We start from the raw sequence: 56,566 nt of genomic DNA, 5'->3' as shown, positions 1-56,566 counted from the left end.
AGGCGCGGTGGATGTAGCCGATGGTGGGCACGCCGGAGATAATCCGCTCGCCGTCCATCTGCAGGATGTTCTGGAAGATGCCGTGCGTGGCCGGGTGCGTGGGGCCCAGGTTCAGCGTCGTCAGCTCCTGGCTGAAGTCGTTGAGGGTGGGCACCAGCTGGTTGTGCTGCTGGGCGGCGGCCTCCTCGTGTATTTTGTGGGTGCCTGCCAGCGTGTCGTTTACTGCCATATTCAGGATAGAGCTTAGATATTAGAACTTAGAGCTTAGAAAAGCATAAGAAAGAGCTTCGCAATCATGCAGGGTCTCAGTTCTAAGCTCTACCATCTAAGTTCTAAAAAGAGGTTATCGGCCGAAAAACAGGTCGGTTTTGTCTTCGCGGGTACCGTCCTCGAGCGGGTATTGGCGCCGCATGGGGAAGTAGTCCATATCCTCGACGTTGAGGATGCGAATCAGATTGGGGTGGCCGGTGAAGACGATGCCGAAGAAGTCGTAGGCCTCGCGCTCCATCCAGTTGGCGGTGGAGTAGAGGTCGGTCAGGGTCGGCACCACCGGGTCGGCGATGGGGAAGAAAATCTTGATGCGCAGCCGGATGTTGTGCACCAGGCTGTGCAGATGGTAAATCATGCCCAGCTCCTGGCCCTCATTCTCGGGGTAGTGAATCCCGCACATGGTGGTCAGGAAGTGAAACTTCAGCTCCTGGTCCTGCTGCAGGCCGGCAATGATGTCGTGAATGCGCTCCCGCGTGGCAGTCACCGTGAGCAGACCGTAAGGCTCGTGCACGTCGGTAAAAGTGGTTTCACCAAACAGGCGGTGCAGCAAGCTCAGCACCTGCGCGTTCTGCGCTTTAATCGGGTCTTCGGCAGCAGCCGCTTCGGGCGCGGCACCAGTTTCCTGAGGGTTCATTCGGAGTTGTTGTTAGTTGTCAGTTGTTAGTTGTCAGTTGTCAGTCGAACGAAAAAGCTCATCTTACTAACAACTGACAACTGACAACTAACAACCAATTTACTTAATGTTGTAAGACGCCAGCAGGGCCTGGTACTCGGGCGAGTTGCGGCGGCGGAAGGATTCATTTTTGGCCAGGTCCTGAATGCGCATCAGGCCGTCGAGCACCTGCTCGGGGCGGGGCGGGCAGCCGGGCACGTACACGTCGACCGGGATGATGCGGTCGATGCCCTGCAGCACGGAGTAGGAGTCGAAGATGCCGCCCGAGCAGGCGCAGGCGCCCATGGCCAGCACCCAGCGGGGCTCGGCCATCTGCTCGTACACCTGCTTCACGATGGGCGCCATCTTCTTAGCGATGGTGCCCATCACCATCAGCAGGTCGGCCTGCCGGGGCGAGAAGGAGGGGCGCTCCGAGCCGAAGCGGGAGATGTCGTAGTGCGAGCCCATGGTGGCCATAAACTCGATGCCGCAGCAGGAGGTGGCGAAGGGCAGAGGCCAGAGCGAGTTGGCGCGGGCAATGCCCACGACTTTTTCGAGCGAGGTGGCAAAGAAGCCAGCGCCTTCAATCCCCTCGGGGGCCTCTACGGTTTTGATTTCCGGAACACGGTCCATAAGTCGAAAAGTCAGAAGTGAAGGGGAAAATCCCGTTTTCCCAACACCTGCTTGGAGCGGAAAGTTTGTTTATAACTACGCTTCGTTCCAGCGCAGAATGCCTTTTTTGATGACGTAGACGAAGCCGGCCATCAGCAGGCCCATGAAGATGAACATGGCGATGAAGCCTTCGTTGCCCAGGGCGCGGAAGTTCACCGCCCAGGGGTACATGAAGATAACCTCGACGTCGAACAGCACGAACAGAATGGCCGTGAGGAAGTACTTCACCGAAATCGGGGTGCGGGCGTTGCCGATGGACTCGATGCCGCACTCAAAGGACGAGTCCTTCACGGTGGAGTGACGCTTGGGGCCCACGAGGTGGGACACAATCATGGCGAAAGCCACAAAAGCCAGGGCGAGGCCGAACTGAATAACAATTGGCAGGTAATCGACGGGCTGGTAATTAACGGCAGGAAGGGCTAGTAGCATAGGAGTCAGAATGTAATAAAACCCAGCGCACGGGCGCTAAAGGGCAAAGGTAGGGCTTGCGGGTTTGGGGTGCAACGTATACCGGTTTGCGGGCCGGAGCGCCTTATCTTTGAACACAAAGGAACAAGCCATGGGAGAAGCAGAACCGACGCGCCGCCGCTACACGGTGGAAGAGTATTTCGCACTTGAAGAACAGAGTGAGGTGAGGCACGAGTTTTTTGACGGCGAGGTGTTTGCCATGGCCGGAGCGAGCGTGCCGCACAATTTGCTGGCAGTAAATTTTGTAAGCTCGTTTAAGCAAGCTCTGCGGGGCCGGCCCTGCAAAGCCGTGATGGAGGGCGTGCAGCTGGCCGTGCAGCAAGGCCGCCACTATGTGTACCCGGACGTGATGATAAGCTGTGACCCGGCCGACCAGCTGGCGCAGCTCACTTTTCAGGCTCCGGTGCTCATCGTGGAAGTATTGTCGCCCTCCACGGAGGATTATGACCGGGGACAGAAGTTCAACCAGTACAAGAAGCTGCCTTCGCTGCAGCATTACCTGCTGGTGTCTCAGAATTCCTGGCTGGTGGAATGGCGTCGTCGGGAGGCCAACAATGGGTGGAGCTTCATGCCTTTGGTGGAAGAAACCGATGCCTTGGTAATTCCCGAGCTGAACATCAGCCTGACAGTGGCCGAGATTTATGAAGGCACCGGGGTTGCTCCCTTGCGAATCGTTGAGGAGCCAGTAGTGCAGTATGCAGGGCAGCGGCCTTAAGAGCATAAGGTTGATAACTAAAAAGGCCGCCCCAGCAACTGGAGCGGCCTTCTTATTTGTCAGCAGCCGGGCTTAAAAGCCGCCGGCGGCCACGTCCAGCTTCTCGCCGGTGTCGGTGCCCAGGAAGGGGTAGCGGTAGTCCACGGGTGGCACGAAGGTTTCCTTGATGGCGCGGGGCGACACCCAGCGCAGCAGGTTGAGCATAGAGCCGGCCTTGTCGTTGGTGCCGGAGGCGCGGGCCCCGCCGAAGGGCTGCTGGCCCACCACGGCGCCAGTGGGCTTGTCGTTGATGTAGAAGTTGCCGGCCGCGTTCTGCAGGCGCTTGCTGGCCAGGTCGATGGCGTACCGGTCTTGCGAGAACACGGCGCCGGTGAGGGCGTAGGGCGAGGTGCTGTCCACCAGGTCCAGGGTTTCCTCGAACTTGTCGGCGTCGTACACGTGCACGGTCAGCACGGGGCCGAACAGCTCCTCGCACATGGTCACGTACTTGGGGTCTTTGGCTACAATAACCGTGGGCTCCACGAAGTAGCCTTTGGACTTGTCGTAGTTGCCACCGGCGATGATTTCAGCGTCCGGGTCGTTCTTGGCGCCGTCGATGTACTTAGCCAGCTTGTCGAACGAGGCTTCGGTAATCACGGCGTTGATGAAGTTGGAGAAGTCTTCCACGTCGCCCATCTTCATCGACTTGAGGTCTTCGACCAGATAGCCTTTGATTTCCTCGTAGAGGTTGCTGGGCAGGTACACCCGCGAGGCCGCCGAGCATTTCTGGCCCTGGTACTCGAAAGCGCCGCGGCTGATGGCCGTGGCCACGGCCTTGGCGTGGGCCGAGGGGTGGGCCAGGATGAAGTCCTTGCCGCCGGTCTCGCCCACGATGCGCGGGTAAGACTTGTACTTGTGAATGTTCTGGCCGATGGTCTTCCAGATGTTCTGGAACACGCCGGTGGAGCCGGTGAAGTGGATGCCGGCAAAGTCGCGGTGGTTGAACAGCACCTCCCCAGCGGTGGGGCCGTCCACATACACCAGGTTGATGACGCCATCGGGCACGCCGGCTTCCTTGAATAGCTCCATCAGCACCTGGGCCGAGTAAATCTGGGTGTTGGCGGGCTTCCACACCACCACGTTGCCCATCATTGCCACGCAGGAGGGCAGGTTGCCGGCGATGGAGGTGAAGTTGAACGGCGTGAGGGCAAACACGAAGCCTTCGAGCGGGCGGTGCTCGAGGCGGTTCCACATGCCGGCCGAGGACTGGGGCTGCTGCTCGTACAGCTCGCGCATGAAGTGCACGTTGTAGCGGAAGAAGTCAATCAGCTCGCAGGCCGCGTCGATTTCGGCCTGGAAGGCGTTTTTGCTCTGGCCCAGCATGGTGGCCGCGTTGATGCGGGCGCGGAAGGGGCCGGCCAGCAGCTCGGCGGCCTTCAGGAAGATGGCGGCGCGGTGCTCCCAGGGCATCTCGGCCCACATAGGACGGGCAGCCAGGGCGGCGTCGACGGCCTGCTGCACGTGGCTGGCGTCACCGGCGTGGAAGTGGCCCAGGGTATGCTGGTGGTCGTGGGGCGGGCTGATGCGCTCCAGCTTGCCGGTGCGCACTTCCTGGCCGCCGATGTGCATGGGAATATCCAGCTCCAGCTGCTTGAGGCGCTTGAGCTCGCGGTGCAGCTCGGCGCGCTCGGGCGAGCCGGGGGCGTAGCCTTTTACTGGTTCGTTAACCGGGGTGGGGACGTTGAAAAAGCCGTTGGCCATAGTAGTTACTGGTTTTTGGTTGCTGGTTTCTTGTTAAACAAACCTTAGGTGGGAGAGGAGCAAAGGTAGCTGGGGTAGCTTTCCCGCTGGGCACGCCTTAAGCACTGCGAACCCTACGGGAAATAAACATGCTCAGTAAAGCCGGCTCAGCAACTCCCGCACCTGCCGCTCCAAATCTTCCATGGAGCCGGCGTTATGAATCACCGCATCAAAGCGCGGGTATGTATCCATCACCGTCTCACTCGGGTGGTTGTCGTCGCGGGTTCCGTCGCCGCGCTGCCGGAGCGGGTCGCCTTCCACGCGCAGCATGAGGCCGCCGCGGGCCAGGATGGGGTCGGCTTCGCTGGGGTAGCGCACGTCGGGCACTATCACGAAGGCCTGCTCGGGCAGGCGGGAGAAAAAGGAGTTAACCCAGATGTTGGGCTCCCACACGCGCAGCGCCTGGCCTACCTGCTGCAGCATCTCGCCGCGGGTGCGGCTGAACACGGCTAACAGCTCGGCCTTGCCTTCCTGGGTGTAATAGGGGGCCACGTCTTCGCCAGCCAGGGCGGCGCACACGGTTTTGATGGCGTCGCCGAAGGAGCGAATCTGCCAGCTGCGCTCGGGCTGCAGCTGTTGCAGCAGGTGGGCTACGGTGTCTTTGCCGCTGCCCCGCTTACCCGAAAGACCAATCAGTTGTATCATATGGCCGGCAAAAGTAAGGCTATGGCTCCTGCCGGGCTTCGCTTGAGGCTGCCGCTGCGCCAGGGCCACGCACCAGAATAAGGGTGAGGTGAACCGCATAGCCGAGCACGAAAAGCCCGACCAGCACCCACCAAACGTGCGACCACGACCACCAGCGCGACGAGGACAGCAGCACCTGCCGCGTGGCCGGGTTGGTGCTGACGCTGACGCGCTGCCCCGGCTGCAGCGCCGCATACTCGTCTTCGGTAACCGCCACCTCGACCGGCGCCGCGGCCGAGTCGATGGCTACAAGTTGTATGGTGGCGTAGTAGAGCTGGCCGTAAGCGCGGCCGCCCCAATTTTCGTGCCTGGCTGTTACTTCAGCTGGGCGCGGTGGGTTTGCCAGGGTGGCACGTCGCTCCAATGCGCTGCTGCCCCACCACCACAGCAGGAATATTGGAAAGCCGTAGGCGACGGCTGCGCAGGCAGCCGCAACCAGAATGCGGGAGAAGCTTTTCATTGGCACCGGTTAGCCGCCGGAATAGGTGGCTGGCCCAGCGCAAATTACAGAATCCGCTTCAACTCGCTCAAACAGCTAATTTCGTGGGTTACCTGGTTGAAGTGCCGCCGCTTTTCGGGGTTGAAGTATACCTGGTCGATGCCGGCGTTGCAGGCGCCCAGCACGTCGCATTCCAGGTTGTCGCCTATCATCAGGCTTTCGGCGGCCGTAGCGCCGGCGCGTTCCAGGGCATGGGCGAAGATGCGCGGGTCGGGCTTAAGGCAGCCGCTGCATTCGGAGGTCACCACTTCCTCGAAATAGGGCGTCAGGTTAGACGAGGCCAGCTTGATGTGCTGAATGTCTTTGAACCCGTTGGTGATGAGGTGCAGGCGGTAGCGGGGCTTGAGGTAGGCCAGCACCTCGTGGGTGAAGGGAAACACGGCTGACTTGTGCGGCAGAAGGTCGGTAAACTGCCGGGAGATATCGGCTGGCACGTCTTCCTCGGCTACGCCCAGCTTGGTGAGGGTACGCACGAAGCGCGCGCTGCGCAGCTGCTCCTGACTGATTTTGTTGCCTTGGTAGAGCCGCCACAGCGCGTGGTTGATGTCGCTGTATACCTTAATAAACTCGTCGACTGTGAAGCTGCCGTGCCGGGCCAGGCTGTGCTGGTCATACAGCGTGCGCAGGGTTTCGTCGGCGTTTTTTTCAAAGTCCCACAGGGTATGGTCGAGGTCGAAGAATAAGTGACGGTAGGCTTTCAAAGGAATTATAAATTAAAAATTATGAGTTAAAAATTGCTTCTTGTCGCCACGGGGGAGGCGACGGGCTGGCAACTTAGTAGCTGCTGTAACGCGGCGGCTGGCGAAGCAACGGGTTTTGCTTCTGGTTGCTGGCTTCTGGTTGTCGTTCTAACCAGAAACCAGCAACTAGAAACCTGAGACATCCGGCTACAGCGCGCATCGCACCAGTTCGGGCGTAACTGCAGCTAGTAGTTGGCCAGCAGCATGCTGAGCACGCCGGCCAGCATAATGCCCTTGCACCAGGCGCTGAGGTGGCGAAAGTGCTTGCGGCGGTCGGCCCGGATGAGCAGGCGCGAAAGCTGGGCAATAGGCAGCAATACGAAAAGCAGCAGCCAAAGGCCGAGGGCCCAGCGCTGCCCGGCCAGCTGCTGGGCGGTAGCCGCTGCCGCAAGCAGGGCCAGGCTGGCCAGGAACAAGCCGGCCACCCACTTGCTGCGGGCCACGCCCCACACCAGGGGCAGGGTGCGGCAGCCGTGCTGGGCGTCGCCGTGCATGTCTTCCACATCCTTTACAATTTCGCGCACCACCGTGAGCAGGAAAGCGGCCAGGGCGTAGGGCCACACCGCGGCATGGCCGGTGTTGAGCTGCAGCTCGGGCAGCAGCACCAGGGCCGCCGTGAGGGCCGCGATGCTCAGGTTGCCTACCAGGGCCAGGCGCTTGAAGCGGGCCGAGTAGCCCCAGAGCAGCAGGGCGGCGCCCAGCGTTACCAACCCCAGCAGCGGGCTCAGCCAGGCGGCCAGCAGCACGCCCAGGCCGCTGAGCAGCAGGTGGGCCAGCATGGCCACGCGGCGGCGCACCACGGGGCCCACCACCAGGCGGTCGGGCCGGTTGATGGCGTCAATCTTGACGTCGTAGTAGTCGTTGATGATGTAGCCGGCCGCTGCTACCAGCAGGGACGACAGCACCAGCAGGGCAAACCCCGGAGCCAGCAGGGCTACCCGCAGCGGCTGCCCAGGCAATAGCAGGCAGCTACGCACCAGGGCCAGGCAGAGCAGCATTATCAGCAGGTTGGGCCAGCGCACCAGCGTGGGCAGGGCACCGGCCAGGCCCCCGGGCTTCGCAGCAGGCGAGTCGGCGGGCAGCTGAGGCGATGGGGGAGAAGGCATGGGAGCAAAGCGGCTGGCCCGCAAAGGTCGGATAAAGAGTCGGCCCGGCTGCCGGGCCACAAAAAAGCCTCCCGAAGGAGGCTTGCTTTGCTGGGGGTGTTAACCGTGGGAAAGCTTAAATCTTACGCACGTTTACCGCATTGATGCCCTTACGACCTTCCTGCGTGTCGAACTCCACCCGGTCGTTTTGTTGAATTTGAAGGCCGTTGAGACCGGTTACGTGGACGAAGAAGTCCTCCTTGGTGGTGTCGTCGGTAATGAAGCCATAGCCCTTGGCTTCATTGTAGAATTTTACGATTCCCGTTTTCATGGAAAAGAAGAAAAATGTATTATCGGCCGGGTGTAGGTAGCCAAAATGCCTGCGATGACAGCCGTTGCCACCGTGGGCTGCTTACGCGGCTTAGCCGGCCGGGGTTGGCAAAAAGTGCCAAATAGGGCTATTGGTTATCGCGCCATTCGTATACCCACTTGGCCTGGATTTGCTCCAGGTGCCCTTCCGTGGCCTGTTCGCGGGTGCCTTCGAAGTTGGGCAGGCTCAGCACCCACTCCAGCAGGTCGGTAAAGCGGATGCGGTAGATTTTGGCTTCGGTGAAGTCCTTGCCAAACTTCTCGTAGAGGGCCATGGCAATGTCCTCGTGGTCGGCCCACTTTATGGGCGGCTCAAAGTGGTTCATGTGCTTTAGTTGTCAGTTGCTAGTTGTCAGTTGTCAGGCCGTTCTGATGGTAGCCCGGTAAAAAACGAGCTGACAACTGACAACGGATAACTGACAACTACAAGAATTAATGTCCCAGAAAGTCCTGCTTGGGAATGGTGACGGTGAGCTGCATGTCGCGCTGTACCACGCACTGGCAGGCCAGGCGGGAGTTGAGGCGCGGGTCCACAGCGCGGTCAATAAAGTCTTCTTCCTTGTCGCTGATTTCGGGCAGTTCGTCACCGCCTTTGTCGACGTAGATGTGGCAGGTGCTGCAGCCGCACACGCCGCCGCAGTTGTGCTGCAGCTGAATGCCGTTGTTGAGCGCCACATCGAGCACCGATTCGCCTGGAGCCGCCACGTGGGTCTGGGCCGGCTGGCCGTCGTGAAACTGAAAGGTGATGGTAGTGACTGCCAAGATAATATGCTGAGAATTTGCTGAAATGAGGGTGCAAAGGTAACCTTTTCGGCCCCCACATCAAAGCTGGGCCTGAATACTGGCCGTGAGCTGGGCGTAGAGCGCCTGCCAGGCGGGGTGGCCCGCCAGCACGCTTTCGTGGGCTTGCAGCGTGGGCGCGTCGCGGCGCACTGCCGGCCCGGTTTGAACCGCAAAGGGCGGGTTGGCCAGGGCTTTATCCACGGTTTCGCGCACCAGCGGCGCCAGCAGGGCGGGGGGCAGCCCGGCTTCGTGCAGCAGGGCATCGGCTATGCCCAACAGGTGGTTGGTGAAATTGTTGGCAAACACGGCGGCCACGTGCAGGCGCAGGCGCTGCTCCGAGCTTAGAAAGTACAGGTGCTCGCTGAGGCTCCCTGCCAGGGCCTGCAGAGTTGCCAGGCCTGCCTCGTCGGCTGCTTCCAGGCACAGCGGAACCGAGGGCCAGTGGATGGCCCGGCCGGGGCTAAACGTTTGCAGCGGATAAAATACGCCGCCCCGCACCAGGGGCTGCTGCGCAAATACAGCCAGGGGCAAGGCGCCGGCCATGTGGGCAACCAATGCACCTGCAGGCCAGGGAAAGGTGCCGAGCAAAGTCGCTACGGCCGCATCGGGCACGGCCAGCAGGTACACATCGGCGGCCGGCATGCCGGTAACCGGGCCAGACAGGGGCAGGGCGCCGGGAGTGGCCGCGGCGGCCGCTTTGGCGCTGGCCTCACTACGGCTCCAGACAAATGGCACGCAGTGGCCGGCAGCTACCAGAGCCGGCCCCAGCTGGGAGGCTACGCGGCCGCTGCCCAGCAGGGCCACGCGCAGCGGCAGGAAAGCTTTAACGGTCATGCTTGGCGTGAGCAGATAGTGAGAGGGCCGACGACAATTTGAGGACGTTTGCCGACAATCTCTGCTCAAATGGTCGATTTAGAGCGTATTCATGGGCATTTAGCCGCGAGTCTGCTAAAAAATTAGCAATTTGTAGCCCCAAAGCTACCTAAGAGGCTTCTAACCCAGGCCTCGGGTAGCCCTTCTTGTTTTATTACCCCACTTTTCCCCTCAATCTTTTTTAACTGTATGACATACCCCTACACCCGGGCTGGCATTACCACCCGCCTCCGGCAGCTGGCGTTAACTGCGCTGCTGGCCGGCAGCGCGACTGCCGCGCAAGCCCAAGCGTTGCCGTACGTGGCGGCCAACGTAACCAAAGTTGCCGGCACGTACACCGACCTGGGCACGACCGGCACAGCCATCGCCGTAGCCAACAACGACGACGCCAACTCGGCCCCGCAGGCCATTGGCTTTGCCTTTAACTACAACGGCACTGCCTTTACCAATTTCGTACTGAACACGAACGGCTTTATTAAGCTGGGCAGCACGGCGCCTACGGGGCCGATGTTCCCCAACGGCGGCCAGGCTACCACGGGTGGCCCGGTGGATAGCCCGGAAACCAACCTCATTCTGCCGTTCAACCAGGACTTGGCAGCCGGCTCGGCCGGTGGCACCGAGTACCGCGTATCTACTACGGGCACGGCTCCGAACCGCATTTGCACCATTCAGTGGAAAAACGTGCGGGACAAAGCCCAGGGGGCTGTAACCGGCGGCAGCGCTGCCATTGGCACGCAGTACGCCAACTTCTCCTTCCAGGTGAAGCTGTACGAAACCAGCAGCCAGATTTCGTTTGTGTACGGCACGGCTACGCCCGGCGCCGCAGCTGATGAAAACCCCAAGTTTGTGACGGTGGGCATCAAAGGCTCGGGCACGGCTGCTAACCAGCTGATTCTGGGTAGCAAGGCTTCGGCTTCGCCCTGGTCGGCTACGGTGTTTGCCGGCGGCCTGTACACGGCCAACGCGCACAACGTGCGTAGCTCGGTATTGCCTCCTCCCGGCTACACCTACAACTTCACCTTGCCGGTGGCTCAGGACGCGGCTGTGGAAGCCGTGTATGGCTTCGACAAGCTGACGGTTCCGGCCGGCCAGCCCGTGGTTATCCGCGCGGCGGTGCGTAACGCTGGCACCTCGGCCCTGGGCAACTTCACCGTGACCCTGAACGTGAGCGGTGCCAACACCGCCACGGCTTCGGCTGCGGTGGCCAGCCTGGCAATAGGCGCTACCACCACCGTGGTGTTCCCGGCCGTGGCCATGCCCGCCGTGGGCAACAATACGGTAACCGTAACGGCTGCGCTGACCGGCGACGGCAACGCGACCAACGACAGCCAGACCATGCTGATGGCTACCAATGCCACTACCACCGGCTTTATCACGGCTGGCCAGGGCCCGGTTAGTGCCTTCGGCTTTGGTGCCGGTGCCCAGGGCAACTACTTCGGCGCGAAGGTTACCTACACCCAGCCCCGTGACATCACTGCCGTAAACGCCTTTCTCTTCAACGACCCTGCTGCGGTAGGCTCGACGGCTTATGGCGTGGTAATCGATGCTACGACCGGTGCCCTGCTGGGCCGCTCGCCCGACTTCGTAGTTACGGCCGCTTCGCTGAACCAACTGCGCACCTTCACGCTCTCGAGCCCGGTTTCGGTACAGGCCGGCGACGTTATTGTTGGCATGGCGACGGTGGCAGCAGCCGGTGCAACTCAGTTTTTCCTGATGGGCGTGCAGGCTGAAAACCCCACCCGTCCCGGCACGTTCTTCACCGGCTCGGCTACGGCCATGCCGCCGACAGCACCCGGCCCCAGCTTGAACACCCCGACCAGCGCGCTGTATAAGTACATGCTGGAAGCGGTATCGACATCCCCGGCTTCCTGCGCCGCGCCCACGGGCCTCAGCACCTCGGGTACGCAGACAACTGCCGTGGTTTCTTTCACCGGCCCCAGCAACGGCTCTAGCTACGTAATTGTGTACGGCCCCCAGGGCTTTAACCCCGCAACCGGCGGCACCACTACCACCAGCTTCACTACCTCGCCCTTCACCGTAACGGGCCTGACGTCTTCGACCTGCTACGACTTCTACGTGCGTGCTACCTGCGTAGCTCCTGACCAGAGCCAGCTGGCCGGCCCCGTGCGCTTCTGCACGCCCTGCACGCCGCCCATCATCACCAGCTTCCCCTACAGCATGGACTTCAACACCATCGGTATGGGCCAGGCGCTGCCCTGCGGTATTTCCGTGTCGGACGTCAACAACGACAACAACACCTGGCAGGCCCGGGCTACGGTGCCCACCCAGGCCAACCCCAACCTGCCCATCGGCCGCGGCGGTACGGGCAACGCCATGGTGTACTTCTACAACACCAACGACAACACCGTTGGTGGCGACGACTGGTTCTATACTCCGGCCCTGCGCCTGACCGGTGGCCAGCGCTACCGCCTCTCGTTCTGGCTGCGCTCGGCCGGTGCGTCGTATCCCGAAGGCCTGGAAGTGAAGTACGGCAGCTCCGCCACTCCGGCGGGCCAGACCAACATGCTCTATACCAACACCAGCGTTACCTCGGCCACTTACGTGCAGGCTACCAACACCAGCACCCCGGCCGTAGCCGACATCATGCCGGCTACCACCGGCACCTACTATGTAGGCTTCCACGCTATTAGCGCGGCCGACCAGTTCTTCCTGGCCGTGGACGATGTAACCATCTCCGCGGTGCTGGGTACTTCGGCAGCCCTGAACCGGGCCATTTCGGTATACCCCAACCCCTCGACTTCCGGCAAGTTCAGCCTCGAAGTACGCGGCGCCAACGCCAAGTCGCTGGGTGTGGAAGTAACCAACATGATGGGCCAGCGCGTGTACACGGGCTCGGCTAAGGACAACTTCACCAACGAAGTTGACCTGTCGAACCTTGCTGCCGGCATCTACACAATCAAGGTGCTGAACGGCCAGGATTACTCCCTGCAGCAGATTTCCATTGTTAAGTAAGGCTCAGCCTCGCTTGATACGGCAAAAGGGCCGCCCCACCGGGCGGCCCTTTTTGTTGCTCAAACCAACCAAAACCGACGGAGACGTTAGCTTTAGGGCAGCCTCTTGGGCAGAGCTTTGCTTGTGCGCTATGCAGTTTCTGCAAACAGTGATTTCGGGTAGAAGCCGGGTGCTGAGCCTACTGCTGCTGCTCCCGGCCTTCGATGGGCTTGGGCCAGCATCCACGCTGCAACCCTTCGTCGCTGGCAGCCCCCGGACCCGCCATCTTGGGGCCGAGTGATTCCTTACACAGTAAGGGGCACCGCCCTGAGCCTGAAAGCACTATCGCCACAAACCTACACCATTGACGAGCTGACTGACCGCCGCATGGTCTTACGCACTACTTTCTCGTCTAGCTCCCAGAGTGAAACAAGCATCACCACCTACGCCCGCTAACCCCAGCACTTATTGAAAAAGCCCCGACCTATACAAGTCGGGGCTTTTGTTAGTTACATCATGTGCTTTTGGTAAGCCTTTCACAAACAAGCGCCCCGGCCATCTTAAGGCCAGGGCGCTTGCTTATTGAGCTCCTCAAGGAAGCTATGCAGTCGCTGTCTGCTTAGAGGCCGTCAGCTCCTCCGCGGCCACGGCTTCTTCTTCAATGGGCAAGGGCTTGCGGTTGCGCTGGCGCAGGCTCAGGCCAAAGCCCAGGGCCATGAGCAGGGTGCCGCTCCACAGCAGGTTGATGAAGGGCTTTTCGGTGGCTTTGAGGATGATATAGTCTTTCTGAGCCGTGCTCACGCCGAAGGTGAACTTGCCGGCCTGCGGGTCGATGTTGTTGAGCACCAGGCGCACGCCCAGGTCTTCTACCTCGTCGGGCACGCGGCCAATCTGCCGGTTACGAATCACGAATACGGGGTGGGCGTGGTACTGCCGGCGCTCGCCGTGCACAATGATGTCGGCCTGCAGGGCGATGTCGCCTTTCTGCAGCCCCAGGCCCGCCGTTTCGTGGGCCGGCTCAATGGCGCGGAACACGGCGAAGTAGTCGTTGAGGAAGATGGTGTCGCCAACGGCCAGGGTGTGGTCCTTGGGCTCGCTCCATTCCCGCTCCTTGCGCGGGTCCAGCACCGAGCTGATGTGGGAGTAGATGTCGTGGTCCCAGAACACCTTAATGGCCGGCGAGGCCAGCAGGCCGCCCATCTCCTCATTTACCTGGGCACGGGGATAGAGCACGAACTTGTCGCCCGACTTCCGGTCTTTGTAGGTAACGCGGTAGAAAGTATTCTCGGGCGCGATTTCCAGGGTGTCGCCGGCCTTGTAGTAGGTTTTGTCGTCGACCTTGATTTCGGCGCGGGCCAGGGCTTTGTACTCGTCGTCGGTGCGGTAGAGCAGCTGCTTATCTATGTAGCCGGGCACGCCGGGCACCTCGAAGAACTGCCCGGTGTAGGTGACGTCGTAGTCCTGCATCTTGGTGGTTTCGTTGCGCCACAGCAGCACGTTGTCGCGGTTCAGGTCTTCGGGGAACTCGCGCGAGTAGAGCAGGCCCGACACGTTGCGCGAAATGATGTTGGAATAGCCCGCCGATGCCAGAATGCCGAGCAGCATCAGGCCAATGCCCAGGTGGGCCACCGCGCCGCCCGACAGCGTGATGCCGCGGCGGAACAGCGTGAAAATCATTCCGAAGTTGGCCAGCACCCCAAACAGGCCGGCTACCAGCAGCACGATATAGGCCGGGGTGATGGTGAGCTTGAAGTAGCGCAGCAGCAGAATCACCAGCGAAGCGCCCAGCAAGGCCAGGATGCCCGGCGCCGACAGCGCGTTGGTGAGCGTGGTTTTGTTGTTGCGCTGCCACCACATGATTTGCGCCAGGCCCGAGAGCAGGGCTACCAGCACGCCCATCCAGAGCTGAATCTTGGTGTAGTGTCCAATCTGGTCGGCCGGCAGGGCCATGTTGGACTTGATGCCCACCAGGCCCAGCAGGGCGTTATACACCGGGATGCTGGTGGTCACGAGCACCTGGAAGGCGCCCAGGCAGAGCACTGTGGCGCCCACAAACACCCACAGCTCGGGGTGATACATGGTCAGCTCCTTGGGCGACACTGGAATAGAGCTCCAGCGGCGCACCAGCAGGACAATGGAAAGCACGGTAAACGCGCCCAGGTAAATCAGCAGCTGGCCCGACAGGCCCAGGTCGGTAAAGGAGTGTACCGAGGCATTGCCCAGCACGCCGCTGCGGGTGAGGAAGGTGGCGTAGAGAATGAGTACGAAGGTGGCAATAACCAGCACGAAGGAGGTGCGCAGGGCCGTGCGGCGCTTCTGCCACAGCACCAGGCCGTGCAGCGAGGCCACCAGCACCAGCCAGGGAATATACACGGCGTTTTCCACCGGGTCCCAGTTCCAGTAACCCCCGAAGTTGAGGGTTTCGTAGGCCCAGTAGGCGCCCATCATCACGCCCACGCCCAGCACGCCGCCGCCAATGAGCGTCCACGGAATGGCCGGCTTCACCCAGGAAGTCAGCTCCTTTTTCCAGAGGCCGGCAATGGCGAAGGCGAAGGGCACCAGCGTGAGCGCAAAGCCCAGGAACAGCGTGGGCGGGTGAATCACCATCCAGTAGTTCTGCAGCAGGGGGTTGAGGCCGGTTCCGTCCTTGGGCACGAAGTCGGGGTTCATCTTGAACACCGGCAGGTCGCTCATGAAGTCGCGCAGCAGAATGAAAGGGGAGGAGCCGATTTTCAGGTCGCCCACTACCACACCCAGAATCATGGACACCAGGAACAGCTGCACGCCGCTGAAAATGGCCATCACCGGCGCCTCCCAGCGCTGGTTGAAGCGCATCACGAACAAGCCCAGCACCACGTGCCAGAATATCCAGAGCAGGAAAGAGCCTTCCTGCCCTTCCCAGAAGCAGGAAATCATGTAGTGCACCGGCAGGTGGTTGGAGCTATGGCTCCAGGCGTAGTAGTACTCGTAGCGGTGGGCGTAGATGATGAAAAACAAGCTCGCCACCACGGCCAGCACGGCCAGGCCGTGCACGAAAAAGGCCCCGCGGGCCAGCCGCAGCCAGCCGGCGTCGCTGTCGCCGAGGGCGCGGCCCCGGGAGGCCTGGAAGTAACTATACGCCGCCACCAGCGCCGCCGCAAACGCGAGGATGACGCTGAAATGGCCGATGTTTCCTACTAATAGATTCATGCTGTATTCAATGAGCAATTGGCAATGAGCAATGAACAATGAGGTTGGCATTGGCTTGCGCCTTCCTGCGGTTGTTCATTGCTCATTGCCAATTGATAATTTAATTGGCGGCGGTGGCGCCTTCCAAATCCTTTTTCACATACTTGCTCGGGCACTTGAGCAGGATGTTGTCGGCCATGAACACGTCGCCGCGCATGGCCCCGGTAATTACCACCTGCTCGGAGGTGTCGAAGTCCTGGGGCTTGGGGTTGTTGTACACCACGCGCTGGGCTATCTGGGTCGAGTCGACGAGGGTGAAAGCAAAGTAGTTGGGGTCGACCATGGGGTCGTACTGCAGGCCCACGGGCTTGTTCTGGCCATCGCGGGGCAGGCGGCCCACCACGTGCACCTTGGTGGTGTTGCCCTCGGCAGCCCGCTGCCGGGCTTCGCTGAAGCCCACGTACACGCTGGCGTCGGCCGTGGTGCTGAGGATAATAGCCACGGCCACGGCAATGATGGCAATGATGAGGATATGTGCTTTTTTCATAATCCCGGGATGTGCGGAAGAAGTAAGCTTGGGTCGGGTTGACTATTTAACAGCGAAGTAGCGGCAGAGGTGCCCCACCTGGAATGATAAAAGTCAGGCTTAGGGCTTTAGTACTTTTTCGAGCCGGCTCACCTTGCGGTCGAGGGCAATGAGGTAGAGCAGCAGGCCACCCACGATGACGACCACCACGGCCACCACCACGTAGATTTTGCCGCTGGCTCGCAGTCCGTCGGCCATGGCCGGGGTATCGGCGCCTTGGGCAAAGGCGGCGCTGGCACTGGCAAGCAGGGCCAGGAGCAGAAAAAAGATGGTGGTCAGGCGCGGGAATGCTTTAATTTTCATCGTGTTTCAATTGCAGGAGAGCGTAGCGGCTGCTCACCTGGGTAAGCCAGAAGGCGAAGAGAATCCAGCCCAGCACGGCCGTGTAGAACACCGGCCGCATGGTGCTGTCAAGGTCGTACTGGTTGAAGCCGGGGTTGCCGGTCTGGCCCGGGTGCAGGGAAGGCCCACTCAGGCGGGGCAGCACAAACAGCAGGGGAATGACCGCCGCGAAGGCGAAAATGTTGTAGATGGCCGACACCCGGGCCCGCTGCTGCTCGTCGCGGAAAGAGCCGCGCAGCACCAGGTAGGCCCCGTAGATGAGCATGGCCACGGCCGCCCCGTTCAGGCGGGGGTCGGGCGTCCACCAGGCGCCCCAGGTGTAGCGGGCCCAGAGGCTGCCGGTGGCCAGGCCCAGCAAGCCCAGCACGATGCCGGTTTTGGCCGACTCATGGGCCAGAATGTCCAGGCGTGCCGAAGGATTGCGCAGGTAGCGAATGGAGTACCACACCGATACCAGCAGTACCATCAGCATGGAAAACCACATGGGCACGTGGAAAAACAGGTTGCGGATGCTCTCGTTTACGATGGGCAAAGCCGGCACCGGCACCAGAATGCCCACGGCGGTGGCCGCGACGATAAGCAGGATGGTCAGGAATTTCCAGGCCCAGCCGCCGCCCTGCTGCTCCACCAGCTTCTGCCCGCCCCACACGCCCAGCACCGTAAATACCAGGCCCAGCACACTACCGATAATCTTTGGATTCATAAGATATTAGGTATTAGGGTTGTTTTAAGATAATTGGGATACTGCGTGGGTTAATGAAGCTGAACGCAATAGATTTTTTATGCCTTACTATTTACTACTAAGCTCAGCCGCGCCATAGAAAGGGAAACAACAGATAGGACAGGGCTGCCACAATCATGTTCAGGGCCAGCAGCGTGAGCACCGAGCCTTGGCTCACGCTCCAGTCGAGGCCGTCGAGGGCATTTTTGCTGACCTTAATAAGGAGCAGCAGCATGGGCACCATCACCGGGAAGCCCAGCACGGCCATGAGGGTGGCGCCGTTGCCGCCGGCCTTGGCCGCAATGCCCGACACCAGCGTGAGCGTGGTGGCAAAGCCCACGGCCCCCAGCACCAGGTTGGCCAGAAACAGGGTATGGTTCTGAATGGGGTTGCCCAGGAACACGGTGTACAGCAGCAAACCCAGCAGCGCTACCGCCAGCAGCAGCAGGGCGTTGTAGAGCATCTTGGCCAGGATAATGGCCTGGGGCCGCACCAGGGTGTAGTAGTAGAGGCGCTGCCCCGGGCTTTCCTGCATAAAGCCCTTGGCCACGGCATTGACGGCGGCAAAGAGCAGAATCACCCAGAACAGCGCGTTCCAGGCCGGGGCCGGGGGCTGCCCGCCGCGCAGGCTGAAGCTGAGAAAGGCCACGAATACCGTGCTGCCCACGTAGAGCAGCATGCCGCCCAGTGCCGCCCGCTGCCGCCATTCCAGGCGGAAGTCTTTGGCTAACAAGGTGGATATTTCGCTGAGCAGCTGCACGGGTACCAGGGCTTAATCGGGCCGCAAAGATACGACCAGACCGCCCCTCGTTATTCCCCAATAGCCACTTTTGCCGTAGCGCGGCGGCCCTGCTGCTCTACTTCCACGGTATACAGGCCTGCCGCCAGGCCGCTTACCGGCACGCGGAGGTGGCCCTCAGCGGGCGTTAGCACGCGGCGCAATGCCACCCGGCCCTGGGCATCGCGCAGCTGAACGGTAGCCGGGCCCGCGGCTTCCAGGCGCAGTAAAAGCTGCTCGCGCGCCGGGTTAGGGTACAAGCCCAGGCCCAGCCCCAGCAATTGGGCGCTGCCCTGCCGGCTGCTGCTGACGATGGTCTGCCGGAACGGCTGGAAGCTGAGCAGGCCCAGGGACGGCTGGTCTACCTGGTGCACGATGTGGCTTTCAATTACGGCGGCCGAGCTGCTGCCCCAGTCGTTGTTCTGGGCCATCACGTTGTCGGGCATGTTGAGGTAGAAGTCGTACACCTGCCCGCCGTTGCCGTTGTTGTAAATCAGGTTGAGGCCCACGTTCAGGCTGTCGGGGCTGCTCACGTCGCCGAAGCTTACGGTGGGGCCAGGCGCAGCGCTGGTGGTGGAGGTGCGCAGCATGGTCACGCCCCAGAGGTTGCCGCGCAGGATGTTGCGGCTTACCACGCCGGTGTTGGTAGCGCCGCCCTGGAAGTTAAGGCCGCTGCCGCCGGTGTTGGCGTTGGGGTTGGTGTTGTTGTTCTCCACGATGTTGCGCACAATGCGCGAGGTAATGTTGGAGCCCAGCACGGCAATGCCGTAGCGGTTGTTGGCCACGTAGTTGCGGCGGATTTCCACGTCCGTGACGGCCGCGGTGCCCAGCAGGTTGGAAATGGCAATGCCGCCGGCCATGTTGTAGCGCCCAATCACGCGGTTGCCGGTTATAACCGTGGGCGTAGCGCCCCCGATGCCCAGGTTAATCTGCGGATAGTTGCCGTTTTCGGTGTTGTTGTCGCGGATAACGCAGTTGCGGATAATGGGCGCCGTGGGCCGGTTGGAGGGGCTGGCAATGGCCGAGCGGGCATTGCCGTAGATAAGGCTGTTGAGGATGCGCGGCGCCCCGCCGGAGATGTTGATGGCCCCGCTGTTGGTGTTTACCGTGCCGATGCGGGCCACCTGGTAGCGCACCACGCAGCTGTCGAGCAGCAGCCCGGCGTCAACGGTCTTCAGCCCGCCGCCATACTCCACGATTGTTTTGCGCAGCACGGCGTTGCTGGTGGCCGAAAACCAGAAGCTGTGAAACGGCGCCGTGCTGGTCTGGGCCGTGAATTTCACCGAGTCGGGCGGGTTCACGAGCAGCACGCCGTCGATGTTGATTTCGGCCAGCGAGGCAATGCGCACCGTGGCGTTGGTGCTGATAACCAGGGTGTCGGTGGCCCGCAGCCGCAGGTTGCCGGCAATGGCGTACTGCCCGGGGCCGGTGCTGGCCACGTTGGAGCCCGTAGCCGCCGCCAGCTGGGCCAGCGTCCAGCGCACGCCGGTACCGGGCGTCTGGTATTGGGCGCTGGCCGGCGCAATGCCGGCCGCCAGCAACAGCAGCGTAAAGAGCGTTTTCATAAGAGTAGGCGAGTAGGGAATGGGCTGCAAAGAACGGGCAGACCGGGCAAAGCCGCTTTGGCACCTCAGCCGGCCCGCTGGGCCAACACCAGCTGCCAAGGCATAAAAAAGCCCGCCGGAGTAGCTTCCGGCGGGCTTTCGGCAGCGGCGTTAGCCCACCTGCTAAAAGTCGTACCCCAAGGTGAAGTAGAGCTTGGGCGACTTAGTGACGTAGTTTTCCTGGCCCCAGGCCATGTCAAACTTGCCGTAGAAGCCCAGCAGCGTGGTGCGGGCCCCAAAGCCATACCCTACCAGAAAGGGGTTGCTGAAGTTGGTTACTGTGCCCGAGAACAGGCTGCCGTTGCCCCCAAACGGGGTGGTATTGTTGGAGTTGTCCTCGCCAAAGGGGTTGCCGCCCGAGTAGGCCGTGCCGGCGTCGGCAAAGGCCGTCAGCTGCAGGTTGCGGAAAAAGCCGGAGTAGATGGGGCGGCGGGAGAAATACTGCACAATAGGAAAGCGCAGCTCGCTGTTGAACAGCAGATAGCGCGAGCCGGTGCGGCTGCTGTAGTCGAAGCCGCGCATGTTGGTCACAAACTGCTGGTAGAAGTTCTGGGCGGGGTCTTCGTACGTAGTCCGGTTTCCGCCTTCGTAGCTGGCATTAAGCCAGTTGTCCATGCCTCCCAGGCGGAAGAACTGCGGGTGCGGGCCGAAGAAGTGCCCGTAGCTGGCACGGTTGGCCCACACCAGCGAGCGGTGCAGCTTCTGGTAATGGCGCAGGTCGATGGTCAGGCGCGAGAAGTTCAGGCCCCGGTTCCCGAGGTTGTTGAGGCCCAGCAAGGCCACTTTCATGCGGGTACCGCTCATCATGTTGACGCCGGTCATAATGGCGTTGTCGAACACCAGCTCGCCATTGTAACCCAGGTAGTTCTGGGTTTCGTCTTCAATAACCGAGATGTCATTGGTGCGAATGCGCGTCATGTTGACGTAGCGCGGGCCTATCCGTACGCTGATGTTGTGCGTCAGCGGATAGGAGACAAAGGGGGCCACCTCATGCCGGCCGTAGCGGTAGCGGCTGCCCCGGTCCGAGTCGAAAAAGTAAGCCTGCTTCTGGTAGCCAATGCCCCAGTCGTAGCGCTTGGTGAAGTTGGTGTACGAAGCCTGGATATTGCTGGTACGCAGGTCGAACAGCCCAAACAAGCTGGCGTCGATGCGGTGATTTTCCAGCGCATCGGTCAGGCCGGCCCGGAACTGCAGGCCCAGGCCCAGCAGCGGGTCCACGTACAGGGCCGACGACACGTTGTCGGCCATAAAGCGGGTGTCGTTGCGGAAGGGGCCCGTGAGCAGGGGCGTCTCGGGCTGAGCCGCTTTGGCGGCGTCGGCAGCCGCCTGGCGGCGGCGCTTGGCGGCCAGCGGGGCCGGCTCGTCTTCCTCAAACTGGTAATTGCTGGTATTGATGGTACCTGCTGCCTTCCGGCGCTTTGCAGTGCCAGTGGTGTCGACGGGAGCCGGGGCCGGCTTAGGCGCCGGCTTGGGTGCCGCAGCGGCTACCGACCGGTCTTCCAGCGTCTGCTGGCGGGTGGTTTTGTTGAGCGTCAGGGCGCTGGGCAGGGCATAGTCGGGATAGAGGTAGAGCTGGTCGCGGCCCTGGAAGGGCACCACAAAAGCCAGGGCCTTGCTCGCGGCGCTGTAGTCGAAGTCCTGCATGTTGGGCAGGAAGTTGCTCATGGGGGCCCGCTGCTTGGTTTTCAGAGAGTAGCTGTAGATGCCGCGCACCCCGTTTTCCTCGCTCAGGTACACAATCTCGTCGTCGGAAATAGCCCGGGGGCGCAGCTCATTGGAGATGGTGCTCACCAGGGTTTCCACGGGAATAGCCCGCCCATCGAGGTGGTAGAGGAACAGGTCGTAGTTGTTCACCACGTTGGGAAAGGTAGCCGGGCGGGCCCGCCCGGCCGAATCGAGGTAGCGGTTGGAGCTGAACACAATGCCCTGCCCCCCCGGCAGAAACACCGGCTGAATGTCGTCGAACAGGTCGTTGGTGAGCTGCTCGGCCTTGCGGCTGCCGGCCCGCAGCAGGAACAGGTCGTTTTGGCCACCCCGCACGGCGTTAAACACCAGGGCCTTGCCATCGGGCGAGTAGTTCAGGCTTAGCACCTGGTCGTAGGCATCGAAGAGGGAAGCCGGCCGCTTGAACTTCACGGCCTCGCCTACGCGGCTGAGCAGGTCGTGCCCCGCGGCATCGCGCAGGTGCAGGCTCATTTCGCCGCGTAGCATCTCGGCAATGGCCACCTGGGAGTTGCCGCGCCAGGCCAGCACGGGCAGGCGGGTTTCCACCTGCTGGTCGGGGGTTTTGTAGCCGCCCCGCCGAATGATGCGGCGGTGGCTGCCGTCGCGCCGGGCCACCACCACGCGGTAGCGGCCCTGGTCGTTCACCGCATATGCCATCTGCTGGCCGTTGGGGCTGAACACGGGCTGGGAGTACACCGCGTTCCGGCGGTTGCGTCCACTTAGGTTGTGCTGGGCGTCGGGCATCACCAGGGCCGCCGTGGGCTGCCCGTTCAGGTCGCGGTAGTAGGTCAGCCAGTCTTTCAGGAAAACCTTAAAGGGCACGTTCAGCGAGGAGCTGATGCCAACTTCAATGTCGCGGGTGATACGCGTCAGGTTCAGGATGTTCTGAATGGTGGTGTAGCCGTAGCGCTCGGCTACGTAGTTCCAGATGCTCTGGCCGGCCAGCTGGGGGTTGCGCAGGAAGAAGGGCGCCGTGCGGTTGCTGGTATGCTGCCGGGTCATGTCGCGCATGTAGCCATCCATTTCCACGCTCCAGCCCTCCGCGGCATACGCGGCGGCCCCGCCGATAAACCAGTCGGGCAGCTGCAGCAGGTAGCTGCTTTGCAGTACTTCCTTCAGCGAGCCCCCGTACATCATGTCGTTGAGCAGCACGGTCGTAATCTGGGTGCTGAGCTCGCGCTTGAAGTCGGTTTGCTGGCCGGTAAAGGCAATCTGCACCTTGCTCATGCGGGCAATGGGCGTTTCGCCGCCGGTCAGCTGCTTGTCGGAGCTCAGGCCGATGTTGCTTTGGCGCAGGTCGCCCACGGAGTTGTACAGCAGCAGCGTGGTCTTGGAGTAGGGGTAGTAGCCAATCAGGGCCGTGATGCGCTGCAGCTCTCGCTCCGCATACTCCGCCGCCCGGCGGGCACTGGGTTCGCCGCCATCGTAGAAGTACACGATGAAGTTCTGGGTGGCAAACTGCTGCCACTCGAAGTTCTTGTACTGAATGCGTACCCGGCCAAAAGGCTCCTGGGCCGTTTGGGCACGGGCTGCCGGCAGGGCCAGCAGCAGCGCTGCCAGCAGCGCGGCACCCCGGGTGGCTTTGAAAGGAAAGAAACTGGTCATAGAGACAGATAACGAAAGCAAACGGCAAGCTCCCTCCCGGCTAAACGGGCCGGCCGGGGGCTGAAACTATATTTTTTCAACTTCACGCACCAGTCATTGAACGTCAGACAACAAAAATTATGCGCGGTTGGCGGCGGCATGGTGGGAAGCATAGCGCCGCAGGTCCACGTCGGGCCACAGCGCAGCACTTCCTTCCAGCCAGTCGGTCAGCAGGGCTGCCAGCCGCGGAGCCAGCATCACGCCTTTTGAGCCGTAGCCGCCGCAGAAGCTCAGGCCCGGCACGGTAGGGTGAGGCCCCAGCAGCGGCCGCCGGTCGCGCACCGCCGGCCGCACCCCGGCCCGCTGCTTTACTACGGAAAAAGGCCGGCTTGTGATAACCTGCAGCCGCTCGCTTAGCTCCTGTAAGCCAGCTGCCGTAGGGCCATCGGCAAAGGGCGGCCAGCGGTAGGTAGCTCCTACCCGAAACCGGCCTTCGCCCACCGGCACCACGTAAGCACCCCGGTTGAGTACTTGGGCCGTGGGCAGGTCGTGACATTCCACATCCAGCACCTCGCCCTGGTTGGGGGTAAGGGGCAGCCAGCTGAAGTAGGGGTTTAACACCGCCGCCGCGCCCTCGCAGCAAACGACGTGGCGAGCCTGCACCTGCCCACTGTAGACAAGTCCGGCCGCGTCGGTAACGAGCCGGGACCAATCAAAAGTTTCGCGTCGCAGCCAGCCCTCGCGCCGGCCTTCGGCAGCCAGCGCATCCAGCATTTCCTGCACCCGCACATGCCCGCCGTGCTGCAGCCAGGCCCCGCCAAAAGGCGCCTGCACGCCCGCAATGCCCGGGTCGGCTGGCGTGAGGCTGGCCACAAAGTCGCCCCAGGGCTGCTCGGCGCTCCGGGCCAGCATCGCGCGCTGCTCATCCAGGGAGCCAAAAATCTTGAAAATGGGTGCCGGGAAGAAAAACTGCTGCCCAAAGCGCTGCTCCAGCTGCTGGTAAAAAGCAGCCGCAGCGGGCAGCAGCTCGGCTGCTTGCCAGCTCAGCGCAAAGCGCTTACCAGCCACCGGGTTCATCAGGCCGGCGGCTACCCGGGATGCGGTGTCGGCCGGCTCAGGGTCGAACACCAGCACGTGGTAGCCGCGCTGGCGCAATACGTAGGCCAGCGTAGCCCCGGCCAGGCCGTGCCCTACTACTATAAAGTCGCAGCTTGTCATCGGTGGCAAGGTAGGGCGGAATGGGGTGAATTGTTGATGTGCTGATTTTGGTGATGAAGTGAAAAGGTGATGAAGTGATAAGGTGATAGGGTGTGAGGCGGTGAAGTAATAATATGCCAGGAAGGGCTGCTGGTAGCGTTGTGCAGTAAGGCAATAACAGCCAGGACGCTGGTGTGATGGTGCGTAAACCACTTCTCTTTGGTTTGTGTGGAAGTAAGTGGAACGTCACATTCCTCATCATCTCATCACCTCCTCACCCCATTAACCAATCAGCCTTTAAAAAATCACCGCCGTACCTTTCCGCATTGCTTCCTGACCCCTGTTTGCGCATGAAAGTTGTCTGCTTCACATTTAACGCCTTTTCTGAAAACACCTACCTGCTGATTGATGAGGCCACGCGGCAGTGCGCCATCGTCGACCCCGGCTGCTACGACGCCCAGGAGCAGCAAACCCTGCGGCGCTACGTGGAGGAAAACCAGCTGCAGGTGACGCTGCTGCTCAACACCCATGCCCACATCGACCACGTGCTGGGCAATGCCTTTGTGCTGCAAACCTGGCCCGGCACGCCCTACCTGCTGCACCCCCTGGACCTTCCCACCCTGAACGCCGTGCCCCTCTACGCCGGCCCCTACGGCTTTGCCGGCTACCAGCCAGCCGAGCCCAGCGGGGAGCTGGCCGCCGGGCAGACCGTGCGCTTTGGCGATACCGAGCTGCAGGTACGCTTCACACCCGGCCACTCCGCCGGCCACGTAGTATTCTACCACGCCCCCAGCCAGGCGCTGATTGGCGGCGACGTGCTGTTTCAGCAAAGCATCGGCCGCACCGACCTGCCGGGCGGCAACCACGCCACCCTGATTCGCAGCATCGAAACCGAGCTGCTGACCCTGCCCGATGCTACCACCGTTTACCCAGGGCACGGCCCCACCACCACCATCGGGGCCGAGCGCCGCAGCAACCCATTCCTTGTCAATTAGCAGTTAACAGTTATCAATTAACAATGGAGGGGAGCCCCCTCGGCTTGCTGGATTGAATAGCTTGTAGGAACAACTGTTAACGGTTAAATGATAATTGTTAAATGAAAAGAAATCTGCCCAATGCCGTCACCTGCCTGAACCTGCTGTGCGGGTGCCTGGCGCTGACGTTTATTTTTCACGGCCAGCTCAGCACCGGGGCCTATTTCGTTGGTGCAGCAGCCGTGTTCGATTTTTTTGATGGCCTGCTGGCGCGGGCCCTGCGCGTGTCCTCGGCCATTGGCAAAGACCTGGATTCCCTGGCCGACATGGTGTCCTTTGGCGTGGTGCCGGGCGCAATCCTGTTTAGCCTGCTGTTTATGGCCACCGGGCAGGAGCCGGGCAGCGCTGCATCGCCGTCCCTGTCCTCCATGGGCCTGCTGCCTTACCTGGGCTTTATCGTGACCATCTTTTCGGCGCTGCGCCTGGCCAAGTTCAACAACGACACCCGGCAGACTACGTCCTTTATCGGGCTGCCCACGCCGGCCTGCACGCTGGTCGTGGCTTCGCTGCCCCTTATTCTGACCAACGACCAGTTTGGCGTGTCGGGCTTCATTCTCACGCCCTGGGTGCTGCTGGGGCTCACGGTGCTGCTCTCCGGACTGTTGGTGGCTGAGCTGCCGCTTTTTGCTTTGAAGTTTAAGACCTTGCGCTGGGCCGACAACCGCCGCCGGTTTTTATTTTTGCTGCTCGCGGCAGGATTATTGCTGGCGCTGCACGCCACGGCAGTGCCCCTGGTGGTGCTGCTTTATGTACTGCTGTCGGTGCCGAAGTCGGCCGCCCGGTAATTATTTAAGGAGTAAATCTTACAATAATTGTTGTAACCCTCAGTTAGGATGCTGCCTTCCGGTGAACCCGACTCCGGGAGGCGGTGTTGCGGGAACAACCCGTGGTGTGCCACTTCAGCTATAGGTCTTTTCAACCATTCGTGTATGCGTTATCTCTCCTTTCTTCTGGCTTGGGCAGGGCTCCTTCTTTCTTCGGCATCCCCTACGCGGGCTCAGACCGGAGGCGCTACCACTGCCCACGCCGTCATTAAGTGGAATGGCTACGCGGAAGTGCCTTCCCGCGCGCCCCGCAAGCAGAAGGTGCCAACGTTCGAAAAGGCTTACCATGGCATCGACGAGCAGGTTGGCCTGTTTGGCATGCGCCTGGAAGGGGCCGTGGAGCAGGGGCAGCTCGCCAATGTGGTGTACGAGGCCCTGCCGCCCGCCGACGCCAAGCTGTTTGACGCCGGCCGCCTCCCCGCCGGCCCCGAGCCCCGTCTGGTGCAAGGCACCGAGATGAAGCTCCCCGTCACCCACCTGACGGTGCGCACCGTGCGCCGCAACCCCCAGACCGGCCAGCCCGAGCGGTTGGTATCGTTCGACTACGTGTACTCGCCCAACCTGGCCGCTACTGCGGCCCGCCGCGTGCTAACCCGCCGCCATGCTACGTCGTCGGTGCTGGCTACCGGCGACTGGTTTAAGGTGGGCGTGGCCGAAAGCGGCATCTATAAGCTGGACCTGGCCACCCTGCGCGACCTGGGCGTGAACACCCAGGGCCTGGACCCCAGCCGGGTGCGCATCTATGGCAACTCGACCGGTATCCTGCCCCAGGCCAACGACGTGTACCGCCCCGACGACCTGGTGGAAAACGCAGTGCAGTTTGTAGGCAACCCCGATAATATTTTCGACAGCAACGAGTACCTGCTGTTCTACTCGCCAGGCGCACACACCTGGCAGGCCCAGGGCGGGCTGTTCCGCCACCGCAACAACATCTACACCGATACCACTTATTACTTTATTACGGTAGGAAGCACGCCCGGCCGGCGGGTATCCTCCCTGGCCCCTCCCACAGCCGGCGGCAGCGTGGCCACCATCAGCACCTTTGCCGAGCGGCAGTTTCACGAGCACGACCTGGCTAACCTGCTGCGCTCGGGCCGCAACTGGGTAGGGGAGGGCTTCAGCCCCAACAGCCAGCGCAGCTTCACGTTCAACATTCCCGACCTGGTACCCGGCGGGCAGCTGCGTGTCACCTCGTCGACGGTAGCCCGCTCTGCTACCGCTTCCTCGTTCCGCATCAGCGTCAGCGGCTCGGCCGGTGGCAGCCAGACGGTAATTGGAACCCAGGGACTAAGCCAGCTCGATACTTATCCCTACGCGGAAATTGCCAAGGTGAGCACTGCTACTTACCAAACGGCGCTGCCTGCCGGCGTTGGCCCCGAGGTGCGGGTAAATATGACTTACACCAGCGGCGATGCCACGGCCAGTGGCTACCTGGACTATCTGGTTATCAACGCGACCCGGCAGCTGCGCCTTAGTGGCGACCTGCTGGAGTTCCGCTCCCTGGAGAATATTGCGCCCCAGGCCGTCAGCCGCTTCCTGCTCAGCAATGCCAGCGACGCCACGGTGTGGGATGTTACCAATCCCCGCGGTGTGCAGGTTGTTGCCTTCGACCGCGCCACAGGGAGCTTCCTGGCCAGCACCGATACCCTGCGCGAGTACGTGGCCTTCCGGCCCAACGGCAACTTTCCCACCCCCCGCCGCTTCGGCCGGGTGGCCAACCAAAACCTGCACGCGCTAAATGCCGGCTCCGGCAATCCGCTGGATATGGTCATAGTCGCCTATCCACCTTTCCGGGCCGAAGCGGAGCGACTGGCCAACCACCGCCGCACCCGCAACGGCCTGCGCGTGGCCGTTGTCACCACCACGGAGGTGTACAACGAGTTTGGCTCCGGCGGGCAGGATGTTACCGCCATTCGCGACCTGATGAAGCAGGTGTACGACCGCGCCCCGGCGGGCAAGCAAATGCACCTGCTGCTGTTCGGCGATGCGTCGTTCGACTACAAGTCGGACCCTTTCAACAACCGCACGTTTGAGCCCGCCTGGTGGCGCGACCGGGTGCCGTTTAAGACGGACGCCGATTTCAACCGGGCCAATCAGAACCTGGTGCCAACCTACCAGTCGCGCGAGTCGCTGGCGCCATTCTACGGGGGCGTATATGGCCAGGCCAGCTACTCCTCCGACGACTACTTCGGCCTGCTCGACGACAACGAGGGCGAGTGGAATGAGCTGTCGCCCGGCACAGAGATGCTCGACATCGGCATTGGCCGCCTGCCCGTGCGCACGCCCAAGGGCAGCCCCAACTCCACGGAAAACGCGCGGCTGATGGTCAGCAAAATCATTTCCTACGACGCCGTGCCCGCTTACGGCAAATGGCGCAACCGCGTAACCATGACCGCCGATGATGGCGACAACAACCTTTTCGCGGACCAGAGCGAGGGCATTGCCAGCACCATTCAGAGCACCGACCCGGCGTATAACATCCGCAAAGTTTACCTCGACCTTTTCCCGCAGATAACAGTGGCCGCCGGCCAACGCTCGCCCCAGACCAACCGCCTGCTGGATGAATCGATTGAGCAGGGCTCGCTGATTGTAAACTACCTCGGCCACGGCGGCCCCAAGGGCTGGACCGACGAGCAGATTGTGACCAACGCCTCAGTGATGGCGCTGCGCAACAGCAACAACCTAACCTTTATGGTGACGGGCACCTGCGACTTCAGCACCTACGACAACCCCGATTTTACCTCGGCCGGCGAACAGGTGATGACCGATAACATGAATGGTGGCGCCGTGGGCCTCTTCACCACAACGCGCGTAGTAGATGCCGGCCAGAACCACGGGCTGAACCAGGCTTTCTATGGCCGCGTGTTTCGGCCCCTGAGCAATGGCCGCATGCCCAGCATTGGGACGGTGGTAAGGCTAAGTAAAAACGACTACCCCGGGCCGGGCGTGCCGGGGGTTATCAACAACCGCAACTACACGCTGCTGGCCGACCCCAGCATGGTGCTGGCCTACCCGGAGCAGACCGTAAGCCTGGACAATGCCGAAAAGCTGCAGACCCGCACAAATCAGTGGGTGACTGTCGACACGCTGCAGGCTTTGTCGCGGGTGCGCCTGCGCGGCCGGGTGCTGAACAACGGCGCCGTAAACACCGCCTTCAACGGCACGGCCCAGATTACCATCTACGACAAGCCGACTACCGTGAAAACGCTGGCCGACGAGGCCAGCAATACCCCCATGGATGTACGCATTCAGGAAAACGTTATCTACGGCGGGCAGGCCAGCGTGGTGAACGGCGAATACACGGTAACGTTTGTCGTACCCAAGGATATCAACTACAACGTGGCCAACGGCTTCGGGAAGGTAAGCCTGTATGCGTTTGACCCCAGCAACCGCGTCGACGCCCACGGGCAGCGGCCCCTGCGCGTAGGTGGCGCCGATGCTAATGCCCCGCGCGACACCATTCCGCCGGTTATCCGGCTGTTCATGGACGATGAGTCGTTCGTATTCGGCGGCAGCACCGGGCAGACGACCAAGCTGCTGGCCGACCTGAGCGACGACAGCGGCATTAACACCACCGGGGCCGGCATTGGCCACGAAATAACGGCCATCCTCGACCGCGACCCCAGCAAACTGATTATCCTCAACGACTCGTATGTAGCCAAGCTCGACAACTTCAAAGCCGGGCGCGTGCATTACCTGTTCAAAGACCTGGCCGACGGCCCGCACTCGCTGCGCGTGAAAGCCTGGGATACCTACAACAACTCCTCGGAAGAGGAGATTGAGTTTGTGGTGTCGCACAACGAACAGTTGGTGCTCAACCACGTACTTAACTATCCTAACCCGTTCTCAACCAACACTACGTTCCGCTTCGACCACAACCGACACGGCGACGACCTTGACGTGCAGGTGCAAATCTTCACCGTAGCCGGCCGCCTGGTGCGCACGCTTACGGCGACCGTGCCCGCCAGCGAAGGCCACCAGAAAGGTATTACCTGGAACGGACGCGACGAGTACGACGACCAACTTGCCCGGGGCGTATACGTCTACCGTATTAGTGTCCGCTCCCCCAACCACGGGACGGCTACGAAATTCGAAAAGCTCGTCATCCTGAATTAATCCGCTTTTATTTGTGCCCGGGCCACATCCTGCCCGCTTTCCCTCCTCTATGCAGTTACCGTTTTCTTGTGTGCGTGTGGCAGTGTGCGCCGGCTTGTTGGCCGGAGCCGCCAGCGTTGAGGCCCAGACGATTACCACGGCCGTTCCTATTCTGACCCTCAGCCCCGACTCCCGCTCGGCGGCCCTGGGCGAGGCGGGAGTAGCTATTTCGCCCGACGCTAACTCGGCCTACTACAATGCCGGCAAGCTGGGCTTTGTGAATACCAAGTATAGCTTTTCGCCCTCCTACGCGCCCTGGCTGCGGAACGTAACCGACGACATGGGCCTGGCCTTTCTCTCGGGCTACGCCAAAGTAGGCACCCGCTCGGCCGTATCAGCCTCGCTGCTGTACTTCGACCTGGGCGAAATTCAGTACCGCAACGCCCAGAACATTGCCGGCCCCACCTTCAACCCCAAGGAATATGCCGTCACGGTTTCCTACGGGCAGAAGCTGACCGACAACTTCGGCGTGGGCGTCTCGGCCCGCTACATTCGCTCCAACCTCACCGGCAACTCCCTGGGCAACGACGCCCGCCCCGGCAACGCCGCAGCAGTTGACCTGGGTGCTTACTACTCCACCGAAACCACCATTGGCGCGGGCATTTACAACCTGGCTTTTGGTGGCTCTATTCTGAACATCGGCAACAAAATCACCTACACCGATGCCACCAACCCCAGCTTCCTGCCCACCACGCTGAAGCTCGGCACGGCCATCACGCGGGAGATTGACTCCTACAACAAGATTACGCTGGCCCTGGACGCCAGCAAGCTGCTGGTGCCTTCGCCCTACTACGAAGACAACTACAACCCCAACGACCAGGCCCAGGTGGCCCGCGTGAAGGCCCAGAACGACGAGCGCAACCGCAAGTCCATCGTCAGCGGCATCCTGGGCTCGTTCAGCGACGCCCCCGGCGGCTTCTCGGAGGAGCTGAAGGAGTTTAACCTCTCGGCGGGCCTGGAGTACACGTACAACGACCTGCTGATGGTGCGGGCGGGCTACTTCTACGAAGACCCCACCAAAGGCAACCGCCAGTACCTGAGCCTGGGCGCCGGCGTGCGCTACCAGGTGTTCGGCATCGACGGCGCCTACCTCGTGCCCAACTCCCAGGCCAACCCCCTGGCCCAGACCATCCGGGTGTCGCTGCACTTCAACTTCAACAAGCTGGCCGAAGCCTTTGATGAAAACGGCGCCGGCGGCACGGGCGGCGATGCGCCCACGAACTAATGTGCTGATTGTTTGATGTGCTGAAGAGCCGATTCTTTAATTGGTGATTCCCGTAAAAACTAAAAGGCAAGAAGGAAAGCCAGCCGCTTTCCTTCTTGCCTTTTACTGTAAAGCACATCAGGAATAATCAGCATATCAGCACATCAATCAATTAGCACATCAACTACTAACCCCAACATGCTTGACCGTACCGTTGCTCCTCCTGTTCAGCCGCTGGCCCGCGTTACCCTGCCCACGGCCGACGTGCATTCGCTGCCGGGCGGCGCCCGCCTGCACGTGCTGGCCAACGATGCCCAGCCGGTAGTGCGCCTGCAGGTGGTATTCCGGGCGGGCAAAACGGTAGAGACCCGGCCCGGTCTGGCCATGCTTACGGCCCGCATGCTGCTGGAAGGCACTACTACCCGTACTGCCCGGCAGATTGCCGACGAGATGGCGTTCTACGGCGCCTCGCTGGAGTGCGACGCCGGCCTGGACCGCTCCACGCTGACGCTCTACTGCCTTACGCGCTACCTGCCGGCGCTGCTGCCGCTCGTAACCGACGTCATCTGCAACCCGGCCTTCCCGGAGGCTGAGCTGAGCCAGCTCAAGACCCGCACCGTTCAGAACGTGCGCGTGGAGCGTCAGAAAACCAGCTACCTGGCCTCGGAGCGGTTCAATGAAATGATATTCGGGGCCGACACGCCTTATGGCCGGCCCTTCGATGCCGACGCCTTTCAGGTCCTGACTGCGGAGGAAGCCGCGGCTTTTCACCGGCAGGCCTATGCTTATGGCAATGCCGAGGTGTTCCTCTGCGGCGACGTAGCCGGGCAGCACCAGCTGGTGGCCGAGGCGTTTACGCAGGCAGGCCAGGCGGGAGGGCCGCCGCTGGCCGACAGCGCCACGCAGATTCAGCAGCAGCTGGCCGCGTATGCACCGGCGCCGACCGACCACCTGCCTGTAGCTGGCAGCCTGCAGGCCTCGCTGCGCATGGGCCGCCCCTGGCCCGGCCCTCACCACCCCGACACCCACCGGCTGCAGCTGCTGGTGAAGGTGCTGGGCGGCTACTTCGGCTCCCGCCTGATGAAAAACATCCGGGAAGACAAAGGCCTGACGTATGGCATCTACGCCAGCGTGGCCCCGCGCGAGCACGGCACTTCCCTGGTTATTGGCACCGACGTAAAGGGCGACCAGGCCGGCTTTGCCATCAGCGAGGTGGAGTACGAGCTACGCCGCTTGCAGGAAGAGCTGATTCCGGCCGAAGAGCTGGAGACCGTGAAAAGCTACCTGCTGGGCAAGTTCGCCAACGAGCTGTCCACCGTGTTTGAGCAGTGCGACAAGTACAAAACCCTGATTTTCCTGGGCCTGCCTGCCGATTACTACGACAACTTCCTGCACCACACCGAGAGTGCCGACTCCGAAACCCTGCGCCGCCTCGCCCAGGAGTACCTCAGCCCTGGTCAGCTGCAAACCGTGGTGGCCGGCCCGGGAAAATAATGAAGTGATGAGGTGATGAGGTGAAATGTGCATTTTACCTCATCACCTCATCACCCCACTAAGCCGGGGTTTGAATGGCCGGTGGCGTTGGATTGTATTCCGGCGTTGCGGTGCGGTGCTCGGCCGACTTCTTGCCTTTGTCGTCCTTCAAATCCTTGCGGCTGAAGGGGCGGATGATAAGGCGCAGGGCCTGGTCGGAGCTGAAGTAGCTGAAGGCCCAGTCGACCAGCGCTACTACCTTGTTGCGGAAGCCGACCAGCGTCATCAGGTGCACGAACAGCCAGGTGAGCCAGCCGAAGAAGCCGTTGAAATGCACATTCTTGGGCAGGTCGACCACTGCCTTGTTGCGGCTCACAATGGCCATAGAGCCTTTATTGAGGTACTTGAAGTCGACCGGTGTCTCACCGCGCAGGATGCGCTGCAGGTTGTCGGCCAAGTGGTCGGCCTGCTGCTGGGCCACGGGAGCCAGCATGGGCATGCCACGGGGCATGTCTTCGGTCACCATGTTGGCCACGTCGCCGATGGCGAAGATGTTGTCGAAGCCTTCCACCCGGTTCCACTGGTTCACGCTGATGCGCTTGTTGCGGGTCACCACTTCGGCCGGCAGGCCCGGCACCTCGGCGCCGTTCACGCCGGCCGCCCATACCAGGTTTTCGCTGGGAATGAACTCGGTATCGGAATAGTAGGCCCGGCAGTCCTCAAACCGCTTGATGGAGGTGTTGAGCAGCACTTTTACGCCCAGCTCGTTCATGTAGCGCAGCGCATCTTGCTGGGAGGCCTCCGACATGGGCCCCAGCAGGGCCGGCCCGGCCTCCACCAGGAAAATCTGCATGGCCGACAGGTCCAGCTCGGGGTAGTCTTTGGGCAGCACGTGGCGGCGCATCTCGGCCAGGGAGCCGCTGATTTCCACGCCGGTGGGGCCGCCCCCCACCACCACAATATTCATCAGGGCCTGCTTTTCCGCAGGGTTTTCGGTGAGCAGGGCCTTCTCGAAGTTCTGGAAGATAAAGCTGCGCAGGTTCAGAGCATTCGGAATGCTCTTGATTTGCATGGCGTTGCGCTCGATGCTTTCCAGCCCGAAGAAGTTGGTGAGCGAGCCCGTGGCCAGCACCAGGTAGTCGTAGCGGATGTCGCCCACGCTGGTATGCACCATGTTGCTGGCCGGGCTGATGTGCTGCACGTCGGCCATGCGGTAGAAGAAGTTCTTCTGGCCGGTAAAAATCTTGCGGATGGGATAGGCGATGCTGTCGGCTTCCAGGGCTCCGGTGGCTACCTGGTACAGCAGGGGCTGGAAGTTGTGGTAGTTATTGCGGTCGATAACTACCACTTGCACGGGCGCCTTGCGCAGGGCTTTGGCCAGTCGCAGGCCCCCAAAACCGCAGCCAATGATAACAACACGCGGTTGCGTCGAAGCAGGAAGATTGGTATCCATTCAGAGAAAAGCAAGGTCAAACCATTACTTAACCTGAAATGCCGGGCCAGGGTTGCCTGTTGAGTTATGAATTGTGAGTTCTAAGTTCTGAGTTGGCAAGACCAGAATCCACTGGTCAATAACTCATAATTCATAACTCATAACTCCCTACCTAGTAGTCCACGCCTTCCTTTTTCTTGAACTCGCCTTTCTTCACCTGCTGAATCAGCTGCAGCCAGCTGAAGGGGTTGAGCAGGGGGTTGTTGGAGTACTGGTTGGGGGCCATGCCCATACGGCGGTCGTGGTCGAGCTGCTGCTGCGACATGGTGTTGCGGTAGTTTGCCACCGCGCCCATGGGCTGGGTGTTGAAGATGCGGCGCATCAGCTGCTCGTTGAGGTTGTCGGCGGCGCTGGAGCCGCGCTCCTTGGGCAGGTTGAGGGCCAGGAAAGCCCGCTTAAACTCCTTCTCGGTGCTGTAGGGAAACACCCGCACTTCGGGCAGAATGGTAGCATCTTCCTGCAGCTGCACAATCACCGAATAGCTCTGGCGCTGGTAGTCGGCCGGGATAATGACCGTCTGGTTGGCGTAGCCCAGCGAGCGGATTACGATGCTGTCGCCGGCCAGCACGGCCAGCGAAAAGTAGCCGTAGGCGTTGGTAGCCGTGCCCCGGCCCGCTTTGGGCACGTACACCGTGGCCCCGGGCACGCCCAGCAGGCTGTCGCCGCTGGCTACAATGCCCGTGAACTGCACCACCCTGCGCTTGCCCTGGGCCCGGGCTTCGGGCGCCGCCGTAAGCAGCAGGCCGAGCAGAAGCAAGGCAAACAAGTAAGGAAAGCGGCGTAGCTGAAACAGGCAGGACATAGGCACGGGCGATGTATGCAAAGATAAGGAACAGGCTCCGGGGCTGCCCTTACCTTTGAAGGCAGGGAAAGTCCGGCGAATGCCCGCTTCCAGACAGCAGATGCGATTAAAACATTTCACGGTTGCTTTCGGGCAGCAACTTTTTAAAGCCCTGGGCGATGAAAGCCGCGTGCGCATTCTGCACTTGCTGCTGCGCAACCAGGAAATGGTGGTGGCCGACCTGGAGCAAGTGCTTGATTTCACCCAAACCAAAACCTCCCGGCAATTATCCTACCTGAAAAATGTAGGATTGGTGAACGTGCGCCGGCTCGACAACTGGATGTTTTATTCCCTCAAAGAAGAGATGCTCGACCTGCTGCAACAGCTGCTTGGCTTCATGGAAAAAGATGCCCAGCTGCTGCGCGACCAGCAAGTGTACAAAACGCTGTGGTCGAATCGGGAGCTGGCTGCGTATAAGCTGCAAAACCGCCACTGGCAGGGTTGAGCTTAGTTAGCCCCGCTCGCGCACAAAGCTTCAGCCATCGCACCTACTACCTTATGAAAAGTGACCACCGCCTGTTCGTTTGCACCAACCAGAAATCGGGGGTAGGAGAGGAGGTAGCCAAGGCATTAAAGAAAGAGCTCAAGGCTCAGGGATTGAAGAAGGCTGCCCGCGTGCAGACATGTAATTGCCTGGACGTGTGCAAGAACTGCAAAAAGGGCCCTGGGGCCGCGCTGCTCATGCACCCCGATGGCACCTGGTATGGCAACGTGCGGCCCGGCGATGCGGCCGAGCTGGTGCGTAGTCATTTTGAGCGCGGTGTTGTTCTTTCTCGTCTTGAGCTGAACAAATAATAATCTTTGTCGCTAGTTATAAGCCGCAACGGCGCGTTAACCGCCCGCCAGGGATTTCCGTTTTAGCACCAATTTTTCCCTTCCTTCGCTCATGCGTTTTTTTTCCGCGGCTCTCCTTTTTCTCGGACTCAGCTTTGCCGCCACGGCTCAGCCGATGGCTTCCATTGAACCACTGCCAGCTGCCGAGCCAGCGCCGCCCACCGGGGCCGCGCCCCTGGGCCTGAAAGCCGATAAGCCGCCCCGGCGGTTTTCCATCTTGCCCGTTCCCGTGCTGTTTTACCAGGCCGAAACCGGGCTGGGCTACGGCCTGGGCGGCTTGCTCAGCGGCAAGTTCGGCGACGACACCACCACCCGGGCCTCCAACATCCGCGCCCAGTTCTGGACCACGCAAAAGAAGCAGTCGCTGCTGCAGCTGGTGCATACCGTGTTCACCCCCGGCGAAAAGTATTACCTCAACGGCGAAATCAGCGCCTACGACATCCTGCTGTTTTACTATGGCACCGGCAACAACACCCGCAGCCAGGACGAGTCCTCACAGGCCTACAAGCTGCTGATATTTAATCAGCGCGTGCAGAAGCAGCTGGCCAACAAGCTGTTTGGCGGGGTGATGTACCGCTACACCCGGGTGAAGGACATCAAGGCCGAAGGCTTCACCGAAGGCGGGGCACCCAACATCTTCCTGACCGACCCCCGCGTGAGCCCGGCCGAGCGGCAAGACCACCAGACCTCCCTGCTGGGCCCGGTGCTGACCTACGACACCCGCGACAACGTGCTGTCGACCTTCACCGGCAGCTACCTCGACGTTAGCGCCATGTTGGGCGGCCTGGGCCTGGGCTCCGACTACCGGTTTGCGCGCTACCAGGTAGATGCCCGGCACTTCCGGCCGCTACTGGGCTCCAACAAAACCATTCTGGCCCTGCAGGCCGTGGGGCAGTTCCACACCGGCGACGTGCCTTTCCGCGAGCTGGCCGGCATCGGCGCCAACTTTGGCGGTACCCTGTACAACAACGCCAACATCATGCGCGGCATCTACGAGCAGCGCTTCCGCGACCGGCAGATGGCCGCGGTGCAGGCCGAAGTGCGCCGCAAGCTGATTGGCCGCGTCGACGCGGCCGTGTTTGGCGCGGCCGGGCAGACCGGCTACAAGGTAACCGACTTCGATGCCAGCGGCATGAAGTACGCCGGGGGCGCCGGCCTGCGCTTCAACTTCATCCGCCGCGACCGGGTGAACCTGCGCCTGGACTACGCCGCGGGTTCAGGCGGCTTCTCAGGCTTGTACTTCTTTATTGGCGAGGCATTTTAAGCCCTCTCATGCTGTGGCAACGCGTATATAGGCGCTTGGTAATAATTCGGTAACATGGATTGGCCGGCGCTGCCGAGGTCCTGTCCTTACCTTTGCGGCGGCAATTTTGCCCTGCTTTTTCCTGGTGTTTATGTCGTCCCGTCCCGTTCGTGCCGCGTTGCTATCCGTGTACCATAAAGACCGGCTGGCGCCGCTGGTGCAGCTGCTGCGGCAGCACGGCGTGACGCTCTACTCCACCGGCGGCACCCAGAAGTTCCTGGAAGAAGAAGGGGCCGAAGTGGTAGCCGTGGAAAGCCTGACGGGCTTCCCCGAAGTATTTGGCGGCCGGGTAAAGACCCTGCACCCCAAGGTGTTTGGCGGCATCCTGCACCGCCGCCACGAGGCGGCCGACCTGGCCGAGGCCGAAAGCCACGACATTCCGCCCATCGACCTGGTGGTGGTGGATTTGTACCCGTTTGAGGAAACCGTGGCCAGTGGCGCCGCCGAGGCCGACGTCATCGAAAAGATTGACATCGGCGGCATCTCCCTGCTGCGCGCCGCCGCCAAAAACTACCGCGACGTGCTGGTAGTGAGCAGCCGCGAGCAGTACGCCGCCGTGACCGAGCTGCTGGAAGCCAAGAACGGCAGCACCGACCTCGAAGACCGCCGCCAGTATGCCGCCGCGGCCTTCGCTGCTACCTCGCACTACGACACCGAGATTTTCCGCTACCTGAGCCAGGGCACGGCCATGGCGGGTGCCGCGCTGCGCCTTAGCGAGGGGCCGGCCACGCCGCTGCGCTACGGCGAAAACCCCCACCAGGCCGGCACGTTCTACGGCGACCTGGCGGCCCTGTTCGATCAGCTGCACGGCAAGCAGCTCAGCTACAACAACCTGGTGGATGTGGACGCCGCCGTGGCCCTGATGGCCGAATTCACCGATGGTGAGCCGGCCTGCGCCATCCTCAAGCACACCAATGCCTGCGGCGTGGCCCAGGCGCCCACCCTGCGCAACGCCTACCTGAACGCCCTGAGCTGCGACCCCACCTCGGCCTTTGGTGGCGTCATCATCGTGAACAAGGAAGTGGACGCCGACACGGCCGCGGAGCTCAACCAGCTGTTTTTTGAGGTGCTGATTGCGCCCGGCTTTGCCGCCGAGGCCCTGCCCGTGCTGCAAAGCAAGAAAAACCGCATCCTGCTCCGGCAGAAGCCGGTGGCATTTCCCGCCAAGCAGGTTAAAACCCTGCTCAACGGCATCATCGAGCAGGATGCTGACCGGCAGGTGGAGCTGGCCGCCGACTTCAGAACGGTGACGCAGTCGGCCCCGACCGAGGAAGAAGTGAAGGCCCTGGAGTTTGCCGGCAAAATCTGCAAGCACACCAAGAGCAACACCATTGTGCTGGCCCGGGCCGGGCAGCTGCTGGCTTCCGGCGTGGGGCAGACCTCCCGCGTAGATGCCCTGCGGCAGGCCATTGAGAAGGCCCGCAGCTTTGGCTTCGACTTAAAAGGCGCGGTAATGGCCTCCGACGCCTTCTTCCCCTTCCCCGACTGCGTGGAGATTGCCGGCGCTGCCGGCATCCGCGCCGTGGTGCAGCCCGGCGGCTCAATTAAAGACGCCGACAGCATCAAAGCCGCCGACGAGCTGGGCATGGCCATGGTGCTGACCGGCGTGCGCCACTTCAAGCACTAAGGTTGATGTGCTGATTTTTTGATATGCTGATGTGCTTGCGATGAGGTGATGAGGTAATAGAGTGATGAAGGGCGTACAGGGTCTGTCATTGCGAGGACAAAGGACGAAGCAATCCGTCCTGTTCTCAGCGACCTGCCTGCTAATGTGAAAAGCCCCACCGCCAGAACGGCAGTGGGGCTTTTGTATGTCTGGGCTTATCTGATTTCTGAGTGCTAGTGGAAGGATTGGCTACGCCGAACTGCGTTTGCATCGCCGCGCTCGCAATGACACGTATCATTTGCTCCCTGCTCTACGGCCCCCAAATGTTATATCGCGTCTCCGCGCAATCCTTCCGTACCTTTGCGCATTATTCTGCGCCGCCCACCACGGCGCATCAGCTATTAATTTTCTAACCCTATGGGTTTCTTCAATTTCCTGACCAGCGACATCGCCATCGACCTGGGCACGGCCAATACCCTCATCATTCACAACGACAAAATCGTGGTGGACGAGCCGAGCATCATTGCCAAGGACCGCACCACCAACAAGGTCATTGCGGTGGGCCGGCAGGCCCAGCAGATGCACGAGAAGACGCACGACAACATCCGCACCATCCGGCCCCTGAAAGACGGCGTAATTGCCGACTTCCACGCCGCCGAGGAGATGATAAAGGGCATGATTAAGATGATTGACACGCGCACGCGGCTGTTTCAGCCCTCGCACCGCATGGTCATCTGCATTCCCTCGGGCATTACGGAAGTAGAGAAGCGCGCCGTGCGTGACTCCGCCGAGCACGCCGGGGCCAAGGAGGTCTGGATGATTCAGGAGCCCATGGCCGCGGCCATCGGCATCGGCATCGACGTGGAGCAGCCCGTGGGCTCGATGATAATCGACATCGGCGGCGGTACCACCGAAATTGCGGTTATCGCCCTGTCGGGCATTGTGTGCGACCAGTCCATCAAAACCGCCGGCGACGTGTTCAACCAGGACATCCTCGACTACATGCGCCGGCAGCACAACCTGCTCATCGGCGAGCGCAGCGCCGAGCGCATCAAGATTGAGGTGGGCGCGGCCCTGACCGAGCTGGACTCGCCCCCCGCCGACCACGAGGTGCGCGGCCGCGACCTGATGACGGGCATTCCCAAGGTGATTAAGGTGACTTTCTCGGAAATCGCCATTGCCCTGGACAAGTCGGTGGCCAAGATTGAGGAAGCCGTGCTCAAGGCCCTGGAAATCTCGCCGCCCGAGCTGTCGGCCGACATCTACGAAAACGGCATTCACCTCACCGGCGGCGGCGCCCTGCTACGCGGCCTCGACAAGCGCCTGGCGGCCAAAACCAAGCTGCCCATTCACATTGCCGAAGACCCGCTGCGCGCCGTGGTGCGCGGCACCGGCAAGGCCATCAAAGACATTCAGGCATTTAAAGGCGTACTGCTGACGTAACTTAATTAAGAATTAAGAATTAAAAATTAAAAATGCCATTGCCGGTTTCGTGTCTGTGGGCGGCAGCCCTTTTTAATTCTTAATTTTTAATTTTTAATTCAACCTCCCGTGCGGAACCTCTTCCTCTTTCTTTTTCGCTTTCGCGGGGCGTTGGTATTCGGTATACTGCAGGTTATCAGTCTTTACTTGTTTATTACAAACAGCTCCTACCAGCGGGCTGCCTTTTTTAACTCGGCCAATACCTATGCCGGGGAGGTGCTGGCCCGGCGCACCCAGGTGGCCGACTACTTCCGGCTGGCGGAGCTGAACGAGGAGCTGGCTGCTGAGAATGCCGCCCTGCGGCAGCAGCTGTTTCCGCCCGACACCGCCCACCGGCTGGCCGATTCGGTGGCTATTCCACCGGCCCGGCAGGATACGCTGAAGCGAATTCGCTGGGTGGGCCCGGCTACCCGGCCCGACACCCTTATTCTGGGCCTGCAGAAGCTGCCGGCCCGCGACCCCAGCTACCCCCTTATTCCGGCCCGGGTAATCAACAACACGTTACGCAACGTTGATAATTACCTGACCCTGAACATAGGCAGCCGCAACGGCGTGCAGCCTGGGCAGGGGGTGGTGGCCGCGGCCGGGGTGGTAGGCCGGGTGAAAGTGGTAAGCGAGCACTACGCTACGGTCACCAGCCTGCTCCATTCCAAAACCACCATTGCCTCGAAGATTAAGCGCGATGGCACCTTTGGCACGGTGCGCTGGCTCGGCGACGACCCCACGCACGCGGTGCTGGACAACGTGCTGCGCGAAACCAAGCTGGTGAAGGGCGACACGGTGGTGACTTCGGGCTACAACGCGGTGTTCCCGGAGGGCTTGTTCATCGGCACCATTACGTCCTTCGTCAAGGAGCCGGACAAAAATTTCTGGACGGTGCGGGTGCGGCTGGGGGTAGACTTCAGCAAGCTTACTTACGTGTATGTGGTAAGCAGCCGACCCAAGGCCGAGCGCGATACCGTGGAAGCGCGGGCAGGATTTAAGCCAGGAGGGGAGGGCAAGCCATGAGGGCAGTAGTGTTTTTGCTGGTGCAGCTGGTGCGTTTCGCCCTTTACGCGGCGGTGCACGTGCTGCTTATCAGCCGGCTGGTGCTCTTTGAGCTGGGCTGGTGCTTTTTCTACCTGGGCTTTCTGTTGTTTTTGCCCATCGGCACGCCCATCGTGCTGCTGCTGCTGCTCTCGTTTGCCATGGGCCTGACCATGGACATCTTCTACGACACCGGCGGCCTGCATGCCATGGCGGCGGTGCTACTGGGCTACCTGCGCCCCTGGGTGCTGCGCCTGCTCACCCCCCGCGACGGCTACGATGCGGCCGACTCGGTGAACGTGCACCTGATGGGCTGGCAGTGGTTTAGCGTGTACCTGACGCTGCTGGTGTTCATCCACCACACCGCGTTTTTTATTCTGGAGCTGGGCAGCTTCCGCCACCTGGGCCAGACGCTGGGTAAGATTTTCGCCAGCTCACTGTTTACCGGGTTGGCCCTGCTTATTGTGCAGCTGCTGTTCTTTCCCGTGCGCCGCGGAAGGAAGTGAAGGGAATTATGAGTTATGAGTTATGAGTTATAGATGGGCTTACTCCCGGCTTACAAGGTAGCCGCGATGCAACTTGTGCTGGCATGCGCCTCTGGCTCCGGCTTGAAAGAAAATAACTCATAACTCATAATTCATAACTCCCCAAACAATGCAGTACCTGGAAGGCCGGAAATACGTTGTGCAGGGCATCTTTCTGGCCATTGCGCTGCTGTACATGACCCGCCTGTTTTTCATGCAGGTGCTGGACGGAACCTATAAGCTGGCCGCCGACCGCAACACGCTGCAGCGCCTGGTGCAGATTCCGTACCGCGGCCTCATCTACGACCGCAAAAACCAGCTGCTGGTGCAAAACACGCCGGTGTACGACATCATGGTGGTGCCCCGCGAAGTGAAGCAGCTGGACTCACTGGCCTTGTGCGAGCTCCTGCAAATCCCGCTGGAAAACCTGCGGGCCAGCCTGGTAGCGGCCAAGAAATACTCACGCACCAAGCCCTCGCCGGTGCTGCAAAACCTGACCACGCCCGACCTGGCGGCCATTCAGGACCGGCTCAGCGACTTTTCGGGTTTCTACCCGCGGACGCGCATGGCCCGGGCCTACCGCACCCCCAACATGGCCCACGCCCTGGGCTACGTGGGCGCCATTACGCCGGCCTTCCTCGAAAAGCCCAAGTACGCCAAGTACCAGCCTGGCGAAAACATCGGCATCTCGGGCCTGGAGGCCTTTTATGAGTCGACGCTTATGGGCCGCCGCGGGGTGCAGTACAAGATGGTGAACGTGCGCGGTATTGAGAAGGGCGCCTTCCGCGGCGGCGAGTTCGACACGCTGTCGGTGGCCGGGCAGGACCTGCACCTGAGCGTCGACTCGGAGCTGCAGGCCTACGGTGAGAAGCTGCTGGCCGGCCGCCGCGGCTCCATCGTGGCCCTGGACCCCAAGACCGGCGAGGTGCTGGCCTTTGTGTCGGCCCCGCACTACAACCCCAACCTACTCACGGGCAAGGGCTCCGGCAACCGCTACATGGCCCTGCTCAACGACCCCAACCAGCCGCTGTTCGACCGGCCCATTATGGCCACCTACCCGCCGGGCTCGGTGTTTAAGCTGGTAAACGAGCTGGTGGCCCTGCAGCTGGGGGTAGTCACGCCCAACACCTCGTTTGAGTGCAACTGGAAGCTGGTGCGCTGCACCCACCGCCACGAGCCGCCCGTAAACGTGAACATCGCCATCAAGCAGAGCTGCAACCCCTACTTCTACCAGGTGATGCAGGCCGCCGTGCTGCGCAAGCAGTCGCCCAACAAGTACGAGGACGCCCGCATCGGGCTGGGGCAGTGGCAGAAGATGGTGAAGTCGTTTGGCCTGGGTGAGCGCCTGGGCGTGGACATGGCCCAGGAAAAGCGGGGCCTGATTCCTTCCCCTGAGTACTACGACAAGCGCAAGGGCTACCACAAGTGGCGCTACCGCACGGTGTACTCGCTCAGCATCGGGCAGGGTGAAATCGGTATCACCGGCCTGCAGATGGCCAACCTGATGGCCACCATTGCCAACCGCGGCTGGTACTACACGCCGCATTTTGTGCGCGGCATCGGCAACGGCGGGCCGCTGCCGCAGTTTCGCGTAAAGCACTACACGGCAGTGGATACCACGCTGTTTAAGTACATTATCCCCGGCATGCGGGATGTGGTAGATGGGCGCGGCGGTACGGCCGAGTTTGCTTCTTTGGCCCAATACGGCATTGCCGTGGCGGGCAAAACCGGTACCGTGCAAAACCCGCACGGCGAAGACCACGCCACCTTCGCCGCCTTCGCCCCGGCCGAAGACCCCAAAATTGCCATTGCTGTGTTTATCGAAAACGCCGGCTTTGGGGGTATTTCAGCCGCGCCGGCCGCGGGCCTGATGATTGAAAAATACCTGCGCGGCAAGGTAGCCCCCCACCGCAAGCGCTGGGAAGACTGGGTTATGTTCGGCGACTTTACCAAGCGGCGCCATTAATCGGGGCTGGGTATCAGCGGCGAAACACAGTGAAGCCCCGCAACGCAAGTGGCGGGGCTTCTTTTTTGTGATAAGACTACCGCGAAAGGAGCCGGTGCTACTGTCCGGGATTTACCTCAAACGTAAGGCGGTGGAATTGCTCACCCTGCAGCGTCAGGCCGATAATGCCTTTGTCGGGCGATACCAGCAGCTCGCGCAGCACGCCCCCGTCGGGCATCAGGGTGGTTTCCTCCAGCTTGAAGACGTACACAGGCTCGCCTGCGGTTTTACGAATTTCAGCCAGCGTCACGTCGAAGTAGCTGGGGCCATACGAGTCGTCGCCGGTCCAGGTGTAGCAGCGCCATTTTTGCCCGGTGGTGGCGTCGAACTTCAACAGCGGGCTTTCGGACTGCCCGTTGGTGTATTGGGCGCGCAAGGCCTTGAGCCTGGCCGGTGCCAGGCTGTCGCCGGCCATGAACAGGGCCAGCACTTCCGAGCCTTTGCGGCGCACGTTGAAGAAGGGCATGGGCAGGCCTTTGGCGTTTTTGAAAGCGTAAAAAAAGCTGATGTACTGCGTGCCGTTCACCAGCTCCGGGCGCTGCGTCAGGGTAAGGGCAGGGTAGGTGCGCTTGTCTTTGAGCGAAACGCCCGGGCCGGCCACGAGGTGGTACTGGGTGGTGGTGCCCATTTTCGGAAACACCAGGCTTTTTTGCGCCTGCGTGGGAAGCGCCCCCAGCAGCAGGATGGCGAACAGAGAAGTCAATAGCCCGGCACGTTGGGCCGGCGAAGTAAAGGGTATCATGCACGAAAGGTACAACCCGCAGCAGCTTCGCCCGCCTGGGAGCCAACGGTATAAGGCAAGTGGCCACCTGGTTAAGGGAGGCAATACCCGGCTGCCGCTGGCTGCTGAGCCATCCGGTCATCTACCCATGCAAAGAAAAAACGACCGCGGGGGTGCGGTCGTTTTTTCTTTGCGAGCTTAAAGGCTAATCCAGGCGCGGCCGGTACGGGGCGGAGCCTGAGTTTCGGTACTAAACACCGGGCACAGCTTGCTGGGAGCCGGCACATGAATGGGCGCCATGCCGGGCTGCTCCTTGCGCGGTTTCGTCGGATAGGCCCGCTGCGGCGAGCTGCTGGGGGAGAGGGGGCTGAGAGTCATAGCACAAGGATTAAGGAAGAAAACTGGCGGCTGATACGGCAGTGATAACAAGGAAGTTGTACGGAAGGCCAGCTATTTTTCCGCCGACCCTGCGAGGACATCAACTTATGCCTGGCATATTCCGCCTAGAATGCCGTGGCCAGGCATTGCATGGCTGCAATGCCCTTTAGAACAACACTGCGAAACACTGCGCAAACCACTGCGAAGCACTGCGTGAAATTGCGTCAGGCCTCTAACCGCAGACAATAAAAAAGGCGACCCGCAGGCCGCCTTTCAAAATGGGTTGAGCACCACTACAGAATGCCGCCCAGCAGGCCCGGCAATACGCCCAGCACTACCGTAATTAAAGCCAGCAGCACCAGCGTGAAGCGCTGGGTGCCATCTACCACGATGGGTGCGGCATCTTCCGGGGCGGGCTGCAGGTACATGGCAATAACCGGGCGCAGGTAGTAGTAGATGCCCACCATACTCATCACCACGGCAAACACCACCAGGCCGATGTAGCCCTGGTCGGCGGCGGCTACGAAAATCATGAACTTGCCGAAGAAGCCGCCCGTGAGCGGGATGCCGGCCAGGGAAAGCATGGCCACCGTCATCACAAAGGCCAGCAGGGGGTTGGTGCGGGCCAGGCCGTTGAGGCCGGCGTAGTCTTCGCGCCCGCGCTGCTCGGCTACCAGCTTCAGCACACCAAAAGCGGCGATGGTGGCTACCGAGTAAGCCAGGGAGTAGTAGAACAGGCCATCGGCGGCCGGGCCGGTGAGCGTGCCGTTGGTAGCCACCAGGCCAATGAGCAGGTAGCCCGCGTGGCTCACGCTGGAGTAGGCGAGCATGCGCTTGGCACTGCCCTGGGCGGCGGCACCCACGTTGCCGAGCAGCAGCGTGAGGGCGCACATGGCCTGAATGGTAGGCATCCAGAAGCCCTGGGCGGCAGGCAGTGCCAGCACCAGCAGCTTGAGGAAGGCCGCAAAGCCAGCCGTCTTCACTACGGTGCTCATGAAGGCCGCGAAGAAGGTGGGCGTGCCTTCGTACACGTCGGGCGTCCAGAAGTGGAAGGGGGCGGCCGACACCTTGAAGCCGATGCCGATAATCATGAGCAGGATGCCGATGTGCAGCATGGGCAGCAGGCTGGCATTGGCCGGCGTGGCAATGGCCGTGTTCAGCTGCGAGAGGGTGAAGGTGCCCGTGGCTCCATACAGCAGGGCCATGCCGAACAGCAGGATGCCCGTGGCAAACGCTCCCATGAGGAAGTACTTCAGGGCGGCTTCGTTGGAGCGCACGTTGCGCTTATCGGCCCCGGCCAGCACGTACATGCTCACGCTCAGAATCTCAATACCCACAAACAGCATGAGCAGGTGGTCGAAGCCTATCATCATGATGGCGCCCACCAGCGAGAACAGCAGCAGGGCATAGTACTCGGCCAGGTTGGGCTCGTTGGCCGCGATGTAGCTGCGCGAGAAAGGCAGCAGTAGAATGGTTGTAACCAGCACGATGCCGGTAAAGGCCACGGTGTAGTTGTCCACCACCAGCATGCTGTTGTGAAACACCTGCGTGCCCTGGTTCCAGTCGGCCAGGTTGGTCCCGAACACCGCCAGCAGCAGCAGGATGGCTCCCGGCAGCAGCATCCGGTTGGAGCGCATGAAGCCCAGGAACAGGTTCAGAATACCGAAAACGGAGAGAAGAATGATTGAGGTCATATCAGTTGTTAGTGCTCGGTGCTTGGTGCTCAGTGCTTAGTGGCAGGGTGGCCTGAAGCGCGGTTACTCAGAAGAAATACTCAGAAGCTGAGCACCAAGCACTAAGCACCGGGCACTAAAGAGTTACCGTCCAATCAAAGTCAGCAGGTTCATCACCGCCGGCTCGGAAATGTGCAGGAAAGAGTTGGGGAACAAGCCAATCCAGAACACCAGCGCGATGAGCGGCACCATCAGGGCCAGCTCGCCGCCGCTGAGGTCGGTGATGGTTTCGGAGTAGGCCGAATCGGGGCCCAGCATGGTGCGCTGGAACATGCGCAGCAGGTACACGGCCGAGAAGATGATGGTGAGGCCCGCTACGGCCCCCAGCCACATGTTGTACTGGTACAGGCCGGCCAGCAGCAGGAACTCGCCCACGAAGCCGGCTGTGAGGGGCAGGGCCACGGTGCTGAGCAGCATCACCAGGAAGCACACCGTGAGCACGGGCGTGCGGCGCGTGAGGCCGCCCAGGTCGGCCACGTTGCGGGTGCCGGTGCGGCGCTCAATGGCGTCGGCGATGAAAAACATGCCCACCACGTTCACGCCGTGGGCCAGCATCTGCACCACCGTGCCCTGCAGGCCCATGGTGTTGAGCGAGAACAGGCCCGCCGCCATCAGGCCCACGTGCGACAGCGAAGAGTAGGCAATAAGCCGCTTCACGTCGCGCTGACGGATGGCAATGATGGCGCCGTAAATCACGCCGATTACCGACAGGATAATCACCGGCTTCTGCCACTGGCTCACGCCCAGGGGCACTACGGGCAGCAGCCAGCGCATGGTGCCGTAGATGCCCATTTTCAGCATGATGCCCGAGAGCAGCATGGTGGCCGGGGTAGGCGACTCGGTGTAGGTATCGGGCTGCCAGGTGTGGAAGGGGAAGATGGGCATCTTCACGGCGAAGGCCGCGAAAATCAGCCAGAACAGCCAGCTCTGCTCGGCGGCGCTTAGCGTGAGGCCGTAGAACGCCTGCAGGTCGGCCGAGTGGGCGGCCCCGCCGGCCGGGCCGGTTTGCAGGTAGAGGTACACGAAGCCGGCCAGCATGAACAGCGAGCCGATGATGGTGTACAGGAAAAACTTAAACGTAATCTGGATGCGGCGCTCGCTGTTGCCCCACACGCCGGCCAGGAAGTAAATCGGAATCAGGGCCACTTCCCAGAAGAAGTAGAACAGAAAGGCGTCGAGCGAAGTGAATACGCCGATAAGGCCGGTTTGCATGAACAGCACCAGGGCGTAGAAGGCCGAGGGGTTGCGGTAGTCGTGCTTGAAGGCCGTGAGCAGCACGATGGGCACCAGGAAAGTGGTGAGCAGCACCAGCAGCAGGCTCAGCCCGTCCATGCCTACATGGAAGCTGATGCCAGCCGACGGAATCCAGGCATAGTTGAGGTCAAAGGCCGCGGGGCCCTGCACTTTATAGGAAACGGCGGCGTAAGCGGCGAGGCCAAATTCGGCCAGGGAAGCCCCCAGGGCCAGGGCCCGGGCGGTGCCTCCTTTGGTGAAGTGAAGCAGCAGCGCGGCGGCCAGGGGGAGGAAAAGCAGTAAAGCAGTCAGCATGAACGAGCGGGTTGGGCGCGTTGCGGGAGAAAGAACAGGCCCGCGAATTGGCTGCAAACTTACGCACTACCGGGTAAGGCACCGAAACCAAAGTGCAATTACTATGCGAGAGCAATCAAAAGCTCCAGAGGTTATACTCGTACTCCAGCATCTCGCTTGTCTGTTTGGATGCTGCCTTCAGGCTTTGGCTGCCGTAGCCAGCCAGCTCATCAAAGCGCTGGTTATAGGGGTTGGAAATTTTGGTGACGTAGGAGCTGAACAGCCGCAGGGCGAAGGCATCGGCCAGATTATGGCTGGCGGCCTCGTTCTGGGTGTTGAACCAGACGGCCGTTTCGGGATTGGCGCGAAACACCCTTACCACGTCGCTGTACCGGAACGAAGCAACCGGCCTTTCGATGCCGGCGATATTAGTGGGCAAAGCTGCCGGCACGTGCAGGGTAAGGGATTTGATTTCGTAGGTCATGCGCGACTGGCGCTTGTCGAAGATGGCGTCTTCCCGTAGCTCCAGCTCGTATAAATCTTTGTAGCGGTACTCATAAAGGTTCTGTTCCGGCGCCTCGTAGCCAGAAAATAACACAACTTCCATTATAACCTGTCCATTTGAGTCTTTCACCGGCCGGCCGCGGCTGTCGAGCCTGGGTTGGGCTTTTCGGCTGCCATCATCGGAAATACCCCATCGCCCGAAGCTGGTATTGCCGGGTGTAGTGCTGCTAATAGGCGTTTGGGGCAGGTAGTCTTCATCGTAGAACCGCTCTTCGGCATACGACATGTTCCGCACTACTTGCCTGGGCGTTAGCGTCCGCTGCAGGGAGTCGTTTTCATAAGCCATTAGCTCGCCGCGCTTGACGGCTTCGATAAGAATCCTGGAAATTTCCTGGCCAGAGGCAAACATGGGCTTGTTTTGCTTCTCGCGCAGGTCCAGCTGCCGCCAGATGGTCTTGCGGAAGAGCTGGTCGGATTTCGCAACAGTCCGGCCCGGGCCGTTAGAAGTATTGTACGACTCCTGGGCGCTGGCAGTAAGCGCCAGCAGCAGGCCGGCAGCGATTGCAGACAAGGTGGATGTGGGGTTCATGGGCAAGCGCCGGGGTTCGTTGATGGGAAGAAAGGAGCTACAAGCAGGCAACGCTCAGGTTAAGGCGCTGCCACTTACTTCATTCGTAAAGCTGGCTAAAAAATGCGAAAAGGCAATGCAAAGGCCGGCAGGCCTGGGGAAAAGACTTTTCGCTTGGCTAAACGAGTGAAAAGCAGTGTTCAGTATGTGCCGGGCAGAATACAGTAGTGGCCTGATACCAGCCGCCTGGCTCCATTCCCCGCCCTGTTCGCGGGCCCCGCCCGGCGCTACTGCCGCGCTACCCGCTGGCTGGCCCGCACCTGGTGGTTGGCATCGAGCCACTGCACGGTGTAGAGGCCCGGAGCTAGGGCTGCGAGGGAAAGCAGCGTTTCAGGGCCGGCAACTGCCTCCTGCCGGGCTACGCGGCCCAGGCCATCGAGCAGACGTATGGACGTGCTGCTGCCGTTTGGCTGGCGAAGCGTCAGCTGGTCGGCGGCCGGATTGGGAAAAGCAGCAAAGCCGGCCGGGCTGCTGCTGCGGGTGGCCGTTGGGCGGCACATGGCGGCCATGATGCGCGTCCAGAGCTCGTTATCGAAGGACGAGACGGCGGCCGTGCGCGCGCCGGCCGAGTTGCCCTGGCGCACCACTACCAGGCCCAGGCTGGGCACCACGTAGATTTTCTGGTCGTTTTTGCCCAGGGCCGCAATCAGGTCGGCGGGAGCGGCGGGAATGAGGGAGCCCGGAAAAACCGTTTGCTGAGGTCCCGGCAGCATGTAGCTGCTCTGGCCGTTCAGCCACCAGAGGTAGCCGTAGCTGCGGTTCATGGTCTGGGAGGGCATGGTCATGGCCTGGAAGTAAGCCTGGTCGGTGAGGATAGGCGTGCCGTTCCAGGTCCCCCGGGCCAGAATGAACAGGCCGAAGCGGGCCATGTCGCGGGCGCGGCTGTAGAATACGTAGTTGTACCAGAAACCTGCCATGCCAATGCGCTGCCCCAGGCGCTGGTTGGTGTAGCGGGTAAAGCTGACCGAGCTGGTGGCGCGGGTTACGACATCTTCCAGTATGTGGTAGGGGCCGGTGTGGTAAGCCCAGCGGCTGCCCGGCGTGGTGAGGTAGCGCAGGCAGGCGGGAGTGCTGCTTTCGTTGTCGCAGGGTGCCGGCGGCGTATCATCAAGGCCGGTGGTCATCTTAAGCTGGTCGCGCAACAGCAGGAGCCGCTCCTGGGCGGCCGTGGTGCTGGTCCAGCCCCGGCCCACGTAGCGCGAGGCGCTGTCGTTGATGGACAGCAGGCCATCCTGCTGGGCCAGGCCTACCATGGTGGCAGTAAGAGACTTCCCGGCTGAGGCCCAGTAATGAATGGAGTCGGCGGTGTAGGTGCCGTAGTAGCGCTCCACCACAATGCGACCATCTTTAAGCATGAGGAAAGCATCGGTCCGTTTGCGGCCTACGAAGGCCAGCAGGGAGTCGAGCTGGGGCTGGCACCAGCCCAGGCTGGCCGGGGTAGTAGTTGCCCAGGCGGTTCCGGTAAGGGGCGGAAAGTATATGGCCGGCGTCTGGGCCCCTACCCGGGAGCTCATCAGCGCGAGCGTGACGAAAAGAAGGAGCCGTAAAAAAGGGGGCATAAAAACGGAGCTTAAGCAACGAATATGGGCTAGACTTCGCCAATTATATTCGGTTTAATGCTCCTGTCATTTTCTGACATCACCTCAATGGCTTCTGCTTCACGGCTGATGGGGTTTCCTACGCTTCGCGTTGCGCGCCCAACCGATAATCTGGCGGCCCTCCTCCGGTTTTACTGCGAAGGGCTGGGCTTGCAGCAGCTGGCGGCTTTCACTGCCCACAACGGCTTCGACGGGGTAAGGCTGGGCCATGCCCGGGCTCCCTACCACCTGGAGTTTACCCACCAGCCCCGGCATGCCGCAGGCCGGGCGCCCAGCCTGCGGCCATCTGCTGGTGTTCTACCTGCCCGAGCCCGACGAGTGGCAGCAGGCGGTGCAGCGGCGCCTTTCTACAATCCCTACTGGGACCAGCGAGGCCTCACCTTCGAGGACCCCGATGGCTACCGCGTGGTGCTGCAGCAGGCCGCGTGGAATCGTTAGCCCTGGTGTAGTAAGACTGCCGCTATCGGCCCTAAATCACACCACGGCAATCAATACCAAGCAGATGATAACCGGCAGCCGGTAGAAATGGCTACTTCAGCACAAAGCCCAGGTTCAGGTCGAGGGTGAAGAAGGAGCCGGAATACCCGTAGTCGTTTGCGGAGGTAAGATAGCGGCTGTCGTTGCCAGCGCTGGAGGTGCTGCTCAGCCGGTTAAGGCTGGCGGCGGCATCAATGCGGAAACGGGGGCTGAACACCTGACACTGGTAGCCTATCGTGGCCACTCCCCCTACGCGGCGAATGCTTTCGGTAAGCTCACGGGGGCGGAAGGTGTAGTAAAGCAGGCCGTCGGGGCCAGGGTCTTCGGCCCAGGCTTCGCGCTGGTAGCTGAGCCGCAGCTGCTGGTAATCTACTTTCAGCCCTAGGTACAGGCCGGCCAGCTGGGCGCCTTCCGTATCGGCGCCGGGCAGGTAAAAGCGGGGGCCCAGGCTGAGGCCGTACCCCCTCACTTTGTCGCCGGCTTCATTGGCTGCCGGTGAAATACCGCTGGGGACCGTGCCGGCCAGCAGCCGCGGGGCCAGGGTTAGGCTGACTGGCCGGGCCAGCCGGTATTCAGCTTCCAGCTGGTAGGTGCGCGATAACAGGCGCAGCACACCCGCCTTCAGCACCAGACGGGCCGAGTCGGGTGCCAGCTGGGCCTGAGCGGAGGTAGCCGTCAGCAAAAGAAAGGCTGACGCGAACAGCTGCGAAAGGAATACTGCTTTGCGCCGCTTCATTGCCTGGGAGTAACGGGAATGCGGCTCAGCTGCTGCAGGCTGCCGCCGTTGGCGGCGGCCCGGTAGCGGTACTGGTAAAGGCCGTCGCTGCCGGTAACCAGCAGCACCCCCTGCCGGGCGATGACGTCGGTGGCCGCCACGTCGAAGCTGCGCACCTGCCGCAGCGTGGGCGTATTGGTGGCGTCGAACACCTTGATGGCATTGCCGCCATCGCACACAAATACCAGGGAGCTATCCGTGCCCAGGCCGTGCGGGCGCGTAAGAGGGTAGGAGCGGGCCAGGCGGGGCTGGCTTAGGTTGGCCAGGTCCACCACATCCATCTGGTTTACGCCCCGGGTGCAGTTCGTGCCTTCCCGCAGGGTTACGTAGGCGTAGCGGCCATCCACCACCACCGGGTCGCAGCTGGCTACGTGCTGGTAAGCGCCAATGCGCTGGGGCGTGCTGCCGGCAACACTGTAAATAAACATGCCCATCTGGCTGCCGATGAACAGATAAGGCGCCTGCGGAAAAATTGTTTCCACCCCCATGCCCACATTCACGACGGGGCCCGCAACGGGGGCTTCGGGCGTGCTCAGGTCGAAGGTGCGCAGGCTGGTATCGTCCACGGCATAGAGCGTGCTGCCCAGGATGGCGAAGCGGGCCGTGGAGCCGGCCTGTCCGTCGCCACCGCCACCGGGCGAAGCGCTGTTCATAACGCTGGGCGAGGCGCTGCTGGAGTCGCCGCAGCCGCCGCTGCTGAGGGTCAGGCCCAGGCCGAAAAGCACGGCCAATCGAAGGAAATAGAGCGTCTTCATGGCTTAGCGTTTTTCCCAGCCCACCACTACGGAGTTGGCAGGGCGGTTGGCAGGTTGAAACTCGGGGGCAAGGCGCACGTTGCGGAACGGTGGCTGCAGCTCCGGCAGGGCGTTGCGGGTGCGGCCGGCCACGCGCACGCTGGCAGGGTTGCTGATGTCGAGCACTACCAGGTCGGGCCCGCTGTCGGCGTAGAGCAGGTGCCCGTACACGGACAGGTCGATGTTGCCGGGAATGCGCAGAAACCGCAGGGCCACGGGCCGGGCCGGGTCGGCGTTGTCGAACACGTGAATGCCCTGGTACTGCTCGTTGATGAACAAGTAGCGGTTGGTGACGAAGATTTTGCCGGGTACATGCAGCGCCCGCGGCGGCTGGCCGGAAACGGCATCTTCAAATTGAGCGCGGGCCATCAGTATGGGCCGGAAGCGGGGCTCGGTGTCAGGTTCGGGCGTTTTATTCACGCAGCTCCCGAAAAACAAGCTCAGGAGTAGAAGTGGTGAGTAGAGCAGTCGCATAAGCAGGAGGAAGGGTGAGTGCAGGGCTGACCGCTAGCCGGCCGCTAGCGTTGCTTCAAGGTACGGAGGTTTTGGAAATAGAAACTTTGGTAAATGTAGTGGTAAGGCGGAGTTCCAGTCCGCGCAGCTACCTGCGTTCCGGCGCGGACTGGAACTCCGCGTTGCCGAGCCCTTATACTTGCGGTGCCAATGCCAGCTTTTTCGCCCGTCATTTCGCGCCTTGCGCCCACGCCCAGCGGCTTTTTGCACCTCGGCAACGCCGTAAACTTCGTGCTGACCTGGCTGCTCACCCGCCAGGCCGGGGGGCAGCTGCACCTGCGCATCGACGACCTGGACCGGGCGCGCCTGCGCCGTCCTTACCTCGACAACATCTTCCGCGTCGTCGACTGGCTGGGCATCGACTACGACCGGGGCCCCAGCGGCCCGGATGACTTTTTGCGCCACCACTCGCAGCTGCTGCACCTGCCGGCCTACCACGCCGTGCTGCGGCGGCTGGCCCAGCAGCCGGGCCTGCTGCGGGCCAGCCGCCGTTCCCGCACCGGCAGCTTCGACGTGGCAGTGCCCCTGGAAACGCCGGGCGCAGCCTGGCGCGCGCTGGTACCGGCCGGCACCATGGTTGCAGTAAACGATGCCTGGCAAGGCCTCCGGAGCCTGCCCCTGGGGGCCCTGATGCCCGATTTTGTGGTTCGTAAAAAGGACGCCGTGCCGGCCTACCAGCTGGCGTCGGTGGTCGACGACCTGCGGCTGGGTACCACGCTCATTGTGCGGGGCCAGGACTTGGAACCCAGCACGGCCGCCCAGCTCTGGCTGGCTGCTCAGCTGCCCGAAACGGCGGCCTTCAACGCCACCCGGATTCAGTTTTTGCATCATCCTTTGCTCACCGACGCAGCCGGGCAAAAGCTCTCCAAGTCGCAGCAGCGCCCGCTCGATGCCGGCGTACTCGCCGAGCAGGGCGGGCCGCGGGCCGTGTACGAAGCCGTAGCCCGCCTGCTGCAGCTGCCGGCCGAGGCCGCCGAAAGCCTGCAAACGCTGCTTGAGGGAGTTGCGACCTGAGGGTTAAGTAGTAAACGGGTTGATTAGTTGTCAGTTGTCAGTTGTCAGTTGTCAGGAATGTTCTGACATCTGCTTTGAAAGAACAGTCTGACAACTGACAACTAACAACTGACAACTAAAAAGTGAGCATGTCCTTTTACCTCAAACCAGGGCTAGGCTTCCCGTACTTCTTTCTTAAACTGCTCGGCCCAGTGGTCGGCCAGGCGGGTGGGCTCGGGGAGCTTGTAGCCGCGCAGGCACGCCAGGGTGAGGCGGGTGGCCGCGGCTTGGTCGCAGCGGTGGCCGGGGCTCACAAACAAGGGCAGCACCTTGTCTTTGCTGCGGATTACCTGCCCGATTACCTCGTCGGTTTTGTTGTCGAGCAGCGGTGCGATGCTGCCCCGCTCAGTGCCCGGCTCGGTGAAGCGGCCGGTGAGCTTTTGCTTGGCAACGCCAAAGGTGGGCATATCCAGCAGCACGCCCAGGTGGGCGGCGATACCCATGCGGCGCGGGTGGGCAATGCCATGCCCATCTACCATGATGACATCGGGCGGGTTCTTCAGCTTGCTGAAAGCCTCCATCACGTTGGGCGCTTCCCGGAAAGACAGAAAGCCCGGCACGTAAGGCATGTCCACGGGGCCGTAGCTGTACACTTTCTCGACCAGCTCCAGGGTAGGAAGCTGCAACACCACGAACACCGACAGAATCGTGTCGGGGGTAGGGAAGGAGGAGTCGCAGCCGGCAATGAGGCGGGGCTCCCCAGGCAGGGGCTCGTGCCGTACCTGCTGGCGCATTTGCTGTTGCCGCTCGGTGAGCTCGCGCACAAGTACGGGGTCGGGCGGCGGGCCGGGCGGGCGGTAGTAGGCCATTTTATTGAATTAAAAATTAAAAATTATGAATTATAAATTGTGGGCCGGGCTGTTTGCGTGTTGTTGGGGTATTGAAAATCTTAAGCCTGGGAAGGGCGTATACGCAGGTTAGAATTGAGTCGCCAGGCTCATTTATAATTTATAATTCATAATTTCTAATTAAATAACGCAGTGTCTGACCATCCGCAAATTGAGCAGCCGGCTACCGAGGGCTCCGGGCCCTGGCTGGAGCGCCGCTACTTTATCGACGTGGCCCGGCCGCGGCTGAGCCCGGCTGAGCTCATGGCCGAGGTGCGCTGCGACGTGCCCCGCTTCTCGCCCGAGCTGCTGGCCGGCTTCGAAAAACAAGCCGGCGCCGACAATGGCCTGCAGGTGGGCGACGAGTTTCACATTACCATTCTCGGGCCCTGGAACGGCTGCGTGCGCGTGACCGAGGTCGGAGCTACTGCCTTTGAGTTCATCACGCTGGAAGGCCACCCCGAGGCAGGACGTATCCGCTTCGAGGCCCATAACCTGGACGGGCGGCCCGACGTGCTACACTTTGAAATCCGCTCCCGGGCCCGCTCCCGCGACGGGCTGGTGGCCTTTGCCTACGACACGCTGGGCATTGGCAAAAAGGTGCAGGAGGCCACCTGGGTGGAGTTCTGCCACCGCGTGGCCCAGGCCAGCGGCGGGCAGGCCCTGGGCGATGTCACGGTTGAAACCCTTACGGAGCCCGCCGGGCAACACAACCGCCTCGAACGCCATGACTAAAGCGCCCGCAACCACCGCGCCGCCGTTGTGGGAGCAGCACCGCGCCCAGCTCGAAGCCTACGCGGAGGCCGAAGTTAACTACGACATCACCCGGCAAAGCGAGTACACCAGCGAAACCGGCTGGCGCATCGACGACTACGCCACCGAGCTGCCGCCCGAAGCGCCCGGCCCGCCGGAGCCCAACGGCACCTTTGCCGCCGCCCAGGAAGTGCTGCGCCGCTACTCCTTTCCGCCGCCCGACCTCATTACCGGCA

The 56,566-nt window shown here is 61.5% G+C and carries 53 protein-coding genes (2 of these 53 only partly in view); 20 read left to right on the top strand and 33 right to left on the bottom strand.

All coding sequences use genetic code 11. The annotated features are described in order from the left end of the window. From nuoD to ABD919_RS13620, 4 genes are all read right to left on the bottom strand, one after another. Positions 1 to 229: the start of an NADH dehydrogenase (quinone) subunit D gene (gene nuoD / locus ABD919_RS13635; protein WP_345236577.1), read on the bottom strand. It extends 1,034 nt beyond the left edge of the window; the window shows 229 of its 1,263 coding nt (coding positions 1-229); its start codon is at positions 227 to 229; the stop codon falls past the left edge of the window. Between the two features lie 114 nt (positions 230 to 343). Continuing rightward, positions 344 to 904: an NADH-quinone oxidoreductase subunit C gene (locus ABD919_RS13630; RefSeq protein WP_345236576.1), complete on the bottom strand. Its 561-nt coding sequence runs from the start codon at positions 902 to 904 to the stop codon at positions 344 to 346. Between the two features lie 99 nt (positions 905 to 1,003). Continuing rightward, entirely contained in the window at positions 1,004 to 1,555 is a 552-nt protein-coding gene (locus ABD919_RS13625) for an NADH-quinone oxidoreductase subunit B (protein ID WP_345236575.1), read from the bottom strand. Positions 1,556 to 1,630: 75 nt separating this feature from the next. After that, positions 1,631 to 2,023 carry an NADH-quinone oxidoreductase subunit A gene (locus tag ABD919_RS13620; protein ID WP_345236574.1) on the bottom strand — a complete coding sequence of 131 codons (393 nt, stop codon included), beginning with the start codon at positions 2,021 to 2,023 and terminating at the stop codon, positions 1,631 to 1,633. Between the two features lie 130 nt (positions 2,024 to 2,153). Here ABD919_RS13620 and ABD919_RS13615 point away from each other — a divergent pair, with 130 nt between their 5' ends. Continuing rightward, on the top strand, positions 2,154 to 2,777 hold the full coding sequence (locus tag ABD919_RS13615; protein WP_345236573.1) for a Uma2 family endonuclease: 624 nt from the start codon (positions 2,154 to 2,156) through the stop codon (positions 2,775 to 2,777). A 72-nt stretch (positions 2,778 to 2,849) separates the two neighbouring features. Here the strand turns inward: ABD919_RS13615 and pruA are convergent, their stop codons facing one another. The 9 genes from pruA to ABD919_RS13570 form a co-directional block, all read right to left on the bottom strand. After that, positions 2,850 to 4,517, bottom strand: a complete 1,668-nt coding sequence (gene pruA / locus ABD919_RS13610; protein ID WP_345236572.1) for an L-glutamate gamma-semialdehyde dehydrogenase — start codon at positions 4,515 to 4,517, stop codon at positions 2,850 to 2,852. 132 nt (positions 4,518 to 4,649) lie between these two features. Beyond that, positions 4,650 to 5,201 (bottom strand): nucleoside/nucleotide kinase family protein, encoded by a 552-nt coding sequence (locus ABD919_RS13605; RefSeq protein WP_345236571.1) that lies wholly within the window; start codon positions 5,199 to 5,201, stop codon positions 4,650 to 4,652. 19 nt (positions 5,202 to 5,220) lie between these two features. Next, positions 5,221 to 5,700, bottom strand: coding sequence for a hypothetical protein (locus ABD919_RS13600; protein WP_345236570.1), 480 nt, complete (start codon positions 5,698 to 5,700; stop codon positions 5,221 to 5,223). Between the two features lie 44 nt (positions 5,701 to 5,744). Next, positions 5,745 to 6,440, bottom strand: a complete 696-nt coding sequence (locus ABD919_RS13595) for a YjjG family noncanonical pyrimidine nucleotidase (RefSeq protein WP_345236569.1) — start codon at positions 6,438 to 6,440, stop codon at positions 5,745 to 5,747. Between the two features lie 224 nt (positions 6,441 to 6,664). After that, positions 6,665 to 7,585: a geranylgeranylglycerol-phosphate geranylgeranyltransferase gene (locus tag ABD919_RS13590; RefSeq protein WP_345236568.1), complete on the bottom strand. Its 921-nt coding sequence runs from the start codon at positions 7,583 to 7,585 to the stop codon at positions 6,665 to 6,667. Between the two features lie 115 nt (positions 7,586 to 7,700). Beyond that, positions 7,701 to 7,895, bottom strand: a complete 195-nt coding sequence (locus ABD919_RS13585; RefSeq protein ID WP_345236567.1) for a cold-shock protein — start codon at positions 7,893 to 7,895, stop codon at positions 7,701 to 7,703. A 127-nt stretch (positions 7,896 to 8,022) separates the two neighbouring features. Then, a complete protein-coding gene (iscX, locus tag ABD919_RS13580; protein WP_345236566.1) occupies positions 8,023 to 8,259 on the bottom strand; it encodes a Fe-S cluster assembly protein IscX in 237 nt (78 codons plus the stop codon). A gap of 106 nt (positions 8,260 to 8,365) precedes the next feature. After that, positions 8,366 to 8,695, bottom strand: coding sequence for a 2Fe-2S iron-sulfur cluster-binding protein (locus ABD919_RS13575; protein WP_345236565.1), 330 nt, complete (start codon positions 8,693 to 8,695; stop codon positions 8,366 to 8,368). 60 nt (positions 8,696 to 8,755) lie between these two features. After that, positions 8,756 to 9,550 (bottom strand): Rossmann-like and DUF2520 domain-containing protein, encoded by a 795-nt coding sequence (locus ABD919_RS13570; protein WP_345236564.1) that lies wholly within the window; start codon positions 9,548 to 9,550, stop codon positions 8,756 to 8,758. A 228-nt stretch (positions 9,551 to 9,778) separates the two neighbouring features. Between ABD919_RS13570 and ABD919_RS13565 the strand changes: the two genes are divergently transcribed. Beyond that, positions 9,779 to 12,562: a T9SS-dependent choice-of-anchor J family protein gene (locus ABD919_RS13565; RefSeq protein ID WP_345236563.1), complete on the top strand. Its 2,784-nt coding sequence runs from the start codon at positions 9,779 to 9,781 to the stop codon at positions 12,560 to 12,562. Positions 12,563 to 12,838: 276 nt separating this feature from the next. Further along, positions 12,839 to 12,997: a hypothetical protein gene (locus ABD919_RS13560; RefSeq protein ID WP_345236562.1), complete on the top strand. Its 159-nt coding sequence runs from the start codon at positions 12,839 to 12,841 to the stop codon at positions 12,995 to 12,997. Between the two features lie 144 nt (positions 12,998 to 13,141). On the opposite strand, the gene ccsA is transcribed toward ABD919_RS13560, so the two are convergent. The 8 genes from ccsA to ABD919_RS13520 form a co-directional block, all read right to left on the bottom strand. Next, on the bottom strand, positions 13,142 to 15,730 hold the full coding sequence (gene ccsA / locus ABD919_RS13555) for a cytochrome c biogenesis protein CcsA (RefSeq protein WP_345236561.1): 2,589 nt from the start codon (positions 15,728 to 15,730) through the stop codon (positions 13,142 to 13,144). A gap of 100 nt (positions 15,731 to 15,830) precedes the next feature. Further along, positions 15,831 to 16,256 carry a cytochrome c maturation protein CcmE domain-containing protein gene (locus ABD919_RS13550; RefSeq protein ID WP_345236560.1) on the bottom strand — a complete coding sequence of 142 codons (426 nt, stop codon included), beginning with the start codon at positions 16,254 to 16,256 and terminating at the stop codon, positions 15,831 to 15,833. A 99-nt stretch (positions 16,257 to 16,355) separates the two neighbouring features. Continuing rightward, positions 16,356 to 16,598: a CcmD family protein gene (locus tag ABD919_RS13545; protein WP_345236559.1), complete on the bottom strand. Its 243-nt coding sequence runs from the start codon at positions 16,596 to 16,598 to the stop codon at positions 16,356 to 16,358. Beyond that, entirely contained in the window at positions 16,588 to 17,340 is a 753-nt protein-coding gene (locus ABD919_RS13540; protein ID WP_345236558.1) for a cytochrome c biogenesis protein, read from the bottom strand. Before ABD919_RS13540 ends, ABD919_RS13545 begins: the two co-directional genes overlap by 11 nt. A 103-nt stretch (positions 17,341 to 17,443) precedes the next feature. After that, positions 17,444 to 18,112, bottom strand: coding sequence for a heme exporter protein CcmB (locus ABD919_RS13535; RefSeq protein WP_345236609.1), 669 nt, complete (start codon positions 18,110 to 18,112; stop codon positions 17,444 to 17,446). A gap of 56 nt (positions 18,113 to 18,168) precedes the next feature. After that, positions 18,169 to 19,701, bottom strand: a complete 1,533-nt coding sequence (locus ABD919_RS13530) for a T9SS type A sorting domain-containing protein (protein ID WP_345236557.1) — start codon at positions 19,699 to 19,701, stop codon at positions 18,169 to 18,171. 162 nt (positions 19,702 to 19,863) lie between these two features. Further along, positions 19,864 to 23,070: a hypothetical protein gene (locus ABD919_RS13525; protein WP_345236556.1), complete on the bottom strand. Its 3,207-nt coding sequence runs from the start codon at positions 23,068 to 23,070 to the stop codon at positions 19,864 to 19,866. A 117-nt stretch (positions 23,071 to 23,187) separates the two neighbouring features. After that, the gene (locus ABD919_RS13520; protein WP_345236555.1) at positions 23,188 to 24,267 is read right to left on the bottom strand and encodes an NAD(P)/FAD-dependent oxidoreductase; all 1,080 of its coding nucleotides are present in this window, start codon (positions 24,265 to 24,267) and stop codon (positions 23,188 to 23,190) included. 329 nt (positions 24,268 to 24,596) lie between these two features. Here ABD919_RS13520 and ABD919_RS13515 point away from each other — a divergent pair, with 329 nt between their 5' ends. The 5 genes from ABD919_RS13515 (at position 24,597) to ABD919_RS13495 (ending at position 32,957) form a co-directional block, all read left to right on the top strand. Next, positions 24,597 to 25,241, top strand: a complete 645-nt coding sequence (locus ABD919_RS13515) for an MBL fold metallo-hydrolase (protein ID WP_345236554.1) — start codon at positions 24,597 to 24,599, stop codon at positions 25,239 to 25,241. Positions 25,242 to 25,342: 101 nt separating this feature from the next. Next, positions 25,343 to 26,065, top strand: coding sequence for a CDP-alcohol phosphatidyltransferase family protein (locus ABD919_RS13510; protein ID WP_345236553.1), 723 nt, complete (start codon positions 25,343 to 25,345; stop codon positions 26,063 to 26,065). A 144-nt stretch (positions 26,066 to 26,209) separates the two neighbouring features. Further along, positions 26,210 to 30,220, top strand: a complete 4,011-nt coding sequence (porU, locus tag ABD919_RS13505; protein WP_345236552.1) for a type IX secretion system sortase PorU — start codon at positions 26,210 to 26,212, stop codon at positions 30,218 to 30,220. A gap of 49 nt (positions 30,221 to 30,269) precedes the next feature. Beyond that, positions 30,270 to 31,484, top strand: coding sequence for a type IX secretion system outer membrane channel protein PorV (gene porV, locus ABD919_RS13500; RefSeq protein ID WP_345236551.1), 1,215 nt, complete (start codon positions 30,270 to 30,272; stop codon positions 31,482 to 31,484). A gap of 177 nt (positions 31,485 to 31,661) precedes the next feature. Beyond that, a complete protein-coding gene (locus tag ABD919_RS13495; RefSeq protein ID WP_345236550.1) occupies positions 31,662 to 32,957 on the top strand; it encodes a M16 family metallopeptidase in 1,296 nt (431 codons plus the stop codon). A gap of 58 nt (positions 32,958 to 33,015) precedes the next feature. On the opposite strand, the gene ABD919_RS13490 is transcribed toward ABD919_RS13495, so the two are convergent. Then, on the bottom strand, positions 33,016 to 34,389 hold the full coding sequence (locus tag ABD919_RS13490; protein ID WP_345236549.1) for an NAD(P)/FAD-dependent oxidoreductase: 1,374 nt from the start codon (positions 34,387 to 34,389) through the stop codon (positions 33,016 to 33,018). A gap of 151 nt (positions 34,390 to 34,540) precedes the next feature. Beyond that, positions 34,541 to 35,230: a carboxypeptidase-like regulatory domain-containing protein gene (locus tag ABD919_RS13485; protein ID WP_345236548.1), complete on the bottom strand. Its 690-nt coding sequence runs from the start codon at positions 35,228 to 35,230 to the stop codon at positions 34,541 to 34,543. A gap of 100 nt (positions 35,231 to 35,330) precedes the next feature. On the opposite strand from ABD919_RS13485, the gene ABD919_RS13480 reads away from it, so the two are divergent. The 8 genes from ABD919_RS13480 (at position 35,331) to mrdA (ending at position 44,010) form a co-directional block, all read left to right on the top strand. Continuing rightward, a complete protein-coding gene (locus ABD919_RS13480) occupies positions 35,331 to 35,714 on the top strand; it encodes a metalloregulator ArsR/SmtB family transcription factor (protein ID WP_345236547.1) in 384 nt (127 codons plus the stop codon). Between the two features lie 53 nt (positions 35,715 to 35,767). Beyond that, the gene (locus ABD919_RS13475; protein ID WP_345236546.1) at positions 35,768 to 36,064 is read left to right on the top strand and encodes a (2Fe-2S) ferredoxin domain-containing protein; all 297 of its coding nucleotides are present in this window, start codon (positions 35,768 to 35,770) and stop codon (positions 36,062 to 36,064) included. Between the two features lie 91 nt (positions 36,065 to 36,155). After that, positions 36,156 to 37,367 carry a BamA/TamA family outer membrane protein gene (locus ABD919_RS13470; RefSeq protein WP_345236545.1) on the top strand — a complete coding sequence of 404 codons (1,212 nt, stop codon included), beginning with the start codon at positions 36,156 to 36,158 and terminating at the stop codon, positions 37,365 to 37,367. 130 nt (positions 37,368 to 37,497) lie between these two features. Further along, positions 37,498 to 39,033, top strand: a complete 1,536-nt coding sequence (gene purH / locus ABD919_RS13465; RefSeq protein ID WP_345236544.1) for a bifunctional phosphoribosylaminoimidazolecarboxamide formyltransferase/IMP cyclohydrolase — start codon at positions 37,498 to 37,500, stop codon at positions 39,031 to 39,033. A gap of 396 nt (positions 39,034 to 39,429) precedes the next feature. Then, on the top strand, positions 39,430 to 40,455 hold the full coding sequence (locus ABD919_RS13460; protein WP_345236543.1) for a rod shape-determining protein: 1,026 nt from the start codon (positions 39,430 to 39,432) through the stop codon (positions 40,453 to 40,455). A gap of 186 nt (positions 40,456 to 40,641) precedes the next feature. Continuing rightward, complete coding sequence (gene mreC / locus ABD919_RS13455; protein ID WP_345236542.1) at positions 40,642 to 41,502, top strand: rod shape-determining protein MreC; 861 nt, start codon at positions 40,642 to 40,644, stop codon at positions 41,500 to 41,502. Positions 41,503 to 41,531: 29 nt separating this feature from the next. Further along, on the top strand, positions 41,532 to 42,026 hold the full coding sequence (locus tag ABD919_RS13450) for a hypothetical protein (protein WP_345236541.1): 495 nt from the start codon (positions 41,532 to 41,534) through the stop codon (positions 42,024 to 42,026). A gap of 148 nt (positions 42,027 to 42,174) precedes the next feature. Beyond that, complete coding sequence (gene mrdA, locus ABD919_RS13445; RefSeq protein ID WP_345236540.1) at positions 42,175 to 44,010, top strand: penicillin-binding protein 2; 1,836 nt, start codon at positions 42,175 to 42,177, stop codon at positions 44,008 to 44,010. Positions 44,011 to 44,107: 97 nt separating this feature from the next. On the opposite strand, the gene ABD919_RS13440 is transcribed toward mrdA, so the two are convergent. The 6 genes from ABD919_RS13440 to ABD919_RS13415 all read right to left on the bottom strand — a co-directional run bounded on the left by ABD919_RS13440 (position 44,108) and on the right by ABD919_RS13415 (position 51,099). Further along, on the bottom strand, positions 44,108 to 44,791 hold the full coding sequence (locus ABD919_RS13440; RefSeq protein WP_345236539.1) for a hypothetical protein: 684 nt from the start codon (positions 44,789 to 44,791) through the stop codon (positions 44,108 to 44,110). 177 nt (positions 44,792 to 44,968) lie between these two features. Continuing rightward, positions 44,969 to 45,148, bottom strand: a complete 180-nt coding sequence (locus ABD919_RS13435) for a hypothetical protein (RefSeq protein ID WP_345236538.1) — start codon at positions 45,146 to 45,148, stop codon at positions 44,969 to 44,971. A gap of 293 nt (positions 45,149 to 45,441) precedes the next feature. Then, positions 45,442 to 46,842, bottom strand: a complete 1,401-nt coding sequence (locus ABD919_RS13430; RefSeq protein ID WP_345236537.1) for an NADH-quinone oxidoreductase subunit N — start codon at positions 46,840 to 46,842, stop codon at positions 45,442 to 45,444. Positions 46,843 to 46,965: 123 nt separating this feature from the next. Then, positions 46,966 to 48,429, bottom strand: a complete 1,464-nt coding sequence (locus ABD919_RS13425; RefSeq protein ID WP_345236536.1) for a complex I subunit 4 family protein — start codon at positions 48,427 to 48,429, stop codon at positions 46,966 to 46,968. Positions 48,430 to 48,544: 115 nt separating this feature from the next. After that, complete coding sequence (gene porN, locus ABD919_RS13420) at positions 48,545 to 49,483, bottom strand: type IX secretion system ring subunit PorN/GldN (RefSeq protein ID WP_345236535.1); 939 nt, start codon at positions 49,481 to 49,483, stop codon at positions 48,545 to 48,547. Between the two features lie 284 nt (positions 49,484 to 49,767). Further along, positions 49,768 to 51,099, bottom strand: a complete 1,332-nt coding sequence (locus tag ABD919_RS13415) for a serine hydrolase (protein ID WP_345236534.1) — start codon at positions 51,097 to 51,099, stop codon at positions 49,768 to 49,770. A gap of 87 nt (positions 51,100 to 51,186) precedes the next feature. Between ABD919_RS13415 and ABD919_RS13410 the strand changes: the two genes are divergently transcribed. Next, positions 51,187 to 51,576 carry a VOC family protein gene (locus tag ABD919_RS13410; protein WP_345236533.1) on the top strand — a complete coding sequence of 130 codons (390 nt, stop codon included), beginning with the start codon at positions 51,187 to 51,189 and terminating at the stop codon, positions 51,574 to 51,576. 91 nt (positions 51,577 to 51,667) lie between these two features. Here the strand turns inward: ABD919_RS13410 and ABD919_RS13405 are convergent, their stop codons facing one another. Genes ABD919_RS13405 through ABD919_RS13395 form a run of 3 tightly spaced genes read right to left on the bottom strand, consistent with a single transcriptional unit; the run spans position 51,668 to position 53,658 of the window. Next, complete coding sequence (locus ABD919_RS13405) at positions 51,668 to 52,297, bottom strand: hypothetical protein (protein WP_345236532.1); 630 nt, start codon at positions 52,295 to 52,297, stop codon at positions 51,668 to 51,670. A 50-nt stretch (positions 52,298 to 52,347) separates the two neighbouring features. Then, positions 52,348 to 53,145, bottom strand: a complete 798-nt coding sequence (locus tag ABD919_RS13400; protein ID WP_345236531.1) for an LVIVD repeat-containing protein — start codon at positions 53,143 to 53,145, stop codon at positions 52,348 to 52,350. A gap of 3 nt (positions 53,146 to 53,148) precedes the next feature. After that, positions 53,149 to 53,658 (bottom strand): LVIVD repeat-containing protein, encoded by a 510-nt coding sequence (locus ABD919_RS13395; protein WP_345236530.1) that lies wholly within the window; start codon positions 53,656 to 53,658, stop codon positions 53,149 to 53,151. Between the two features lie 189 nt (positions 53,659 to 53,847). On the opposite strand from ABD919_RS13395, the gene ABD919_RS13390 reads away from it, so the two are divergent. Beyond that, positions 53,848 to 54,711, top strand: coding sequence for a glutamate--tRNA ligase family protein (locus ABD919_RS13390; protein WP_345236529.1), 864 nt, complete (start codon positions 53,848 to 53,850; stop codon positions 54,709 to 54,711). 152 nt (positions 54,712 to 54,863) lie between these two features. On the opposite strand, the gene nfi is transcribed toward ABD919_RS13390, so the two are convergent. Continuing rightward, positions 54,864 to 55,559: a deoxyribonuclease V gene (nfi, locus tag ABD919_RS13385; RefSeq protein WP_345236528.1), complete on the bottom strand. Its 696-nt coding sequence runs from the start codon at positions 55,557 to 55,559 to the stop codon at positions 54,864 to 54,866. Between the two features lie 171 nt (positions 55,560 to 55,730). Here nfi and ABD919_RS13380 point away from each other — a divergent pair, with 171 nt between their 5' ends. Beyond that, the gene (locus tag ABD919_RS13380) at positions 55,731 to 56,312 is read left to right on the top strand and encodes a DUF1990 family protein (protein ID WP_345236527.1); all 582 of its coding nucleotides are present in this window, start codon (positions 55,731 to 55,733) and stop codon (positions 56,310 to 56,312) included. Then, positions 56,305 to 56,566 carry the 5' portion of a DUF1990 domain-containing protein gene (locus ABD919_RS13375; protein ID WP_345236526.1) on the top strand. 461 nt of this gene lie beyond the right edge of the window, so the window shows 262 of its 723 coding nt (coding positions 1-262); its start codon is at positions 56,305 to 56,307; the stop codon falls past the right edge of the window. Before ABD919_RS13380 ends, ABD919_RS13375 begins: the two co-directional genes overlap by 8 nt.

It is taken from the genome of Hymenobacter saemangeumensis (assembly GCF_039541835.1).
Taxonomy (GTDB): domain Bacteria; phylum Bacteroidota; class Bacteroidia; order Cytophagales; family Hymenobacteraceae; genus Hymenobacter; species Hymenobacter saemangeumensis.
Note: the sequence above shows the minus strand (reverse complement) of the source record. Positions and strands in the feature narration are given on the sequence as shown.

Bases quoted from the DNA above. Each gene is read 5' to 3' on its own strand.
- ABD919_RS13585 (WP_345236567.1), bottom strand. From the start codon at position 7,895: ATGAAAACGGGAATCGTAAAATTCTACAATGAAGCCAAGGGCTATGGC.
- ABD919_RS13415 (WP_345236534.1), bottom strand. From the start codon at position 51,099: ATGCCCCCTTTTTTACGGCTCCTTCTTTTCGTCACGCTCGCGCTGATG.
- mrdA (WP_345236540.1), top strand. From the start codon at position 42,175: ATGCAGTACCTGGAAGGCCGGAAATACGTTGTGCAGGGCATCTTTCTG.
- ABD919_RS13410 (WP_345236533.1), top strand. From the start codon at position 51,187: ATGGCTTCTGCTTCACGGCTGATGGGGTTTCCTACGCTTCGCGTTGCG.
- ABD919_RS13520 (WP_345236555.1), bottom strand. From the start codon at position 24,267: ATGACAAGCTGCGACTTTATAGTAGTAGGGCACGGCCTGGCCGGGGCT.
- ABD919_RS13600 (WP_345236570.1), bottom strand. From the start codon at position 5,700: ATGAAAAGCTTCTCCCGCATTCTGGTTGCGGCTGCCTGCGCAGCCGTC.
- ABD919_RS13400 (WP_345236531.1), bottom strand. From the start codon at position 53,145: ATGAAGACGCTCTATTTCCTTCGATTGGCCGTGCTTTTCGGCCTGGGC.
- ABD919_RS13565 (WP_345236563.1), top strand. From the start codon at position 9,779: ATGACATACCCCTACACCCGGGCTGGCATTACCACCCGCCTCCGGCAG.
- iscX (WP_345236566.1), bottom strand. From the start codon at position 8,259: ATGAACCACTTTGAGCCGCCCATAAAGTGGGCCGACCACGAGGACATT.
- ABD919_RS13515 (WP_345236554.1), top strand. From the start codon at position 24,597: ATGAAAGTTGTCTGCTTCACATTTAACGCCTTTTCTGAAAACACCTAC.
- ABD919_RS13390 (WP_345236529.1), top strand. From the start codon at position 53,848: ATGCCAGCTTTTTCGCCCGTCATTTCGCGCCTTGCGCCCACGCCCAGC.
- porV (WP_345236551.1), top strand. From the start codon at position 30,270: ATGCAGTTACCGTTTTCTTGTGTGCGTGTGGCAGTGTGCGCCGGCTTG.
- ABD919_RS13485 (WP_345236548.1), bottom strand. From the start codon at position 35,230: ATGTCCTGCCTGTTTCAGCTACGCCGCTTTCCTTACTTGTTTGCCTTG.
- ABD919_RS13510 (WP_345236553.1), top strand. From the start codon at position 25,343: ATGAAAAGAAATCTGCCCAATGCCGTCACCTGCCTGAACCTGCTGTGC.
- ABD919_RS13440 (WP_345236539.1), bottom strand. From the start codon at position 44,791: ATGATACCCTTTACTTCGCCGGCCCAACGTGCCGGGCTATTGACTTCT.
- ABD919_RS13570 (WP_345236564.1), bottom strand. From the start codon at position 9,550: ATGACCGTTAAAGCTTTCCTGCCGCTGCGCGTGGCCCTGCTGGGCAGC.
- ABD919_RS13620 (WP_345236574.1), bottom strand. From the start codon at position 2,023: ATGCTACTAGCCCTTCCTGCCGTTAATTACCAGCCCGTCGATTACCTG.
- ABD919_RS13630 (WP_345236576.1), bottom strand. From the start codon at position 904: ATGAACCCTCAGGAAACTGGTGCCGCGCCCGAAGCGGCTGCTGCCGAA.
- ABD919_RS13425 (WP_345236536.1), bottom strand. From the start codon at position 48,429: ATGCTGACTGCTTTACTGCTTTTCCTCCCCCTGGCCGCCGCGCTGCTG.
- ABD919_RS13605 (WP_345236571.1), bottom strand. From the start codon at position 5,201: ATGATACAACTGATTGGTCTTTCGGGTAAGCGGGGCAGCGGCAAAGAC.
- ABD919_RS13590 (WP_345236568.1), bottom strand. From the start codon at position 7,585: ATGCCTTCTCCCCCATCGCCTCAGCTGCCCGCCGACTCGCCTGCTGCG.
- ABD919_RS13470 (WP_345236545.1), top strand. From the start codon at position 36,156: ATGCGTTTTTTTTCCGCGGCTCTCCTTTTTCTCGGACTCAGCTTTGCC.
- ABD919_RS13475 (WP_345236546.1), top strand. From the start codon at position 35,768: ATGAAAAGTGACCACCGCCTGTTCGTTTGCACCAACCAGAAATCGGGG.
- ABD919_RS13480 (WP_345236547.1), top strand. From the start codon at position 35,331: ATGCGATTAAAACATTTCACGGTTGCTTTCGGGCAGCAACTTTTTAAA.
- ABD919_RS13550 (WP_345236560.1), bottom strand. From the start codon at position 16,256: ATGAAAAAAGCACATATCCTCATCATTGCCATCATTGCCGTGGCCGTG.
- ccsA (WP_345236561.1), bottom strand. From the start codon at position 15,730: ATGAATCTATTAGTAGGAAACATCGGCCATTTCAGCGTCATCCTCGCG.
- ABD919_RS13615 (WP_345236573.1), top strand. From the start codon at position 2,154: ATGGGAGAAGCAGAACCGACGCGCCGCCGCTACACGGTGGAAGAGTAT.
- ABD919_RS13525 (WP_345236556.1), bottom strand. From the start codon at position 23,070: ATGACCAGTTTCTTTCCTTTCAAAGCCACCCGGGGTGCCGCGCTGCTG.
- purH (WP_345236544.1), top strand. From the start codon at position 37,498: ATGTCGTCCCGTCCCGTTCGTGCCGCGTTGCTATCCGTGTACCATAAA.
- ABD919_RS13430 (WP_345236537.1), bottom strand. From the start codon at position 46,842: ATGACCTCAATCATTCTTCTCTCCGTTTTCGGTATTCTGAACCTGTTC.
- ABD919_RS13495 (WP_345236550.1), top strand. From the start codon at position 31,662: ATGCTTGACCGTACCGTTGCTCCTCCTGTTCAGCCGCTGGCCCGCGTT.
- ABD919_RS13435 (WP_345236538.1), bottom strand. From the start codon at position 45,148: ATGACTCTCAGCCCCCTCTCCCCCAGCAGCTCGCCGCAGCGGGCCTAT.
- ABD919_RS13545 (WP_345236559.1), bottom strand. From the start codon at position 16,598: ATGAAAATTAAAGCATTCCCGCGCCTGACCACCATCTTTTTTCTGCTC.
- pruA (WP_345236572.1), bottom strand. From the start codon at position 4,517: ATGGCCAACGGCTTTTTCAACGTCCCCACCCCGGTTAACGAACCAGTA.
- porU (WP_345236552.1), top strand. From the start codon at position 26,210: ATGCGTTATCTCTCCTTTCTTCTGGCTTGGGCAGGGCTCCTTCTTTCT.
- ABD919_RS13540 (WP_345236558.1), bottom strand. From the start codon at position 17,340: ATGAATCCAAAGATTATCGGTAGTGTGCTGGGCCTGGTATTTACGGTG.
- ABD919_RS13395 (WP_345236530.1), bottom strand. From the start codon at position 53,658: ATGCGACTGCTCTACTCACCACTTCTACTCCTGAGCTTGTTTTTCGGG.
- ABD919_RS13530 (WP_345236557.1), bottom strand. From the start codon at position 19,701: ATGAAAACGCTCTTTACGCTGCTGTTGCTGGCGGCCGGCATTGCGCCG.
- ABD919_RS13490 (WP_345236549.1), bottom strand. From the start codon at position 34,389: ATGGATACCAATCTTCCTGCTTCGACGCAACCGCGTGTTGTTATCATT.
- ABD919_RS13625 (WP_345236575.1), bottom strand. From the start codon at position 1,555: ATGGACCGTGTTCCGGAAATCAAAACCGTAGAGGCCCCCGAGGGGATT.
- ABD919_RS13460 (WP_345236543.1), top strand. From the start codon at position 39,430: ATGGGTTTCTTCAATTTCCTGACCAGCGACATCGCCATCGACCTGGGC.
- nfi (WP_345236528.1), bottom strand. From the start codon at position 55,559: ATGGCCTACTACCGCCCGCCCGGCCCGCCGCCCGACCCCGTACTTGTG.